This is a genomic window from Rhodococcus sp. GQ147 (assembly GCF_059759155.1).
The window spans coordinates 285,109-342,779 of record NZ_JCAXDU010000001.1 but is presented as its reverse complement, the minus strand read 5'-3'; the positions used below and the strand labels follow the sequence as shown (position 1 = coordinate 342,779).

The window sequence follows — 57,671 nt, the reverse complement described above, 5'->3', positions numbered from 1 at the left end:
CGCGTCCCGAGCAGGTGCCGCTGTCGCTCGCACAGCAGCGCATGTGGACCCTGAACCGGGTCGATCCGGAATCGGGTGTCTACAACATCCCCGTCGCCGTGCGCCTGACCGGTGCGCTCGACGTGGACGCCCTGCGCGCCGCGGTCGCCGACCTGTTCGCACGACACGAGGTGCTGCGCACCGTCTACCCGGACAGCGGTGACGGTCCGGTGCAGGTCGTGCTGCCGGTCGCGCAGGCCGTGCCCGAGCTCACCCCGGTGGACGTGACCACCGACGAACTCGTCGACCGTCTCACCGAGATCCTCGGCAGCGGATTCGACGTGACGGCATCGGTCCCGCCGGTGCGGGTCGCGTTGTTGCGTCTCGACGCCGCCGAACACGTCCTCGCGGTCGTCGCGCACCACATCAGTGCCGACGGGTACTCGATGCGCCCGCTCGTGCGCGACGTCATGACCGCCTATCTCGCGCATGCCGCGGGGGAGACCCCGGGCTGGGCGCCGCTCGAGGTCCAGTACGCCGACTACACGCTGTGGCAGCAGAGCGTTCTCGGTTCCGAGGACGATCCCGAGAGCGAGCTGTCGCGTCAGCTCGACTACTGGGCCGACGAACTCTCCGGTGTCCCGGAGGTTCTCGCCCTGCCCACGGATCGTCCGCGCCCCGCCCGCCAGTCGACCGTCGGTGAGTCGTTCACCTTCACGATCGGTGAGGAACTCGCGCAGCGGATCGAGAAGACCGCCCGCGAGCACAACGCAACGGTCTTCATGACGATGCACGCCGCCTTCGCGGTGCTGCTCGCCCGCCTGTCGGGCAGCGAGGACATCGCGGTGGGCACGCCGACCGCCGGTCGTGGTGAGGAAGCGCTCGACGACCTCGTCGGCATGTTCGTCAACACCCTCGTGCTCCGCACCCGGGTGGCCGGCTCGGCGACCTTCGCGGAGCTGCTCGCTCAGGCCAAGGAGAAGGATCTCGCGGCGTTCGGCAACGCCGATGTGCCGTTCGAGCGGGTCGTCGAACGTCTCGGTGTGCGGCGCAACAGCGCGTACACCCCGCTGTTCCAGGCGATGCTCACCTTCCAGAACATCGACACCGGCACCTTCGCCCTGCCGGGGCTCGAGGTGGCCGCGCTCGAGACGGGAGCCGACCAGGCGAAGTTCGACCTCCAGTGCACGGTGGTCGAACGGTTCTCCGAGTCGGGAGCGCTGACCGCACTCGATGTGACCTTCACCTACGCCACGGCACTGTTCGACGCCGCGACGGTCGAGACCTTCGGCGACCGCTTCGTCCGGATCCTCGAGACCGTCAGCGCCGACCCGCAGGTCGTCCTCCGTTCGCTCGACATCCGCACGGATGCCGAGCGGGCGCGGGCGGCCCGGCCGAAGAAGGCACGCACCGTCGCCGATCTGCCGGCACTCGTGGCGGCAGCGGCTGCCGTGGCCCCGGACACCGTCGCCTTCCGGCACGGTGAGCGCGAAGTCACACTCGGCGAGTTCGCACAGCGTCTGGACACCATGGCAACCACGACCGGCGGTGCGCTCACCGCAGAAGCACTCGTGTCGGTGGTTTTGAACGGGCTCGTACCGGGGATGCTGCCCCAACTCGGCGCCGACGGTCTCGCACAGTTGGTGCGCGATGTGATCGCCGTCGCGGTAGGCGTCGATGCCGACGCGGTGGGAGACGCGGATTAGTCCTGTGTCGGTCACTTCGGGATAATGGAAGATCGGCTGTCGTTCGACTGCCCGGCCAGTACGGTGCCGGGTGGCAGCGGGGGGCGGTGTCGCGTGCGCAGCGTGATGCCGAGCGCAGGTTATTTCAGGAGGCTGACGTAGATGACGGGTGACATGGCGGGCAAGCCGGCGCTGGCGATCGAGGACCTTCCCCGGTTGCTCGCCGCCGTCGCGGAGATCGAACCCGACCGCGTCGCCCTCACCGACGGTGACACCCGTATCGGCTACGCGCGCCTGCGCGACGAGATCGCCACGCTCGACACCGCGATGGGTGGCGCGCTCGGTTTCGACGCGCTGTTCCCCGTCGTCCTGTCGAACATCGCGCCCGCTCTGCTGGGTGCTCCGGGTCTCGCGGGGGTGGTCGACGCCCTGCTGGCCGACGCCGTCGAGGTGCTCGGCGACGATGCAGCAGCACCGGCCACGTTCGATCCCGATACACTGGTGGCGCGTTTCGACGCCCAGGTGGCGCGGACCCCCGATGCGGTCGCTCTCGAGTTCGACGGGCAGGCCCTGACCTACCGCGAATTCGATGCCCGCGCCAACCGTCTCGCACGTCACCTGATCGGTCTCGGTGTGGGCCCGGACGCACGGGTCGGTCTCGCCGTCCGCCGGTCGTTCGATCTGCTGGTCGGCATGTACGCCATCGTCAAGGCCGGTGGCGCCTACGTGCCGCTCGATCCCGACCATCCGGCCGATCGCCTCGCCTACGTCCTCGAGATCGCTGAGCCGGTCGCCGTCGTCACCACCGAGCGCGACGCCGTCGATCTTCCCGATTCGGTCCCGGCGCTGACGATCGACGCCCTCGACCTGTCGGAGGTCTCCGACGAGCCGATCGCCCCGGAGGAGCGCCGCGGCGCGCTCACGGCCGATCACCTCGCCTACGTCATCTTCACGTCCGGTTCGACGGGACGGCCCAAGGGCGTCGCCGTCGAGCACCGGGCGATCGTCGCGAACATCGACTGGCGCCAGTCCGAATACGGGATGCGCGCCGACGACGTGGTGCTGCAGAAGACACCGTTCACCTTCGACGTGTCGGTCTGGGAGTTCTTCTGGCCGCTGCAGGTGGGTGCCCGCCTCACGATCGCGGTGCCCGACGGGCACCGCGACCCGGCCTATCTCGCGCAGACGATGATCGAACGCGGCGTGACGATCGCGCACTTCGTGCCGTCGATGCTCGCCGTCTACCTCACCGAGCCCACCGCCGCGTCGGTGAGCACCCTCCGCTACGTCTTCGCGTCCGGTGAGGCGCTGCCGCCGCAGACCGTCGCCCGCTTCTACGAGATCTCCTCGGCGCGTCTGCACAACCTCTACGGGCCCACCGAGGCCGCGGTCGACGTCACCTACTTCGCGACCTCGGCCGACGACACCGTCGTGCCGATCGGTGCCGCCGTGGCCGACACCGGCCTCTACGTCCTCGACGAGGGCCTGCGTCCCGTCCCGGACGGTGTCGAGGGTGAGCTCTACCTCGCGGGCGTCCAGCTCGCGCGCGGCTACCTCCGTCGCCCCGATCTGACCTCCGATCGCTTCGTCGCCGACCCGTTCGGCGAGCCCGGTGACCGCATGTACCGCACCGGCGACCTCGTGAAGACGAACGACGACGGGCAGATCGAGTACATCGGTCGCACCGACTTCCAGGTGAAGCTGCGCGGTCTGCGCATCGAACTCGGCGAGATCGAATCGGCGCTGCTCGACCATCCGGGCGTGCGGCAGTCGGTCGTCGTCGTGCACTCCGACCCCACGCTCGGCGACCACCTCGTCGCCTATCTCGTCACCGACGGGCACGACATCGAACGGTCCGAGCTCGCCGACGCCGTGCGCCGGCGCCTGCCCGACTACATGGTGCCGTCGCTGTTCGTCGAACTCGACGAGTTCCCGCTCGGCGGCAGCGGCAAGCTCGACCGGAAGGCCTTGCCCGAACCGGACTTCAGCTCCCTGCAGCGTGAGTACCGCGCACCGTCGACGGCCACCGAGCACGCCGTCGTCGCGGCGTTCGAGCAGGTCCTCGGTGTCGAGCGGCTCGGTGTCGACGACGACTTCTTCGAACTCGGCGGTAACTCGCTCAGCGCGACGCGGGTCGTCGCGCGACTGAGCGCCGACCACAAGGTCCGCATCGACGTCCGCGAGTTCTTCGACGCCCCCACGGCGGCCGAACTGGCCTCGCTCGTCGACGCCGCCATGGCCTCGGGTGGCGACGGACGCGCACCCCTGGTCCCGCAGGTGCGCCCGGAACTGGTGCCGTTGTCGCTCGCGCAGCAGCGGATGTGGTTCCTCAACCGCTTCGAGCCCGAATCGGCGGTCGACAACATCCCCGTGGCGATCCGCCTGTCGGGTGCACTCGACGCGGCGGCCCTGCAGGCCGCGGTGACCGACGTGCTCGGCCGGCACGAGTCGCTGCGGACGATCTACCCGGACGTCGACGGTGTGGGCTACCAGCAGGTGCTGTCGGTGGACGAGGTGGTGCCCGACCTGACGCCGGTCCCGGTGGCCGAGTCCGATCTGATCGCCCGGGCCACCGAGATCGTCGGCACCGGCTTCGACGTAACGACGCAGGTCCCCTTCCGGGCCCGGCTGTTCGCCGTCACCGAGACCGGGACCGCGGCCGAGCACGTGCTGGTGCTGGTCGTGCACCACATCGCCTCCGACGGGTTCTCGATGGGTCCGCTGACCCGCGACGTCGTGACGGCCTACGCCGCACGCGTCTCGGGCGACGCCCCGCAGTGGGAACCGCTCGCGGTGCAGTACGCCGACTTCGCCATCTGGCAGCGGGAGGTGCTCGGCTCGGAGGACGATCCGGAGTCGGTCATCTCCTCGCAGGTCGCGTTCTGGCGGGAGACCCTCGCGGGTCTGCCCGAGCAACTCGATCTGCCGGCCGACCGTCCGCGACCGGCCGTCGCGAGCTACCGCGGTGCCTCGCACCGGTTCGTCCTGGACTCCGAACTCCGTTCCGCCGTCCGCGATCTCGCCCGTCGCACCTCCACCACCGAGTTCATGGTCGTGCACGCGGCACTGGCGGTGCTGCTGGCGCGTCTGTCGGGCACCGACGACATCGCGATCGGCACCCCGGTGGCCGGTCGTGGCGACGCGGCGCTCGACGACTTGGTGGGCATGTTCGTCAACACCCTCGTGCTGCGCACCCGGGTCGAGGGCGGCGAGTCGTTCGAGCAGGTGCTCGGACAGGTGCGCGGAGCCGACCTCGAAGCGTTCGGGCAGGCCGACCTGCCGTTCGAGCGGCTCGTCGAGATCATCGACCCCGAACGGTCGACGGCACGGCACCCGCTGTTCCAGGTGCTCCTCGCGTTCCAGAACCTCGACGCCGACTCCCTCGAACTGCCCGGCCTGACCGTCTCGGCGCTCGACGTCGACGCGGCACTGGCGAAGTTCGACCTGCAGGTCACCGTCTCGGACGACGCCACCGCCGAGGGCTATCTCGTCGACCTCACCTATGCCACGGATCTGTTCGACGCCCGGACGATGGAGTCCTTCGCCGAGCGCCTGACCCGGATCCTCACCGCGGTCGTGACCGAACCCGCACTTCCGGTCGGTGATGTCGCGCTGCTCGACGATGCCGAGCGCACCGATGTGCTCGCCACGTGGAACGCCACCGATCACGCACTCGGCGACGCCGGGACTCTCGTCGATCTGTTCGCCGAGCAGGTACGGCGGTCGCCGGATGCGGTCGCGGTGGAGTTCGAGGGCGAGTCGCTGACCTACGGCGAGTTCTCCGAGCGTGTGAACCGTCTTGCGCGGCACCTGATCTCGCTCGGCGTCGGCCCCGACGCGCGGGTGGGTCTGGCGATGCGCCGCTCGCTGGATCTGCTCGTGGGTATGTACGCGGTCGTCACGGCCGGCGGTGCCTACGTGCCGATCGACCCGGATCAGCCCGACGATCGCAACGGTTACATCCTCGACACCGCCGCTCCCGTGGTGGTGCTGACCACCGAACGCGACGGATTCTCCGTGCCGGCCACGGCATCGGTGCCGTCGCTCGCGATCGACGGCACCGACCTGTCCGCGACACCGGCCGAGCCGGTCACCGACGCCGACCGCCTCGCGCCGTTGCGGCCGTCGAACACCGCGTACTCGATCTTCACCTCCGGTTCGACGGGACGCCCGAAGGGTGTGGCGGTCGCCCATGCCTCGGTCGTCAACCAGATCCGGTGGATCACCACCGAATACGGGATCGGCCCCGACGACGTGGTGCTGCAGAAGACCCCGTTCACCTTCGACGTGTCGGTGTGGGAACTCTTCGGCACCCTCGCCGTCGGTGCGCGCATGGTGATCGCGGTCCCGGACGGTCACCGCGACACCGCCTATCTCGGCACCGTCATCCGCGAGCGCGCGGTGACGGCGACCTCCTTCGTCCCGTCGATGCTCGCGGTGTTCGCCGCGTCGGTGTCGCCCGACGACTGCGCGTCGCTGCGCACCGTGCTCGTCGCAGGTGAGGCCTTCCCGCTGTCGGTGGCCGAGCAGTTCTCGCGGATCAGCGACGCCGAGCTCCACAACCTCTACGGCCCCACCGAGGCCACGGTGCACGCCACCGCCCGCCCGGTCGCAGGAACGACGGGTGGCTCCGTCGCGATGGGCGCTCCGGTGTGGAACACCCGCGCCTACGTGCTCGACTCGCGACTGTCGCCGGTTCCCGCCGGTGTCGTGGGTGAGCTGTATCTCGCGGGTGTGCAGGTGGCGCGCGGTTACGTCGGCCGCCCCGATCTGACCGCCGAGCGTTTCGTCGCCTCGCCCTTCGGCGAGGGTGAGCGTCTGTACCGCACGGGCGACCTCGTGCGCTGGGGCAACGACCGCCGCGGCGATCTCGAGTATCTCGGCCGCACCGACTTCCAGGTCAAGCTCCGCGGTCTGCGTATCGAGCTCGGGGAGATCGAGACCGCGCTGCTCGACCACACCGGGGTGTCGCAGGCCGCCGCGCAGGTGCGGCACGAACAGCTCGTCGCCTACGTGGTCCCGGCCCCGAACACGACCTTCGACCGCGACGCCGCGCAGGCCGCGCTGAGCGCGGTGCTCCCGGCCTACATGGTGCCGTCGCAGTTCGTGGTCCTCGACGAGATGCCGCTCGGCAGCTCGGGCAAGGTCGACCGGAAGGCGCTGCCCGATCCGGTCTTCGAGGCCCGCGGCTTCCGTGCACCCACGACTCCGGTCGAAGAGGTCGTCGCCGGCGTGTTCGCCGACGTCCTCGGTGTCGACCGTGTCGGGCTCGACGACGACTTCTTCGCCCTCGGCGGCAACTCGCTCATCGCGACGCAGGTCGTCGCGCGCCTCGGCTCCGAACTGGGAACCGTTGTGCCCGTTCGTGTCCTGTTCGAGGCGTCCGGCGTGGCCGCCCTCGCCGCCCGCGTCGAGCAGAGCGAGACCCAGGGCCGCACGCCGCTCATCGCGCAGGAACGTCCCGAGCGGGTACCGCTGTCGCTCGCGCAGCAGCGGATGTGGTTCCTCAACCGCTTCGAGCCCGAATCGGCGGTCAACAACATCCCCGGCGCGATCCGGTTGATCGGCGCGCTGGACGTCGAGGCGCTGCGCTCCGCGGTGGTCGACGTGCTCGGCCGGCACGAGTCCTTGCGGACGACCTACCCGGACGTCGACGGTGTGGGCTACCAGCAGGTGCTGCCGGTGTCCGAGGTCGAACCCGACCTCACGCCGATCGACGTCACCGAGACGCAGCTGGTGCAGAGCATCACCGATCTCGTCTCGTCCGGCTTCGACGTCTCTGCCCAGGCACCCTTCCGGGCGCAGCTGTTCGCGGTGTCGGCGACCGAACACGTGCTCGCACTCGTCGTGCACCACATCGCCGCCGACGGCTTCTCGATGGGTCCGCTCACCCGCGACATCGTCTCCGCCTACGCGGCCCGCGCCGCCGGCGGCGAACCGGGCTGGGAACCGCTGCCGGTGCAGTACGCCGACTTCGCGATCTGGCAGCGGGAGGTGCTCGGTTCGGAGGACGATCCGGAGTCGGTCATCTCCTCGCAGGTCGGTTTCTGGCGGGACACGCTCGAGGGTCTGCCCGAGCAGCTCGACCTGCCGGCCGACCGCCCGCGCCCCGCCGTCGCCACCAACCGGGGTGCCCTGCACGAGTTCACCATCGACGAGACGCTGCACGACCGCATCGTCACGCTCGCCCGCGAACGCAACGCGACCCCGTTCATGGTGGTGCACACCGCGCTGGCAGTGTTGCTGGCGCGTCTGTCGGGAACCGACGACATCGCGATCGGCACCCCGGTGGCCGGTCGTGGCGACGCGGCGCTCGACGACCTGGTGGGCATGTTCGTCAACACCCTCGTGCTGCGCACCAGGGTCGAGGGCGGCGAGTCGTTCGAGCAGGTGCTCGGCCGGGTGCGCGGCGCCGACCTCGAGGCGTTCGGCCACGCCGACCTGCCGTTCGAACGACTCGTGGAGGTGCTCAACCCCGAGCGCTCCACTACACGTCACCCGCTGTTCCAGGTGATGCTGTCGTTCCAGAACCTCGAGACTCGCACGCTCGAACTTCCGCGGCTGACCGTCGAGGCCGTCGACCTCGACATCGCGACCGCCAAATTCGACCTCCAGTTCGTCGTCACCGAGACGCCGACCGCGACCGGTGCCGCCGAGTACTCGGTGGGCCTGACCTACGCCACCGATCTGTTCGACACCCGCACCGTCGAGCGCATTGCCGAGCGCTTCGTCCGTCTCCTCGATGCGGTCACCGGCGATCTCTCGGTCGCGATCGGTGATGTCGACCTGCTCGACGACGCCGAACGCGTGCAGGTCCTCGAGCAGTGGAACGACACCGACCACGCGCTCGACGGCACCTCGACCCTCGTCGATCTGTTCGCCGAGCAGGTCCGGCGGTCGCCGGATGCGGTCGCGGTGGAGTTCGAGGGCGAGTCGCTGACCTACGGCGAGTTCTCCGAGCGCGTGAACCGTCTTGCGCGGCACCTGATCTCGCTCGGCGTCGGCCCCGACGCGCGGGTGGGTCTGGCGATGCGTCGCTCGCTCGATCTGCTGGTCGGTATGTACGCGGTCGTCACCGCCGGTGGTGCCTACGTGCCGATCGACCCGGACCAGCCGGAGGATCGCAACGGCTACATCCTCGACACCGCCGCTCCCGTGGCGGTGCTGACCACCGAGCGTGACGGGTTCCGCGTGCCGGGGGAGACGTCCGTCCCGATCCTGCTCGTCGACACCCTCGACCTGTCCGCGACGGCGTCCGATCCCGTCATCGACGCCGAGCGGACGTCCCCGCTGCGGGCCTCGAACACCGCCTACGTCATCTTCACGTCCGGATCGACCGGGCGCCCGAAGGGTGTGGCGGTGCCGCACGGCGCGATCGTCAACCGCCTACGCTGGATGCAGCACGAATACCCCCTGACCGAGGCCGACGTGGTGCTGCAGAAGACCCCGTTCACCTTCGATGTGTCGGTGTGGGAGTTCTTCTGGCCCTTGCAGGTCGGTGCCCGACTGGTGGTCGCCGTGCCGGACGGTCACCGCGATCCGCGGTACCTGACCTCGGTGATCGAGCGGTGCGGCGTGACCGTCGTGCACTTCGTGCCGTCGATGCTGGCGGTGTTCGTCGCCGAGGCATCAGCCGACGAACTCACCTCGCTCCGGCACGTCTTCGCCTCCGGTGAGGCCCTGCCGCCCGCACTGGCCGCACGCACGCGCGCACTGCTGACCGACGCCGGCCTGCACAACCTCTACGGCCCCACCGAGGCGGCCGTCGACGTGACCTACCACGAGGCCACCGACGCCGACACGGTGTCCGTGCCGATCGGTGCCCCCGTGTGGAACACCCGCGTCTACGTCCTCGACGAGCGTCTCGCGCCCGTGCCCGTGGGGGTCGCGGGAGAGCTCTATCTCGCGGGCACCCAGCTCGCGCGTGGGTACATGCAGCGCCCCGACCTCACGGCCGAGCGCTTCGTCGCCTCGCCGTTCGGCGACGGCGAGCGGCTGTACCGCACCGGCGACCTCGTGCGCTGGACGGAGGGGGCCGGCGAACTCGACTACATCGGCCGCACGGACTTCCAGGTCAAGCTCCGCGGTCTGCGCATCGAACTCGGTGAGATCGAGACCGCGCTGCTCGCCCTCGACGAGGTCGAGCAGGCCGTCGTGCTCGTCCGTCAGGACCAGCTCGTCGCCTACGTCGTCCCGCAGCCCGGTGCGACCTTCGATCAGGTGGCGGCCGGTGCGGCACTGTCCGCGCAGTTGCCGGCCTACATGGTGCCCGCCACCTACGTGCTCCTCGACGCCATGCCGCTGGGTGCGTCCGGCAAGCTCGACCGCAAGGCACTGCCCGACCCGGTCTTCGAGGTCAGGGCGTTCCGCGCTCCCACCACCTCCACGGAACAGGTCGTGGCCTCGACCTACTCCGAGGTTCTCGGCGTCGACCGCGTCGGTCTCGACGACGACTTCTTCGCGCTCGGCGGAAACTCGCTCATCGCCACCCGAGTGGTCTCCCGCATCGGTGCCGCGCTGAATGCCACCGTGCCCCTGCGACTGTTGTTCGAGGCCGCGACCGTCGAAGACCTTGCGGCGCGCCTCGAACACGGAGTGTCGGGTGGCCCGCGCCGTCCCCTCGTCGCCGGCGAACGACCCGACCGGGTTCCGCTGTCGCTCGCGCAGCAGCGCTACTGGTTCCTCAACCAGTTCGACACGGCGTCCTCGGCGGTCGACAACATCCCGATCGCTGTGCGGCTCGTCGGCGACCTCGATGTCGACGCGCTCCGCGCGGCAGCACGCGACGTCATCGCCCGGCACGAATCGCTCCGCACCATCTACCCGGATTCACCCGACGGACCGCACCAGGTGGTGCTCCCGCTCGACGGTGCGCTGCCCGAACTCGTCGTGCGCGACGTCGCGGAGGCCGAACTCGAACCCGAGATCGTGGCCTTCATGTCGACGACCTTCGATGTGACCGCCGAGGTGCCGGTCGCGGTGCGCATCTTCCGTGTCAGCGACGACGAGCACATTCTCGCGCTGGTCGTACACCACGTGTCGGCCGACGGCGCGTCGGTAGGCCCGCTGACCCGGGACCTGATGACGGCCTACGTGGCACGGTCGCGGGGCGACGCGCCGGCGTGGGAGCCGTTGCCCGTGCAGTACGCCGACTACGCGCTGTGGCAGCGCGAGGTGCTCGGCAGCGAGGACGACCCGGAAGCGCTGGCCGCCAAGCAGGTCGAGTACTGGAAGCAGGCCCTCGCCGGCCTGCCCGACCAGCTCGATCTCCCGTCCGACCGCCCGCGTCCGCCGAGCCAGAGCTTCCGCGGTGAATCGTTGCAGTTCACGATCTCGCCCGAACTGCACCGCGGCCTGCAGGAACTCGCGCGGTCGAAGAACGCGACGCTGTTCATGGTCGTCAACGCGGCCTTCGCGACTCTGCTGGCGCGGCTCTCGGGCACCCGCGACATCGCGATCGGCACCCCGATCGCCGGTCGTGGCGAGCGCGAACTCGACGACCTGATCGGCATGTTCGTCAACACGCTGGTCTTCCGCAGCGACGTCGACCCGGCCCAGTCCTTCGAGCGACTCCTCGAAGGCACCCGCGAGACCGACCTCGGTGCCTTCGCGAACGCCGACGTGCCGTTCGAACGCCTGGTGGAAGTGCTGAATCCGGTGCGCTCGACCGCCCGCAACCCGCTCTTCCAGGTGGGTCTGTCGTTCCAGAACCTGGCGCGCACCCAGCTCGAACTGCCCGGTCTGACAGTGAGTTCCACCGATTTCGAGCTGCAGCTCGCCAAGACCGACCTGCAGCTCACGGTGTTCGACCACTACGTTGACGACGGTGCGCCCGACATCATCGACGCCACCTTCACGTACGCGACCGATCTGTTCGACGAGTCGACGGTCGAGGGCTTCGCGCAGCGCTTCGTGCGTGTCCTCGAGGCGATCGTCACCGACCCGACCACGGCTGTCGGCGACATCGACATGCTCGACGGATCCGAACGGGTCGAGATCCTCGAGTCGTGGAACGCCACCGACCGCGCGGTCGACCAGGCGTCGACGCTCGTGAATCTGTTCGATGAGCAGGTCTCGCGGGTGCCGGATGCGCCGGCGTTGGTGTTCGAGGGCGAGTCGCTGACCTATTCGGAGTTCGATGCGCGTGTCAATCGTCTTGCGCGCAGGTTGATCTCGGAGGGTGTGGGTCCGGAGTCGACGGTGGCGCTGGCGATGCGTCGCTCGGTCGAGTTGCTGGTCGGTATGTATGCGGTGGTCAAGGCCGGTGGCGTGTATGTGCCGGTGGATCCCGATCAGCCGGACGATCGCAACGCGTACATTCTCGACACCGCGGCGCCGGTGGTGATCCTGTCGACCGAACGCGATGCCTTCGTCGTGCCGGGGGAGAGGTCTGTCCCGAGCCTGGCGATCGACACGCTCGATCTCTCGGACGTCTCGTCCGCCTCCATCGTCGACGGCGAGCGGATCGCTCCGTTGCGTGCGTCGAACACGGCGTATGTGATCTTCACGTCGGGTTCGACGGGCCGGCCGAAGGGTGTGGCGGTGCCGCATGCGGCGATCGTCAACCAGTTGCTGTGGAAGCGTGAGTATTTCGGTCTCGGTGCCGATGATGCGGTGCTGTTGAAGACGGTGGCGACCTTCGACCTGTCGGTGTGGGAGTTCTGGTCGGCTCTCGTGTCCGGTGGGCGTGTGGTGATCGCGTCGGCGGACGGTCATCGCGATCCGGCCTATCTGAACCGGCTCCTGACCGAGCAGTCGGTGACGACGCTGCACGTGGTGCCGTCGATGCTCGAGGCTCTGATGGTCGATGCGGGCGGCATCCTCACACCGTCGTTGCGGCAGGTGCTGGCGATCGGTGAGGCCCTCCCGCCGGCCACCGCGAAGCGGTTCGTCGAGCACAATGCCGCCCGGCTGGTGAACCTGTACGGTCCGACCGAGGCCGCGGTGTCCGTCACCGCCGGTGATGTCACCGACACCTCCGGTGCGTCGGTGCCGATCGGTGTGCCCGAGTGGAACACCCGGGTGTATGTGCTCGACGAGCGTCTGCATCCGGTTCCGGCCGGTGTCGCCGGCGAGTTGTATCTCGCGGGTGCGCAGCTCGCACGTGGTTACTTCGGGCGTGCGGATCTGAGTGCGGAGCGGTTCGTCGCGTCGCCGTTCGGTGACGGGGAGCGGTTGTACCGTACGGGCGATCTGGTGCGCTGGACCCGCGACGGGCAGTTGGATTACTTGTCGCGCACGGACTTCCAGGTGAAGGTGCGTGGGTTCCGTATCGAGCTCGGTGAGATCGAATCCGCTCTGCGGGCGATGGATGTGCTGCGTGATGTCGCGGTCATCGCCCGGGAGGGCGAGCGGGTCGGCACCCAGTTGGTCGCGTACGTCGTACCCATCGAAGCCGACACCCTCGACGTGGCGACGGTCAGGAGCGAACTGGCGACGCAGGTGCCGTCGTACATGGTGCCGTCGGCGTTCGTGACGCTCGATGCGTTGCCGCTGAACGTCAACGGCAAGCTCGACCGCAGGGCCCTGCCCGAGCCGGTCTTCGAGACCCGCGAATTCCGGACCTCCGTCACGCCGGCCGAGCAGGCCGTCGCCGCGGTCTTCGCCGAGGTGCTCGGCGTCGAACGGGTCGGTCTCGACGACGACTTCTTCGAACTCGGCGGCAACTCGCTGCTCGCCACCCAGGTGGCCTCCCGGCTCGGAGCCGCACTCGGCGCGAAGGTTCCGGTGCGTGCCCTCTTCGAGAACACCACCGTCGAATCGCTCGCCGGTGCGGTCGAGTCGCAGCGTGGCGAGGACCGCCGGCCTCTCGAAGCCATCGAGCGGCCCGCACGCATCCCGCTGTCGCTCGCGCAGCAGCGCATGTGGTTCCTCAACCGATTCGACACCGAATCGTCGGCCTACAACGTGCCGATCGCGATCCGGCTCACCGGCGATCTCGACGTCGACGCGCTGCAGGCCGCCGTCGGCGACGTCGTGGCCCGTCACGAATCGCTGCGCACCTTCTACCCGGAGACCGAGGACGGTCCCGTCCAGGTCATCGTTCCGGCCGCGCAGACGGTCCCCGACCTCACCCCGGTGGACGTGCCGGAGGAGGACATCGTCGTCGCCGTCCAGGAACTCGCGGCGACGATCTTCGACGTCACCACGACCGTGCCGCTGAGTGCGCGACTGTTCCGGGTCCGCGAATCCGACTACGTCCTCGCCTTCGTGGTCCACCACATCTCCGCCGACGGCTCGTCGATGGGTCCGCTCACGCGCGACCTCATGACGGCCTACGTCGCGCGGTCGCAGGGCGACGCCCCGGCATGGGAGCCGCTGTCGGTGCAGTACGCCGACTTCGCCATCTGGCAGCGCGAGGTGCTCGGCGACGAGGACGACCCGGAAGCGCTGGCCGCCAAGCAGGTCGAGTACTGGAAGCAGGCCCTCGCCGGACTGCCCGACCAGCTCGATCTCCCGAGCGACCGGCCGCGTCCCGCTGTCCAGTCGTTCCGGGGCGGCCGCGTCGACTTCACCGTTGAGGCCGAACTCCACCGACGCCTCGCCGATCTCGGCCGGCGCACGAACACCACGATGTTCATGGTGCTGCACACCGCGCTCGCGGTGTTCCTCGCACGAATGTCGTCGAGCGACGACATCGCGATCGGCACGCCGATGGCCGGTCGTGGCGAGCGCGAACTCGACGACCTGATCGGCATGTTCGTCAACACGCTGGTGTTCCGGACCCACGTCGATTCGGACGCGTCGTTCACCGAACTCCTGGGACGGACCCGTGAGGCCGACCTCGGCGCGTTCGCGAACGCCGACGTGCCGTTCGAGCGGCTCGTCGAGGTGCTCAACCCCGCACGATCCACGGCACGCCACCCGCTGTTCCAGGTGGGTCTGTCGTTCCAGAACCTCGCGCAGGCCGCACTCGAACTCCCCGGTCTCACCATCTCCGGACTCGACACCGACATGGAGATCTCGCAGTTCGACCTGCACCTGATCGTCACCGACCGCTACAGCGACGACGGCACGCCCACGGGCATCACCGGCTACTTCACCTACGCGACCGATCTGTTCGACGAGTCGACGGTCGCGGAGTTCGCCGCCCGGTTCATCCGCGTGCTCGACGCCGTGGTCGACGACCCGGCACTGCCGGTCGGCGATCTGACCCTCCTCGACACCGTGGAAACCGCGCGAGTGCTCGAGGCGTGGAACGACACCACACACCCCACCAGGTCGGCGACGTTGGTCGATCTGTTCGACGAGCAGGTCTCGCGGGTGCCGGATGCGCCGGCGTTGGTGTTCGAGGGCGAGTCGCTGACCTATTCGGAGTTCGATGCGCGTGTCAATCGTCTTGCGCGCAGGTTGATCTCGGAGGGTGTGGGTCCGGAGTCGACGGTGGCGCTGGCGATGCGTCGCTCGGTCGAGTTGCTGGTCGGTATGTATGCGGTGGTCAAGGCCGGTGGCGTGTATGTGCCGGTGGATCCGGATCAGCCGGACGAGCGCAATGCCTACATTCTCGACACGGCCGCTCCGGTGGTGGTGCTGTCCACCGAACGCGACGAGTTCACGGCACCGGGGGAGAAGTCTGTCCCCATCCTGTTGCTCGACAGCCTGGATCTGTCCGAGTTGTCCGCGGTGCCGGTGACCGACACCGAGCGGATTGCGCCGTTGCGTGCGTCGAACACGGCGTATGTGATCTTCACGTCGGGTTCGACGGGCCGGCCGAAGGGTGTGGCGGTGCCGCATGCGGCGATCGTCAACCAGTTGCTGTGGAAGCGTGAGTATTTCGGTCTCGGTGCCGATGATGCGGTGCTGTTGAAGACGGTGGCGACGTTCGACCTGTCGGTGTGGGAGTTCTGGTCGGCGCTGGTCTCCGGTGGTCGTGTGGTGATCGCGTCGGCCGACGGTCATCGGGATCCGGCCTATCTGAACCGGTTGCTGACCGAGCAGTCGGTGACGACGCTGCATGTGGTGCCGTCGATGCTCGAGGCGTTGATGGTCGACGCCGACGGAGTGCTGGCCTCCTCGCTACGCCACATCCTCGCCATCGGCGAAGCGCTGCCGCCGGCGACCGCCCAGCGGTTCCTGACCCACAACCGTGCGCGGCTCGTGAACCTGTACGGTCCGACCGAGGCTGCGGTGTCGGTCACCGCCGGTGATGTCACCGATGTCTCGGGTGCGTCGGTGCCGATCGGTGTGCCCGAGTGGAACACCCGGGTGTATGTGCTCGACGAGCGTCTGCATCCGGTTCCGGCCGGTGTCGCCGGTGAGCTGTATCTCGCGGGTGCGCAGCTCGCGCGCGGGTATTTCGGGCGTGCGGATCTGAGTGCGGAGCGGTTCGTCGCGTCGCCGTTCGGTGATGGTGAACGTCTGTATCGTACGGGCGATCTGGTGCGCTGGACTCGCGACGGGCAGTTGGATTACTTGTCGCGTACGGATTTCCAGGTGAAGGTGCGTGGTTTCCGTATCGAGCTCGGTGAGATCGAATCCGCGCTGCGGGCGATGGATGCGTTGCGTGATGTCGCGGTGATCGCTCGCGAGGACGAGCGGGTCGGCACCCAGCTGGTCGCGTACATCGTGCCCGTGGACGATGCGCAGGCGGACATCGAGTCGATAAGATCCGCCCTCGGTGCTCAGGTGCCGTCGTACATGGTGCCGTCGGCGTTCGTGACGCTCGATGCGTTGCCGCTGAACGTCAACGGCAAGCTCGACCGCAGGGCCCTGCCCGAGCCGGTCTTCGAGACCCGCGAATTCCGTGCCCCGAGCACCCCGGTCGAGGAGATCGTCGCCGGCGTGTTCGCCGACGTCCTCGGCCTCACCCGCGTGGGTGTGGACGACGACTTCTTCGAACTCGGCGGCAACTCGCTGCTCGCCACCCAGGTCGTCTCGCGGATCGGCGCGGCGCTCGACACCCGCGTCCCCGTGCGCGTGCTGTTCGAAGCCCCCAGTGTCGCGGCGCTCGCCGTCGCGGCCGAGCAGCACACCGGTGCGGCGGCACGTCCGCCGCTGGTGCCGCAGCCGCGGCCTGAACGTGTGCCGCTGTCGCTCGCGCAGCAGCGCATGTGGTTCCTCAACCGCTTCGACACCGAGTCGTCGGTCGACAACATCCCAGTGGCGGTCCGGTTGACCGGGGCACTCGACCTCGGTGCGCTGCAGGCAGCGGTCCAAGACCTGCTCACCCGGCACGAGGTGCTCCGCACCATCTATCCCGAGATCGACGGACAGCCCTACCAGCTGATACTCCCGGTCGCGGAGGCCGCACCCGACATCGACGTCGAATCGGCCACTGAGGACGACCTGCTGCAGAAGGTGACGGCGGTCGTCTCCCGCGGGTTCGACGTCACCACCGAGATCCCGCTGCGCGCACGACTGTTCGAGCTCTCCGAGCGCGATCATGTGCTGGTCTTCGTCGTCCATCACATCAGCGCCGACGGCTGGTCCATCTCGCCGCTGACCCGCGACGTGATGACGGCGTACATGTCCCGCGCCGAGGGTGAAGCCCCCGGCTGGGCGCCGCTGCCGGTGCAGTACGCCGACTTCGCCATCTGGCAGCGCGCGGTCCTCGGCGGAGAGGATGATGCCGAGAGCCTGCTCGCTGCGCAGGCCGAGTACTGGAAGCGCACGCTCGCGGGTCTGCCTGACGAGCTGAATCTCCCCATGGACCGGCCGCGTCCTTCGATCCAGTCCTTCACCGGCGGCAAGATCGAGTTCGTCCTCGGCGCGGACCTGCACCGCGGCCTCGCGGCACTCGCACGCTCCACGGGCACCACGATGTTCATGGTGATGCACACCGCGCTCGCGGTGTTTCTGTCGAGGATCTCCGACAGCGACGACATCGCGATCGGCACGCCCATCGCCGGTCGTGGCGAATCGGAGGTCGACGACCTGGTCGGCATGTTCGTCAACACGCTCGTCCTGCGCACCCGGGTGGACGCGGGCAAGAGCTTCTCGGACCTCCTCTCGCGCGTGCGGGAGGGCGACCTCGAGGCGTTCGCCCACGCCGACATCCCCTTCGAGCGGCTCGTGGAGATCCTCGCCCCCGAGCGGTCGACGGCACGCCACCCGCTGTTCCAGGTGGCACTGTCGTTCGAGAACCTGCCCGAGACGGCGCTGGAACTGCCCGAACTCACGGTGTCCGGAGTGCCCTTCGAGGTCGACACCGTCAAGTTCGACCTGTCGCTGACCCTCCGCGAGCATCGCGGCGGATCGGATGGCCCCGCCGGAATCTCGGCTGAATTCTCCTACGCGAGTGCGTTGTTCGACCGCTCGACGATCGAAGGATTCGCTCGACGGTTCGAGATGCTCGTCGCGGGAGTACTGGGCGATCCGCACCTGCCGGTCGGAGATCTACCGCTTCTCGACACAGACGAGTTCGACCGGCTCACGCACGTCCACGGCGACCGCGTCAGTGCAGGTGGAAGCCTCACCGACATCCTCACTTCGGGCGTCGCGCGGGCCCCCGAGGCCGTCGCGGTGCGGTACGAGGGCCGGTCGGTCACCTACCGGGAACTCGACGAGACCTCGTCGCGCCTGGCCCGCATGCTCATCGAGCGAGGGGTCGGACCGGAGGACATCGTCGCCGTCGCGTACCCGCGTTCGTACGAGATGGTGCTGAGCGTGTGGGCGATCGCGAAGGCCGGTGCCGCCCACCTGCCGGTCGATCCGAACTACCCGATCGACCGCGTGCGCTACATGCTCGCGGATTCCGGAGCGGCCATGGGTATCACCGGGGCCGAATATCGCGAGGCGATGCCGGACGACTCCGACTGGGTCGTGCTCGACGCGCCGGAGACGGCCGCGGAACTGGACGCGCGGTCCGGTGCGCCGGTCACCGACGCCGATCGCGTGCGGCCGATCCGGCTCGAACACCCGGCCTATGTGATCTACACGTCGGGTTCGACGGGTAGGCCCAAGGGCGTCGTGGTCACCCACACCGGTCTCGGTGGCGTCGTCGACACCGCCGTGGACCTCTACCACCTGCGTGCCGGCCACCGGTTCCTGCACATCTGCTCGCCGAGCTTCGACCCGTCGGTGCTCGAGTGGATGGCTGCATTCTCGAGCGGTGCGACGCTGGTGATCGTGCCGGGCCGGATCATCGGCGGCCCGGATCTTGCGGAACTGCTGCAGACCGAACAGGTGACCCACACGATCATCACGCCCGCAGTGCTGGGCACGATGGATCCTGCCGGTATCGACAGCCTCGAGGTGGTGTCGGTGGGCGGCGACGTCACCACACCCGAGTTGCTCGGTCGCTGGGCGCCGGGACGGAAGTACTTCAACGGTTACGGCCCCACCGAGACCACGATCATCTCGTCGTTCGCCCGCCTGCAACCGGGCCGGCCGATCACGATCGGCAACCCGACCCACGGTGTATCCGCGCTCGTCCTCGATGCCCGGCTGAACCCGGTGCCCGAGGGTGTCGCAGGCGAGCTCTACATGGCAGGTGGCGCGCTCGCGCGGGGTTACCACGGGCGCACCGCCCTGACCGCCGAGCGGTTCGTCGCCAATCCCTATACCAGCGACGGCTCGCGCATGTACCGCACGGGCGACGTGGTTCGCTGGCGTTCGATCGAGGGCGGTCCCGTCGAGCTCGAATTCGTCGGCCGCAGCGACTTCCAGGTCAAGGTCCGCGGTTTCCGTATCGAGCTCGGCGAGATCGACGCGGCTCTCGCCGGGCACGACAGTGTGGATTTCGCGGCTACTCTCGGCCGGACCACCGGTTCCGGCGCCACCGTGCTGGTGTCGTACGTGCTGCCGGTGCGGGGCCGAACGGTCGACACGGCGGAGTTGACCGAGTTCGTGGCACGGTCGTTGCCGCCGCACATGGTGCCGTCGGCCATCGTGGTACTCGACGAGGTGCCGCTCACGCCGGTGGGCAAACTCGATCGCGATGCGCTGCCGGAACCGGTGATCGAGGAGCGTGAGTACCGGGCTGCCGAGGGTGAGGTCGAGCAGATCATCTCCGAGGTGTTCGCGGAGGTTCTGCATCTGGACAAGGTGAGCGTCGACGAGTCGTTCTTCGCGCTCGGCGGCGACAGCATCGTGTCGATCCAGTTGGTGTCGCGGGCGAAGGCGCGCGGTGTGGTGTTCACCCCCCGGGACGTCTTCGAGCGTCGGTCGGTCGCCGGTCTCGCCGAGGTCGCGACGCGCTCCGAGGGCGGGACGACACTGCGTCCGGCCGAGCTTCCCGGTGGCGGTGTCGGCGAGGTTCCGCTGACGCCGATCATGCATGAGGTCCTGTCGTGGCCCGGTGGTTTCGATCGGTTCTCGCAGATCGTCGCCGTGACATTGCCGCGCGGGATCGATCAGGACGTGCTCGTTCGTACGATCGGTGCTGTCGTCGATCACCACGATGCCCTGCGTTCGATCCTCGAGCGCGGAACCGATGGGGAGCATGTCCTACGCGTTCGCGCCGCGGGGAGTGTCGATCCGGTGTCGATTCTCGAACGGGTCGAGCTACCCGCCGGAATCAGCGACGCAGATCTGACCGTCGTTGCGGAACGCGAGATCGACGCAGCGCTGGGCCGGCTCGATCCTGGCAGCGGTTCGGTCCTCCGGTTCGTGTGGTTCGATTTCGGCGGTGAGCGTGCGGGCATCCTCGCGGTCGTCGCCCACCATCTGGTCGTGGACGGCGTCTCGTGGCGCATCCTGCTGCCGGACCTCGGCCTGGCCTGGGGGCAGATCGTCTCCGGCCGGGAAGTGTCGCTCGACGCCGTGGGCACGTCCCTGCGGCGATGGGCGCACGGTCTCGTGGCTGCGGCCTCGGAGCGCCGGGCGGAACTTCCTCTGTGGGAGCGCATTCTGGAGGGCCCGGACCCGGCTCTGGGCTCACGTCCGTTCGATCCTGCCGTCGACACCGTTTCCACCGTCCGACGGATCGAGCTGTCTCTCCCGGCGTCCGAAACCGATGCTCTGCTGACGTCGGTGCCGACATTGTTCCGCGGTGGTGTCGCCGACGGCCTGATGGCTGCGCTCGGCCTGGCACTCGTGCGGTGGCGACGCGATCGAGGCATCGAATCGTCTTCGGCCCTGGTCGAATTCGAAGGTCACGGACGGGAGGAGTCCGTCCTGCCGGGAGCGGACCTGTCGAGGACGGTCGGGTGGTTCACCAGTGCGTACCCGGTCCGGGTCGACCTGACCGGAGTGGACGTCGACGAGGCGTTCGCCGGTGGCGCTGCGATCGGATCGGCCGTGAAGGCGGTCAAGGAACAGCTCCTGGCCATCCCGGACAAGGGTATGGGATTCGGCCTGCTGCGCTATCTGGATCCGGAATCGTCGGCGCGGTTGGCGTCGATCGCCCGAGTGCCGCAGGTGAGCTTCAACTATCTGGGCCGGATGTCGTCGGCGGACGTACCGGAGGGCCTCGCGGAGATCGGCTGGGCACCGACCTCCGCGCTCGGCGAGCTGGATGTTGCTCAGGACGCCGACATGCCCGCCAACGCGAGCGTCGATATCAATGCGATCGTCTCGGACGGCGACGGCGGACCACAGCTCGGCGCGAGCATCGCCTTCCCGTCGGGGCTGCTGGATTCCGACGACGTGGACGAGCTTGCTCAGCATTGGTCGCAGGCACTGAGCGCTCTCGCCCAGTACGCGGCGTCACCGGATGCGGGTGGCCTGACACCGTCCGACCTGCTGCTCGCCGGTCTGGAACAGAGCGAGATCGAGGAATGGGAGCAGCGCTACCCGGCGCTCTCGGACGTGTGGCCGCTGTCGCCGCTGCAGGCGGGTCTGCTGTTCCACGCGTCGATGGTGACCGAGGAGCACGTCGACGTCTACACCATGCAGGCCGTGCTGGACCTCGAGGGTGAGGTGGATCCGGCGCGCCTGCGTGCGGCCGGACAAGCACTGCTGGACCGATACCCGAATCTCAGGACCGCTTTCGTCACGGACGCGGAGGGACGGTCCCTGCAACTGGTGCTCGACGACGTCGAGCTTCCCTGGCGAGAACTCGATTCGAGCGACACCGAGGACGAGCGACGGATGGCCGCGGTCGCATCGGCATTGGCGGACGAGCAGTCCCGCCGCTTCGACATGGAGTCGGCACCGCTCATTCGGTTCCTGCTCGTGAGATCCGGAACGAACCGGTACCACCTCGGAGTCACGACCCATCACATCCTTCTCGACGGCTGGTCGATGCCGCTGCTCATGCAGGATCTGATGGCCCTGTACGTGCTTCGCGGTGATCCCACGGCACTGCCGCGCGCGCGCTCCTACCGCAGTTTCCTCGCGTGGCTCGCCGAGCAGGACAGGACGGTTTCGCTCGACGCGTGGGCCACCGCGCTCGAAGGGCTCGGAGATCCGACCGCCATCGCTCCGGTTCAGCGCGACCCCGGGAACGACACGATCTCCACGGTCCGCGTCCTGCTCGACACCGAGCGCACCGCCCGGTTGGCCGCCCTCGCGGCCGATCTCGGCGTAACCGTGAACACCCTCGTGCAGGCTGCCTGGGGCGTAGTGCTCGGCCGCATCACCGGCAGCTCGGACGTCGTGTTCGGCGCGACCGTGTCGGGTCGTCCCGCCGACCTGCCCGGCGTCGAGTCGATGGTGGGTCTGTTCATCAACACATTGCCGGTGCGCGTAAGGACGAACCGGCACGAATCCGTGTCGCAGATGCTCCGACGTCTGCAGGCGGAGCAGGCGGGGTTGCTCGATCACCACTATGTCGGCCTGTCCGACATCGAACAGCGCATCGGAACGCCGATCGGATTCGACTCCCTGCTGGTGTTCGAGTCGTACCCGATCGATCGGGACGCGTTGTCCGACGCTGCGGGCTCGATCGACGGCATGACGATCACGGGCGTCGGAGTGAAGGACGCCACGCATTACCCGATAACGCTGCTCACCGTTGCCGACAGCGAGATCGAACTGACCTTCAAGTACCTGGAGCGGTTCTTCGACGAGGCCGAGGTCGTTCACCTCTCCCGACGATTCGTGCGTGTGCTGGAGGCGTTCGTCGAGGATTCCGACACGGCGGTCGCCGATATCGAACTCGTCGAGGCCGACGAACTCGCGCGCATCGTGGCCGAATCCGGGCCCTCCGCGGTTGTGGGCGGTACGGGAGCGGGCACCCTCGCCACTGTGCTCGCGGAGGTGGTCGAAATGGACCCCTCGGCGCCCGCACTCGCCGTGCCCGCCGAACCCGAGGCCGACGGGCAGGGTGTGGAGATCTCGTACCGCGAACTCGACGAACGGTCTTCCCGCCTGGCCCGCATGCTCATCGATCGCGGGCTGGGAACAGGCGATGCTGTCGCCGTCTCGATGCCACGATCGGTGGACTCGGTGGTCGCGCAGTGGGCGGTGGCCAAGACCGGCTCGGCACTGGTGATGGTCGACCCGGCTCGCCACGGCGAAGAGCTGCCGGCGGGAGCCGCGGTGGGTCTGACCCTCTCGAAGGCGGCAGGATCCCTGTCGGGCGACTGGATCGTCGTGGACGACGAGAAGGTGCAGACGGACCTGTCGGCTCTCTCGGCCGCTCCCGTGACGTACTCGGACCGGCTGCGCCCGGTGGAACCGTCGGACGCGGCGGCGGTCATCGGGTCGCGGACGTTCACGAACGCCGAACTTCTCGAGCGGATCGACGAGCTGCGCGAGAGGTACGAGCTGACCTACGAGTCGCGGAGCGCAGCCCTGGGCAGCGTCGACGTCGAATCGGTGGCCCTCGAGCCGCTGGCCGTGACCGCGACGGGTGCGGTCGTCGTGGTCGTACCCGAGAAGACGGCGTCGGGGGCCTCCCTGGACGGTGTGCTCTACAACGAGTGGGTCACGCACGTCCACCTGCCGGAAGCCTCGCTGCGCACGCTCGAGCCGGGCAGTCTCGAGGATCTCGCGGTGGTCGTCGTGGTCGACGAGGCGCCCCAGGATCTGCTCGACGAATGGGGCGCGGCGCACCGGGTGCACCGGCTCTCCGATCCGGACTGACCGCAGGTGGGGCCGTCCTCGGACGGCCCCGCCGATGCGCGAGGTGGGACCCCGGAGGTACCGCCCGGTAACGTCGAGGGCGACTCGGGAGATGAACCAGAGAGGTTACTGTCGAGTAAGGTCACGCGATTCGGGTGGATGACTATGCTTGCTCGGTTCGCAGGCGCGACCACTGGTATCGAAAGCGAAGGGTGTGGGCTTTTTCATGCGTTCACGACACGACGGCAGCGCGGACGGAGCCACTCCGGTAAACGCATCGCGATCGAGTGACGCGGACTCGCACGTATCTCCGGCCGATCGCGCTCGTGCCCGGGCGTCGCGTCCCGAACGTGCTCCCCGCCCCGAACGTGCTCCCCGCCCCGAGCGTGCCGCGCGTTCCGAGCGTGCTGCCCGCCCGGAGCGGCGTGGGCGTGGTCGTCGTGGTGTGTTGTTGCCGCAGTTGTTGGTGTCGGCGGTGGAGTCGGCCGGTGATGCGGTGGCGGTGGTGGAGGGTTCTCGGTCGTTGTCGTATCGGGAGCTCGATGCGGTGTCGTCGCGGTGGGCGCGGTGGTTGATCGGTCGTGGGGTGGGGCCGGGGGATGCGGTGGTGGTGGCGGTGCCGCGGTCGCTCGAGTCGGTGGTGGTGTTGTGGGCGGTGGCGAAGTCGGGGGCGACGTTCGTGCCGGTGGATCCGGGTTATCCGGCCGAGCGGGTGCAGTTCATGGTGGCCGATTCGGGTGCGGTGTTGGCGTTGACGGTGGCGTCGGTGGCGCAGGTGGTGGCCGGGTCGGCGGGGTCGGTGCCGGTGGTGGTGGTCGACGAGGTGTCGGTGGCCGCGCAGGTGCGGGGGTTGTCGTCGCGGCCGGTCTCGTATGCGGATCGGGTGCGTTCGCTCGAGCCGTCGGATGCGGCGTGGATGATTTATACCTCGGGGTCGACGGGGCGGCCGAAGGGTGTGGTGGTCTCGCATGCCGGTGTCGGTGGGGTGATTGCGGCCGAGCGTGAGCATTTCGGGGTCGATGGCTCGTCGCGGGTGTTGCATGTGTGTTCGCCGAGTTTCGATGTGTCGTTGCTCGAGTTGGGGGTGGGGTTCTCGGCGGGGGCGACGGTGGTGGTGGCGCCGGCGGGGGTTGGTGGTGGTCCGGATCTGGCGGATGTGATTGCGTCGCAGTCGGTGTCGCATGTGTTCATGACGCCGGGTGCGTTGGGGTCGATGGATCCTGCCGGGTTGGATGGTCTGCGTGTGGTGGTCGTGGCGGGTGAGTCGTTCACCCCGGATCTGGTGCGGCGGTGGTCGGTGCCGGGTCGGCGGCGGTTCTTCAATGCCTATGGTCCGACGGAGACGACGATTCTGGCGACCTCGTCGGCGGAGTTGGTGCCCGATGCGCCGGTGGTGATCGGGTCGGCGATCGCGGGGGTGGGGGCGTTCGTGCTCGATGAGCGGTTGCGTCCGGTGCCCGAGGGTGTGGTCGGTGAGTTGTATGTGGCCGGGGCGCAGGTGGCGCGGGGTTATCACGGTCGGTTCGGGTTGACCGCGGCGCGGTTCGTGGCCGATCCGTTCACTCCGGGTGGTCGGATGTACCGGACGGGGGATCTGGTGCGTCGGGGCGGCGATGGGGTGTTCGAGTATGTGGGGCGCAGTGATTTCCAGGTCAAGATTCGGGGGTTCCGGATCGAGTTGGGGGAGATCGATGCGGTGTTGTCGTCGGTGCCGGGGGTCGGTTTCGCGGTGACGGTGGGGGCGGCGTTGGCGTCGGGGGAGTCGGCGTTGGTGTCGTATGTGGTGCCCGAGGCGGGGGCGGTGCTCGATCCGGCGCAGGTGCGCGCGTCGGTGGGGGAGGTGTTGCCCGGTTATATGGTGCCGTCGTCGGTGACGGTGCTCGACGAGGTGCCGCTGACGCCGGTGGGGAAGGTCGATCGGGCGGCGTTGCCGGCGCCGGTGTTCGAGGTGGCCGAGTATCGGGCGCCGCGGACATCGGTGGAGATCGCGGTGGCCGAGGAGGTCGCGCAGGTTCTGGGGGTCGAGCGGGTCGGGTTGGATGATTCGTTCGTCGATCTGGGGGGTAATTCGTTGGCGGCGACGCGGTTGGTGGCGCGGTTGTCGGCGCGGTTGGGGTATCGGGTGGCGGTGCCGGTGGTGTTCGAGACGTCGTCGGTGCAGGAGTTGGCGGCCCGTGTCGATATCGACACCGCCGGTGCCGGTGCCGGTGCCGGGACTGTGGTGTTGGCGGTGCGGGAGCGTCCGGAGCGGGTGCCGTTGTCGTTGGCGCAGCAACGCATGTGGTTCCTCAACCGGCTCGAACCGCACTCCGCCGTGAACAACATCCCTGTGGCCATTCGCCTTTCGGGACGACTGGACACCAACGCGTTGCAGGCGGCGGTCTCCGACGTGGTGAAACGCCACGAATCGCTTCGCACCGTCTACCCCGAGATCGACGGTGTCGGCTACCAGCAGGTGCTGCCCGCCGCGGACGCGGTCGTCGAGGTCCGCCCCGAGATCGTCGACGCCGATGAGGTCCCGGCCAGGGTCGCCGAAGCGGTCACCACCGGATTCGATGTGACGCAACAGGTTCCGATCCGAGTGCGCCTGTTCTCCGTGGCCCCGGACGAGCACGTGCTCGTCGTCGTGGTGCACCACATCTCCGCCGACGGCTACTCGATGGGACCGCTGACCCGCGACGTGGTGACGGCCTACGCCGCGCGTGTCGCGGGCGGGGAACCCGGATGGGCACCGCTCGAGGTGCAGTACGCGGACTACACACTCTGGCAGCGCGAGATCCTCGGAGACGAGTCCGACCCCGAGTCGCTCATGGCGCGGGAGACCGATTTCTGGAAGCGGACCCTCGCGGATCTGCCGGAAGAGTCGACGCTGCCGTCCGATCGTCCCCGGCCGGCCGTCGCGAGCTATCGGGGTGCCTCACACCGGCTCACCCTCGACGAGCGCGTCCGCGCAGCGATCGCCGATCTGGCCCGCCGCAGCGGCGCAACGGAATTCATGGTCGTCCACGCCGCGCTCGCTGTACTTCTGGCGCGGCTCGGCGGCAACGACGACATCACGATCGGTACCCCCGTCGCCGGCCGCGGCGACGCCGCGCTCGACGACCTGGTGGGCATGTTCGTCAACACCCTGGTGCTGCGTACACCAGTCGAGTCCGGGGCGTCCTTCGGCGACTTCCTCGACTCGGTGCGCACGGCCGACCTCGAGGCGTTCACGCACGCCGACGTGCCGTTCGAGCGGCTCGTCGAGGTGCTCGATCCGCCTCGTTCGCAGGCACGTCATCCGCTCTTCCAGGTCATGCTCACCTTCCAGAACATGCCGGTCTCGCAGCTGGAACTGCCCGAGCTCACCGTCTCCGGTATCGACTTCGACGCGCAGGTCGCCAAGTTCGACCTGCAGGTCACCGTCGCGGATGTCGTCGACGCCGCCGGCGATCCCTCCGGTCTCGTGGTGGAGTTCAACTACGCCACCGAACTGTTCGATCAGCAGACCGTCGCCGCTGTCGCAGAACGGTTCTCGCGGATCCTCCAGGCGGTCACCACCGATCCGCGCATCGCGGTCGGCGACGTGCCGCTCGTCACCGACGACGAACTCGACCGCATCCTCACCGAGTGGAACACGCTCGGCGAATCCGTCCCGGTCGTCGAACCGGCCACGCTGGCTGCACGTTTCGACGCAGTCGTGTGCGCCCACGCCGCGAATGCCGCGGTGACCCACGGCGAGACGACCCTCACGTACGCCGAGCTCGGTGCCCGCGCGAACCGGATCGCACGCCGGCTCGTCGGCGCCGGCATCGGACCGGGAACTCTCGTCGCGGTGGCCCTGCCGCGGACCGAGGACCTCGTGGTCGCCCTCACCGCGGTCGTGCTCTCCGGCGGCGCCTACCTGCCGATCGACACCGCTCACCCGCAGGACCGTGTGCGGTACATCCTCGACCAGGCGCGGCCCCGCGTGATCCTCACCTCCGATGCACTCGGAGACGAGCCCGGAGCGGAGGCGTTGCGCGGCAGCGGAATCGAGATGCTCGATGTCGCCGACGCACAGAACGACGACTCGGTCTCGGCCGATCCGCTCACCGACGCCGACCGGATCGCATCGCCGCAACCGGACGATCTCGCGTACGTCATCTTCACCTCCGGTTCGACCGGCCGCCCCAAGGGTGTCGCCGTCACGCACCGGAACGTGCTGACCCTCTTCGCCAACGCCGAGCCCCGCTTCGGCTTCGGCCCGGACGACGTGTGGACGCTGTTCCACTCCTACGCCTTCGACTTCTCGGTGTGGGAACTGTGGGGACCGCTGCTGTACGGGGGCCGGCTCGTCGTCGTCGACTACCTCACCTCCCGGTCACCCGAGCTGTTCGCGCAGCTCGTGCGGCGCGAGGGCGTCACGGTGCTCAACCAGACGCCGTCGGCGTTCTACCAGTTCGACGAGGCCGATCGCACTCTCGCGGCCGACACGGCACCGCTCGCGCTGCGCTACGTCGTCTTCGGCGGCGAGGCACTCGACCCGGCCCGGCTCGCGGGCTGGTTCGATCGTCACCCCGCCGGCCCACAACTGGTGAACATGTACGGCATCACCGAGACCACGGTGCACGTGTCGTACCAGCGCATCGACCGCGCCCTCGCGAAGGCCGGTGCCGCCAGCGCGATCGGACGCTCGCTTCCCGGATTGGACGCCTACGTCCTCGACCGGCGTCTGCATCCCGTGCCCGCCGGCGTGCCGGGGGAGCTGTACATTTCCGGCGACCAGCTCTCCCGCGGATATCTCGGACGCCCCGACCTGACGGTCGCGCGCTTCGTCGCGAACCCCTTCGGTCGCGGTCGTCTCTACCGCACCGGCGACATCGCGCGGTGGAACGGCGAAGGCATCCTCGAATACGCGGGCCGCAGCGACTCGCAGGTCCAGCTCCGCGGCTTCCGTATCGAACTGGGCGAGATCGAGTCGCAGCTGCTGCAGGCTCCGGGTGTCGCACAGGCGGTCGCGATGGTCCGGGACGACGGACTCGGCGAACGTCTCGTCGGTTACGTCGTCGCCCGCACCGGTGAAACCGTCGATCCGGCCGCGGTGCGCGCGCACGCATCCGAATTTCTCGCGGGGTACATGGTTCCCGATGTGGTGACCGTGCTCGACGAACTGCCGCTCACGGTGAACGGCAAGCTCGACCGGCGCGCTCTCCCCGTGCCCCGCATCGACATCGACGCCGATCGTTTCCGCGAACCGGCCACCGAATCGGAACGGATCGTCGCGCAGGTCTGGGCCGAGGTGCTGGGTATCGAACGCGTCGGTGCCGACGACTCGTTCTTCGACCTCGGCGGCAACTCCCTCGTCGCGACACGGGTCGTCGCCCGCATCAACGAGGCGACCGGAGCGAGCCTGGCCATCCGGGAACTGTTCGAAGCTCCCACCGTCGCGGGTCTGGCGGCGCGCGTCGATGGCGGCAGTTCCGATCGCGCGGTGCCGGAGCTCGTCGCACGGCCGCGTCCCGATCGCATCCCGCTCTCGCTCGCACAGCAGCGGATGTGGGTGCTCAATCAGCTCGACCCCGGTTCGTCCACCTACAACATCCCCCTGGCGATTCGGCTGCGCGGAAACCTCGACACCGAGGCACTCGCAGCTTCCGTGCGCGATGTGGTCGAGCGCCACGAGACACTGCGTACCGTCTACCCGTACGACGATCACGGTCCGTACCAGCGGATCCGGTCCGTCGACGCGGTCGAGGAACTGACGGTCGTCACCGCGGGTACCGAGGGAGAGGCGTTCGAGGCGGTCGTGGAGGTCGCGTCGCAGGGCTTCGATGTATCCACAGACGTACCCGTGCGGGGCCGGTTGGTCTCGCTCACGCCGGACGACCACGTCCTCGTGCTCGTCGTGCACCACATCTCGGCGGACGGTGCGTCGCTCGCACCGCTCGCCCGCGACCTCGTGTCGGCGTACATCGGACGCATCTCCGGCAGCTCCGTCGAGCTCCCTCCGCTCGAGGTGCAGTATGCGGACTTCGCGCTGTGGCAGCAGGACGTGTTCGGGGACGCCGACGATCCGGCATCGCCTGCGGGGAAGCAGCTCGACTACTGGCGTGAACGCCTGGCAGGGGTGCCGGACCTGCTGGACCTTCCCGCCGACCGGCCGCGACCCGCACAAACCAGCACCCGCGGTGCCACGACCATGATCGATGTGTCCGCGGATACCCGTGCTCGCCTCGACATTCTCGCCTCGGAACATCGTGCCTCGCTGTTCATGGTGGTGCATGCCGCTCTCGCGGTGTTGCTGTCGAGACTGAGCAGTTCGCGCGACGTCGTGATCGGGACGGCAGTGGCCGGGCGCGGTGCTCGGGCACTCGACGACGTGGTCGGCATGTTCGTCAACACGCTGGCACTGCGCAGCGACGTCGACCCGGCCACGGCGTTCGACGCCCTGCTCGACACGGTCCGAGCCGGCGACCTCGAAGCCTTCGCGAATGCGGACGTGCCGTTCGAGCGTGTCGTGGACGAACTGGGGATCGCTCGTTCGAGCTCCCGGCATCCGGTCTTCCAGACGGTGCTGTCCTTCCAGAACCTCGACCCCGTGCGTATGGAACTGCCGGAGCTGACCGTCGAAGCGCTCGACACGGGAGAGCTCTCCGCCAAGTTCGATCTGCAGGTCACGGTGGAGCCTCGGGAGGACTCCGCGAGCGGGCCGGGTGGGATGGCGGTTGCCTTCACCTACGCGACCGATCTGTTCGACGCGGACACCGCGGAGGCCTACGCGCGTCGATTCGTGGCGGTGCTCGACGCGGTGGCCGCCGATCCCGCCGCGGTGGTCGGGGACATCGATATCCGGACCGCTGACGAGGTCGCGGTGGTCACCGGTGCCCCTCGCGCCGTGCCGGAGTCGTCTTCGCAGGTCCCCGATACGACGATCGCCCAGGAACTGCGCGTTGTGGTCGAATCGGATCCGGACGCTCCTGCCGTCGTGTTCGGCGAGACCGAGTCGACCTTCGCGGAGGTCGAGAAACGATCCTCTCGGTGGGCGCGGCATCTGATCTCGCTCGGTGCGGGTCCGGGCGAGACCGTCGCCGTTGATGTCCCCGCCGGAATCGACCTGGTGACCGCGATCTGGGCAACCGTGAAGGCGGGGGCCGCGATCGCGGTGGGGACGTCCTCCGAGGCTCGTTGGATTCTCACGACCTCACAGCGCACCGCCGACGGCTCGGCGGTTCTGCTTCCGATGGACGACCCGGAACTGGTGTCGAGGGTGTCGGTGCAATCGGAGCGCCCCGTCGCCTACACCGAGCGCACGTCCGTCCTCCGTGCCGGGGACCCTGCGCTGAGGCTGCCGCAGGGCGACCTCACTCAGGGACGTGCGGTGGCTGCTCTTCGCCGCGATCACACCGAGTTCGGTCTCACCTACGATGCTCGGATCCTGGTGTCAGGGCGGGCGGCAGACCCCTGGTCGGTATATGCGGTGCTCGCTGCCGCACTGGCCGGTGCTGTCGTGATCGTTCCCGAAAACCGTGACGATCTCGCCCGTGCTGCGGAAGAGGAATGGGTGACACACGCATTCGTTCCCGGTGAGGCGGTGGCCGACCTCGTCGGCTGTGCGGATCTCGAGTTCGTCTCGGTCACGGACGGGATCCGGACGGCGGCTTCCGAATCGGTCGACGCCACCATCTGCGCGAGAACTCACCCGTGGTCGTCCGGTTCATGATCGACTTCTCGGGGTGACACTCAGGACGGATTGTGATCTGTGACGAACACGAGCGCCCGACGGCCCTCCCCATCGGGCGTGCAGGACACGTGACCGAACGGTAACTTTACCGTGACCGGGGCCGTCGGGGTGCTCCGACGGGAGGAGTTGTCACGTGGCCGAGGCGGGGTCCGAACGAGGAATCGACAGGTTCGGAGGAGCCGCGACACAGTCGCGGAGTGGTCGCCGGTCCGGCGGACCCCGCCCGGAGCGGCGTGGGCGTGGTCGTCGTGGTGTGTTGTTGCCGCAGTTGTTGGTGTCGGCGGTGGAGTCGGCCGGTGATGCGGTGGCGGTGGTGGAGGGTTCTCGGTCGTTGTCGTATCGGGAGCTCGATGCGGTGTCGTCGCGGTGGGCGCGGTGGTTGATCGGTCGTGGGGTGGGGCCGGGGGATGCGGTGGTGGTGGCGGTGCCGCGGTCGCTCGAGTCGGTGGTGGTGTTGTGGGCGGTGGCGAAGTCGGGGGCGACGTTCGTGCCGGTGGATCCGGGTTATCCGGCCGAGCGGGTGCAGTTCATGGTGGCCGATTCGGGTGCGGTGTTGGCGTTGACGGTGGCGTCGGTGGCGCAGGTGGTGGCCGGGTCGGCGGGGTCGGTGCCGGTGGTGGTGGTCGACGAGGTGTCGGTGGCCGCGCAGGTGCGGGGGTTGTCGTCGCGGCCGGTCTCGTATGCGGATCGGGTGCGTTCGCTCGAGCCGTCGGATGCGGCGTGGATGATTTATACCTCGGGGTCGACGGGGCGGCCGAAGGGTGTGGTGGTCTCGCATGCCGGTGTCGGTGGGGTGATTGCGGCCGAGCGTGAGCATTTCGGGGTCGATGGCTCGTCGCGGGTGTTGCATGTGTGTTCGCCGAGTTTCGATGTGTCGTTGCTCGAGTTGGGGGTGGGGTTCTCGGCGGGGGCGACGGTGGTGGTGGCGCCGGCGGGGGTTGGTGGTGGTCCGGATCTGGCGGATGTGATTGCGTCGCAGTCGGTGTCGCATGTGTTCATGACGCCGGGTGCGTTGGGGTCGATGGATCCTGCCGGGTTGGATGGTCTGCGTGTGGTGGTCGTGGCGGGTGAGTCGTTCACCCCGGATCTGGTGCGGCGGTGGTCGGTGCCGGGTCGGCGGCGGTTCTTCAATGCCTATGGTCCGACGGAGACGACGATTCTGGCGACCTCGTCGGCGGAGTTGGTGCCCGATGCGCCGGTGGTGATCGGGTCGGCGATCGCGGGGGTGGGGGCGTTCGTGCTCGATGAGCGGTTGCGTCCGGTGCCCGAGGGTGTGGTCGGTGAGTTGTATGTGGCCGGGGCGCAGGTGGCGCGGGGTTATCACGGTCGGTTCGGGTTGACCGCGGCGCGGTTCGTGGCCGATCCGTTCACTCCGGGTGGTCGGATGTACCGGACGGGGGATCTGGTGCGTCGGGGCGGCGATGGGGTGTTCGAGTATGTGGGGCGCAGTGATTTCCAGGTCAAGATTCGGGGGTTCCGGATCGAGTTGGGGGAGATCGATGCGGTGTTGTCGTCGGTGCCGGGGGTCGGTTTCGCGGTGACGGTGGGGGCGGCGTTGGCGTCGGGGGAGTCGGCGTTGGTGTCGTATGTGGTGCCCGAGGCGGGGGCGGTGCTCGATCCGGCGCAGGTGCGCGCGTCGGTGGGGGAGGTGTTGCCCGGTTATATGGTGCCGTCGTCGGTGACGGTGCTCGACGAGGTGCCGCTGACGCCGGTGGGGAAGGTCGATCGGGCGGCGTTGCCGGCGCCGGTGTTCGAGGTGGCCGAGTATCGGGCGCCGCGGACATCGGTGGAGATCGCGGTGGCCGAGGAGGTCGCGCAGGTTCTGGGGGTCGAGCGGGTCGGGTTGGATGATTCGTTCGTCGATCTGGGGGGTAATTCGTTGGCGGCGACGCGGTTGGTGGCGCGGTTGTCGGCGCGGTTGGGGTATCGGGTGGCGGTGCCGGTGGTGTTCGAGACGTCGTCGGTGCAGGAGTTGGCGGCCCGTGTCGATATCGACACCGCCGGTGCCGGTGCCGGTGCCGGGACTGTGGTGTTGGCGGTGCGGGAGCGTCCGGAGCGGGTGCCGTTGTCGTTGGCGCAGCAACGCATGTGGTTCCTCAACCGTGTCGATTCGTCTGCGGCCTATAACATTCCGGTCGTCGTCCGGTTCACCGGAGCGCTCGACGCAGACGCGCTCGGCCGTGCGATCGATGACGTCGTGGCCAGGCACGAGTCGTTGCGGACGGTCTACCCGGAGGTCGACGGCCGTCCCGTACAGCACATTCTCGGTGCGGACTCGGTGCGGTCCGTGCTCGTCCCGGTCGACATCTCGCCGGATGCGCTGGCCGGCAGGATCGAACGAGTCGTCTGCACTCGATTCGATGTCACACGTGAGGTCCCGTTCCTCGTCGAACTCCTCCGGACGGCGCCGGAGGAGCACGTGCTCGTCGTCGTGGTGCACCACATCTCCGCCGACGGCTACTCGATGGGGCCGCTGACCCGGGATCTTGCGGCTTGCTACGTCGCCCGACTCTCCGGTTCGGAACCGCGGCTCCCCGAATTGTCCGTGCAGTACGCGGACTACACACTCTGGCAGCGCGAGATCCTCGGCGACGAGTCCGATCCCGGCTCGATGTCCTCCCGACAGATGGATTTCTGGCGTCGCGCCCTCGACGGAATCCCCGACCGGATCGACCTTCCCGCCGATCACCCGCGGCCGAAGGTGCAGTCGTATCGTGGTGCAAGCGTGGATGTCTCGATCGGTACGGAGGTCCACACGGCGCTCCGGGCACTTGCGCAGGATCACGGCGCCACGCCGTTCATGGTGGTTCACGCGGCGTTCGCGGTGCTGCTCTCCCGGATGTCCGGCATGCGCGACATCGTGGTCGGCACTCCCGTCGCGGGACGGAACGACCCGGCACTGGACGACCTCGTCGGAATGTTCGTCAACACCATCGTCTTCCGGGCCGAGGTAGATCTCGCGGAGTCGTTCTCCACTCTGCTCTCCCGGGTCCGGAAGGCGGACCTCGCCGCGTTCGCGCACGCCGACGTGCCGTTCGAGCGTCTCGTCGAGGTGCTCGATCCGGTGCGGTCTCTCGCGCACCACCCGTTGTTCCAGGTCGGATTGTCCTTCCAGAACCTGTCGCGCGCGTATCTCGACCTACCGGGTCTCGAGGCCGAAAGTCTCGCAGCGGAAAGGAACGTCTCCCAATTCGATCTGCACCTGATCCTCGCCGAACGCTACGACGGCGAGGGCGTGGTGGACGGGTTGGCCGGTGTGCTCACCTACGCGACAGATCTCTTCGAGGAGTCCACCGCGCAGGCACTCGCGGACATGTTCGTGCGCCTGGTTCGCGACCTCGTGACCGACCCCACGCGGCCGGTGGGCGACGCACAGATGCTCGACCCCGCGCAACGCACCCGCCTCCTGCACATCTCGGGCGGCCGGCGACACCCGGCCGACGCGCAGACGCTACCGGAGCTCTTCCGCAGAAACGTATCCCGTGTCCGGGAGGCCACCGCGGTGGTCCACCCCGGCGGACGAGCGTCGTACCGGGAATTCGCTGCGCGGGTGAACCGTACGGCACGCGCACTCGTCGCAGCAGGTGTCGGACCCGAGACCCGGGTGGGACTTCTGATGCCGAACTCTCTCGAGCTCGTCGTCGCGATGTTCGCCGTCTCGACGGCCGGCGGCGCCTACGTGCCCCTCGATCCTTCTCTGCCGTCCGGCCGGATCGAACAGATCGTGGACACCGCCCGTCCCGCGCTCGTTCTCCGTTCGTCGAAGACGACCGGCGCAACCCGCACGGTCGATACCCGTGACGCGGTTCTGTTCGACATCGACGACCCCGCGTGGGAAGAGATGCCGGCGGACGATTTCACCGATGCGGACCGGACTTCGCCGCTGTCACCCGACAATGCGGCCTACGTGCTGTTCACCTCGGGCTCCACGGGAACACCGAAGGGAGTGGTCGTCCCGCACCGGGCGGTGGTGAACCAGCTGGAATGGATCCGTTCCCGGTTCGGAGCGGACCACCGTGAAGTGGCAGTGCTGCACACACCGCCGACCTTCGACCTGTCGGTGTGGGAGTTCTGGGGTGCGCTCACTTCCGGTGGATGCCTGGTCGTTCCGCCGCCCGGACGGTATCTCGATCCTGCGGCGATGCTGGCCTTGATGGACCGGGAGGAGGTCACCACCTTCCACTCCGTACCGACCATGCTCGATATGCTCACCGCGGCAGCGACCGGCGGATATCCCGCCTCGTTGCGCCGGGTGCTGTCCATCGGGGAAGCGCTGTCGCCCGCCTCGGCCGAGGGATTCCGGAAGTGCTCGGATGCCGTGCTGACGAATCTCTACGGTCCCACCGAAGCGACCGTCTCGGTCACTGCCCACGAGGTGCGGGAGGACGACCTGCATGTCGTTCCGATCGGTGTGCCCGCATGGAACACGACCGTGCGCGTGCTCGATGGGCGCCTGAACCCGGTTCCGGTGGGGGTCGTGGGCGAGTTGTATCTGGGTGGGGTGCAGCTTGCGCGCGGATACCTCGGCCGTACGGCAGAGACCGCCGCTCGGTTCGTCGCGGACCCGTTCGGCGACGGACGGTTGTACCGCACCGGTGATCTGGTGCGGTGGGTGGAGACATCGGCCGGCACCGAACTCGAGTATGTGGGACGTCGGGACCAGCAGGTGAAGATCCGCGGTTTCCGGGTCGAACTGGCCGAGATCGAGGATGCGCTGCGTTCGTGCCCGGGGGTGATCACCGCCGCTGCGGCGGTGCAGAAAGATGCGGACCGGGGAGACCGGCTGGTGGCCTTCGTCGTGGCGGACGACGACACCGACCTCGACGTGGAAGCGCTACGACCTGCCCTCACCGAGCGGCTGCCGGGATACATGATTCCGACCGCGATCGGCCTGCTCGACCGACTGCCCCGAGGGACCACCGGAAAACTCGACCGCAATGCTCTTCCCGTTCTGCGGGCCGAAGCCGCTCGGTACCGTCCGCCACGGACGGACACCGAAGCAACTGTCGCGTCGGCATTCGCTCGCACGCTCCGGATCGAGCGAGTGGGACGTGACGACGACTTCTTCGCACTCGGCGGCACGTCGTTGCTCGCGATCGCCGTCCACGGCGAGTTGGCGGCTGCGGTGGGGCACACCGTGCCGGTCGAGTGGATCTTCGACAGTCCTGTGGTCGCCGATCTCGCGGAACGGATCGATCGCACCGACCCGACCGGCGAGGACGGACGCAGGGCAGCTTTCGACATCGTGCTACCGCTGCGCACACCGGATGCCGATGGTCCACCAGTGTTCTTCGTGCATCCCGTCGTAGGCCTGGCGTGGAGTTTCGCCGGGCTGGCCGAGTACGTGGAGGACGGACGCCCGGTCTACGGACTGCAGTCACCGGCACTGTCGGGTGACGCGCCGTTACCCGGGACCATCGAGGAATGGGCCGCCGTCTACGTCGAGGCCGTTCGTGAAGTCCGGCCCGCCGGTCCGTATCACCTCGTCGGTTGGTCGATGGGTGGCGTCATCGCTCACGAGATGGCGGTCCGGTTGCAGCGCGCGGGCTCGATCGTCTCGTCGCTGACCCTCCTCGACGCGCACGTACGGATCGTCCTGACCGATCGGGTCGATCCGGCGGAGGTCGCGATGGCAGGCCTGATCGGGGCCGGACAGGGTGGCGACACACCACCCGCGGGTGTGTTTCGTTTCACAAACAACCCGGCGGACGACAACGGGCCGGCGCTCGGGTCGCTTCCCCTCGACGGGATTCTGCGCGGCATAACCCACTCCTTCGAGGTGCTCGAAGGTCACACACCGGGCCTGTTCGACGGGAACATGTTGTTCGTCGAGGCCGGGAAATCCTCCCGCCGGGAACAGCCTTCGCTTCGGGAATGGGATCCGTTCGTCACCGGTCGCGTGGTGCGGCACATCGTGGACGTCGATCACTGGGGCATCACCTCCGATGAAGGATGCCGTGAGATCGGGCCGATCCTGGCGAAGTTCACCAGCGGTGAGAATGTCCGAATTGCCCAGTCGGGCAACCGGGGAGGCGGAGTCGGTCCGTCCATTCGAGTGGAGCCCTAGCCCGGCCTGTGCCAGACTCGATCACGATCGGCAGATGTGGACCGGTAGTCGGGGACCAGTCCACACAGATGCTCGATCGATGGGCGCCGCGAACTCTCGCGACGTCTGGTTCTGCGTACCCCCGGCGAGATCGGGGAGGGCATGACCACCAGTGCAATCGGGCCGGAATCGAGTCCGGCGGTGTCCGCAGACGCTCACCGACAGCGCGGTTCTCGCCGGTGGAATCACCGTCTACGCCGCCGTCCCGCGACCGCGCTTCTCCCGCATCTGCTGGCCGCGGCGGTCGAGCGCGATCCTTCCGGTATCGCGATGCTCTCCGAATCGGGATCGACGACCTACGCGGAACTCGACGCCGCTTCGTCACGTCTGGCGCGACTGCTGATCGGCCGTGGTATCGGCCCCGAGGACGTCGTGGCGCTGGCTTTCGTCCGGTCGCCGGAATCGGTGGTCGCCACCTGGGCCGTCGCCAAGACGGGCGCGGCCTTCGTTCCCGTCGACCCCACATACCCGCCCGATCGGGTCGAGCACATGGTGGTCGACTCCGGCGCTGTTACCGGACTGACCCTTTCGGACACCGCTTCCTCGTTGCCGGAGACCGTCGAGTGGCTGCGGATCGATGCACCGGACGTGTCGTCCGAAGCGGAGGCGCTGGCCTCGACCCCGGTGGGCTTCGACGAGCGACGCGGTCCGCTGCGACCGGACAACGCCGCCTACGTCATCTACACGTCCGGTTCGACCGGACGGCCCAAGGGTGTGGTCGTCACCCATACAGGTCTCGCGAACTTCTGTGCGGAGCAGGTCGAACGCTACGGCCTGACGGCCGATTCGCGCACCCTGCACTTCGCATCGCCGAGTTTCGACGCTTCCGTACTCGAACTGCTCCTGGCGGTCGGGGCGTCGTCGACCATGGTCGTGACGCCGCGCTCGGTCTTCGGCGGTGGCGAATTCGCAGAATTCGTTCTGCAACACGGGGTCACCCACGCCTTCATCACTCCGGCCGCGTTGTCCTCGGTGGACCCGTCCGGGCTCGGCGTGCTGAACACGGTCGTCGTCGGTGGTGAGGCATGCCCGCCCGAACTGGTGACGCGATGGGCTCCCGGACGCCGATTCTTCAACGGCTACGGCCCCACCGAGACGACGATCATGTCGAACATCTCGGACGTACTCGCTCCCGGCGACCGGGTGACGATCGGGCCCCCGATCCGCAACGTGTCGGAGTCCGTGCTGGACTCGCGTCTGCATCCGGTTCCCGCAGGTGTCGTGGGGGAACTGTACGTCTCGGGTCCGGGCGTGGCCCGCGGCTATCACGGACGTCCCGGATTGACGGCGACACGATTCGTCGCGGCTGCCGGAGGCACACGGATGTACCGCACCGGTGACGTCGTCCGTGGACCCGAAAGCGCCGATGCGGGCATCGTCTACGTGGGCCGCAACGACTTCCAGGTGAAGGTGCGCGGTTTCCGCATCGAACTCGGGGAGATCGACGCGGCGCTGTCGTCCTTCCCCGGAGTGGATTTCGCCGTCACCCTCGGCCGTCCGACACCTGCCGGGGAGACACGCCTCGTGGCGTACGTGCACGGTGCCGGTGCGGCGCTCGATGCGGATGTCCTCACCCGCCACGTCGCAGACCTGCTTCCGGCGTACATGGTTCCCGCAGCGGTCGTCGTCCTCGACCGGATTCCCCTCACCCCGTCCGGCAAGGTCGACCGCGCCGCCCTGCCGGAACCCGGGATCACGGCCACCGAGTTCCGTTCCCCCGCGACGGTATCGGAACGGGCGATCGCCGAGGTGTTCGCCGACGTGCTCGGGGTGGACCGGGTCGGGCTCGACGACAACTTCTTCGATCTCGGCGGCAACTCGCTGCTCGCGACCTCCGTCACCGGTCGTCTCCGGACACGGCTCGGAGTCACGGTCGGTGCCGCGGCGCTGTTCGAGGAACCGACCGTCGCGGGACTCGCGTGCCGCCTCGACGCCACCTCGTCCGGCGGAACGGTGCCGCTCGTCGCACGGCTCAGACCCGCACGCCTGCCCCTGTCCTACGCTCAGCAGCGCATGTGGTTCCTCAACCGCCTCGATCCCGAGTCCGCCGTCTACAACATTCCGCTGGCGGTCCGGCTCGCGGGCACCCTCGACATCGACGCGATGCGTACGGCGTTCGCCGACATCGTCGAACGTCACGAGACGCTGCGCACGGTCTACCCGGAGGTCGACGGTACCGGGGAACAGCGCATCCTCGAACCCGGGAGGGTCACGGTCGACGTGCCGGTGGAGCAGGTTCCGGCAGAGGCACTGGTCGAGCGGCTTGCGACCGTCGCCGGACGTGGTTTCGACGTGACCGCGGAGGTGCCGGTCCGCGCGCACCTGTTCGAGACCGGAACCGACGACCACGTGCTCATGCTCGTGATGCACCACATCGCCGGTGACGGCACGTCGCTCGCGCCGCTCGTGCGCGATCTCGTGACCGCGTACACCGCCCGAGCCGAAGGCCGTCCGCCGGCGTGGACGCCGCTGCCGGTGCAGTACGCCGACTACACGCTGTGGCAGCGCGAGGTCCTCGGCAGCGACGACGATCCCGGGTCCGTCGCCGGCCGGCAACTGGCGTACTGGACCGAAGCGCTCGCCGGTATCCCCGACCACCTCGACCTCGCCACCGACCACGTCCGCCCCGCCATCCTCGGCTCGGGTGGCGGCACCGTGCGCACCGAACTCGACGGCGACACCTACGAGTCGATCACCGCGCTGGCACGCCGCACCGGGACGACGCCGTTCATGGTCGTCCACGCCGCGCTCGCGGCGCTGCTGGCGCGACTGTCGAACACCCACGACGTGGTGATCGGGACGCCCGTCGCGGGTCGATCGGCACCCGAGCTCGACGACCTCGTGGGCATGTTCGTCAACATGCTCGCCCTGCGTACCGACGTCGACCTCGGCGCGTCCTTCACCGAACTGCTCGACCAGGCGCGCCGGGTGGACATCGCGGCCTTCGACCACGCCGACGTCCCGTTCGAGCGGCTCGTGGAGGTGCTCGACCCGGTTCGGTCGCCGGCGCGCCATCCCCTCTTTCAAGTGGGCCTGTCGTACCACAATTTCACCCTCGACGCGCTCGAGTTGCCGGGCCTGCGGGTCGAACCGCTCGACGCCTCGTCCTCGTCGGTCCGGTTCGACCTCCACGTCACGATCGTCGACCGCGGCGTGAACGGCGGACCCGGCGGGTTCGACATCGAATTCGGTTACGCCACGGACCTGTTCGACGAGTCGTCCGTCCGCCGCATGGTCGACCGCTATCTGCGGATCCTGTCGGTCGTCGCCGACGACGCGGACGTCGTGGTCGGCGACATCGACCTGCACGATCCCGACCAGCTCGCCGCCATGCTCGAAGCATGGGAGGCCGAGCAGGTCGCGGTGGGCCCCGGCCGGACCCTCGCCGACCTGTTCGCCGACCAGGTCCGCTCAACACCGTCGGCCTGCGCGCTCGTCGATGCGAAGAGCGAACTCACCTACAGTGAATTCGCCACGCGGGTACGCCGTCTCGCACGGATGCTGATCGAACACGGAGTCGGTCCCGAGACGGTCGTCGCCCTCCCCATCCGTCGTTCGATCGATCTCGTCGTCGCGATGTATGCCGTCGTCGAGGCCGGCGGAGCGTACCTGCCGCTCGACCCCGACCATCCCCGCGAGCGGATCGAGTACATCGTGGAGTCGGCCGACCCGGCATGTGTGCTCACCACCGGCCGCGACCGGATCGACCTCCCCGGTGACCGCCCGACGATCGAGGTCGACACGGTCGATCTCGCCGCGTACGACGGTCGCGCCCTGCGGAACTCCGACCGTCTCGCACCCCTGCGCGCCGGGAACGCGGCGTATGTGATCTACACCTCGGGCTCGACCGGCCGTCCGAAGGGAGTCGTCGTCTCGCACGAGGCGATCGTCAATCAGCTGGTCTGGAAGAAGAACGAGTACCGGCTCGGCGAGGGGGACGCGGTCCTCCTCAAGACCGCCGCGACCTTCGACCTGTCGGTGTGGGAGTTCTGGTCGGCGCCGACCTCGGGTGCGAAGCTCGTCATCGCGTCGCCCGACGGACACCGTGACCCCGCCTACCTCAACGACTTGATCCGCCGCGAGAACGTGACGACCCTGCACGTCGTCCCCTCGATGCTCGATGCGCTGCTCGACGACGCAGAAGGAGAACTGCCGGGTTCGCTACGACGCGTCCTGGCGATCGGCGAGGTACTTCCGGTCGACACCGCGGAGCGCACCCTCGAACACTCCGACACGGACCTCGTCAACCTCTACGGTCCGACCGAAGCGGCGGTCTCGGTGACAGCCCACCGAGTCACCGAGACGGCGGAAACATCCGTGCCCATCGGGTCGCCGATCCCCAACACGCAGGTGTTCGTCCTCGACGACCGCCTGCATCCGGTGCCTCCGGGTGTCGCGGGAGAGCTGTATCTCGCCGGTGCCCAGCTCGCTCGCGGTTACCTCGGGCGTCCCGAGCTCACCTCCGAACGGTTCGTGGCGAACCCGTTCGGTGCACCCGGTACGCGTCTTTATCGCACCGGCGACGTCGTGCGCTGGCGGTTCGACGACGACGGGCTGTCGGGCACGCTCGAATACCTCGATCGCGCCGACTTCCAGGTGAAGGTGCGGGGTTTCCGCATCGAACTGGGGGAGATCGAATCGGCGTTGCGTGCGCTTCCGCAGGTTCGTGACGCCGTCGTCACTGTGCAGAACGGCGATCGGATCGTGGCATTCGTGGTTCCCGTCGCCGAATCCCCCGACATCGCGTCGATCCGCGCCGCGCTGACCCGGACACTGCCGTCCTACATGGTCCCCCAGGGCTTCGTCACGCTCGACGTCCTGCCGCTCAACGCCAACGGTAAGCTCGACCGCAAGGCTCTTCCGGAAGCGGAGGTCGCCTCGGCGCCGTATCGCGCCCCGCGCAGCCGCACGGAGACGGTCGTCGCCTCGATCTACGCGGAAGTGCTCGGTACCCGGGACCGCGTGGGTCTCGACGACGACTTCTTCGGAATCGGGGGCAACTCGCTCAGCGCCGTGAAAGTCGCCGCACGCTTGCGGGACGTCCTCGACGCCCACGTCGAATTGCCCTGGCTCTTCCTGTATTCGGGCGTCGAGGAACTCGCCGCCCGGATCGATGCGCACGGTGACTCGGCGCGAGACGCACTCGGCGACTCGGCGCGAGACGCACTCGGCGACGCAGGCCTGGATCTCGTTCTACCCCTGCGTGCCGGTGGGGAGGGTGCGCCGGTGTTCTGCATCCATCCCGTGACGGGACTCGCATGGGGCTTCGCCGGTCTCGTCCCGTATCTGGGCGACCGTCCCGTCTACGGCCTGCAGTCGCCCGCCCTAGGGGCGAGTGGCGCTCTCCCCTCGAGCATCGATGCGTGGGCGGACGAGTACGCCCGGCGTATCCGGGAGATCCACCCGCACGGTCCCTACCATCTCGTCGGCTGGTCGATGGGAGGCATCCTCGCCCAGGCCGTCGCGATACGACTGCGCCGCGCCGGGCAGGAGGTTCCGACCCTCGCGCTGCTCGACGCCTACCCGGAGACACGAGGCGCTGCGGCTCCGGAGCGGGCGACCGCACCCACCGTCGCCGAGGTCCTCGGTTTCGGCAGGGACGTCCCGGAGGCCTCGGTGCCCTTCACCGAGCTCACCCCCGAGAACGCGCAGAAGATCGTCGAGGGTCTACCGGCCCCGTTCGACGTACTCACCCCGGAGCGGATCGAACGGATCGTCGAGGGTGTGCGTCACTCCTACACCCTCCTCGCGTCACATCGACCCGAGGTCTACGACGGGGACCTGACGGTCTTCGTCGCCGAGGCCGACCGCTCCGCGTCATCCGCAGAGACGTGGTACCCGTTCGTGAACGGACTGGTGACCACGCGCGAGGTCCCCGTCTCCCACTGGGACCTCGCCACCCGGAAGGCTTGGGCCGTGATCGGTCCCGCCCTCGGCCGACGGCTCGATTCGGGGCGCTGACCGGCAAGAACTCGATATCTCTGCCACATGGGGCGAACCGCCGAGGGTCGCCCCATGCGGGCGTGCCCGAGGCTCGTCGTAACATGACGCCTTGCCCCGCGATGCTCTAATGGGGCAACTGACCACCCGGTCACAACGGGTGGTCGCGGCCGAAACGGGACGTTCGAGGGAATCGGTACCAGTGGTGAGTGAGTTCTCGCGCGAGGTCGGCGGGCAGCAGGGGGACGAGGCTCGGACGAACCTCGACGACGTCCGGAACGCCGATCCGGCACGGACGGACCGCGGCAGCCGGCCCCGTCGGCGCCCTGCCCGGAGGCGCGGACCGCGTGCCGTGCTCCTTCCGCAGTTGCTGGCGGCTGCCGTGGAACGAGACCCGGCGGCCACGGCCGTGGTCTTCGGCGACCGTTCCCTGACCTACGCCGAACTCGACGCCGCGTCGTCGCGAACGGCTCGTCTCCTGATCAACCGGGGGGTCGGCCCGGAGGACGTGGTCGCGGTATCGCTCGCCCGTTCGATCGAGTCCGTGCTCGCGGTGTGGTCGGTCGCCAAGTCGGGCGCGGCATTCGTTCCCGTCGACCCGAACTATCCGGCAGACCGCATCGAGTTCATGATCGACGACTCCGGTGCACGCCTGGGTCTGACCCGGTCGGCCTCGGTGGCCGCGCTGCCCGAGACCGTCGAGTGGATCGCGCTCGACGATCCGCAGACGATCACCGATGCCGACGCTCTGCCGTCCGCTCCCGTGAGCTTCGACGAGCGGGTGCTGCCGCTGCGGGCCGAGAACCCGGCCTATGTCATCTACACCTCGGGTTCGACGGGCCGGCCGAAGGGCGTCCCCGTCACCCACACGGGCCTCGACGACCTCGCGCAGGAAGTCGCGGCACGCTTCGATCTGACACCGCAGTCGCGCGTGCTGCACGTGGCGTCGCCGAGCTTCGACGCGTCGGTCTTCGAATGGTTGATGACGATCTCCGTCGGCGCGACCATGGTCGTCGCACCGCCCACCGTGTTCGGCGGGGACGAGCTCGCCGAACTGCTACGCCGCGAGCGCGTGACGCACGCCGTGATCACCCCGGCCGTGCTGACCTCGATCGACCCGAGCACTCTGACCGATCTGGAGATGGTGCTCTCCGCTGGTGAGGCATGTCCGCCGGATGTCGTGGAGCGCTGGGCACCCGGGCGCCGATTCTTCAACGGTTACGGACCGACCGAGTCGACGATCATGACGCACTGCAGCGGGCCGCTCGAACCGGGACGGCCCGTGACGATCGGTACGCCGGTTCGCAATCTGAGCGCGTCCGTCCTCGACGCCCGCCTGAATCCGGTCGCTCCCGGCGTGGCCGGTGAACTGTACGTGTCCGGGACGGCTCTGGCCAGAGGCTATCGGGGACGCCCCGGTCTGACCGCAGAACGATTCGTCGCAGGGCCGGGCGGTACCAGGCTCTACCGTACCGGCGATCTCGTCCGTACCTCCCGCGGCACGAACGGCGAATTGATCTACCTGGGACGCAACGACTTCCAGGTCAAGATCCGCGGTTTCCGAGTCGAACTCGGTGAGATAGACGCAGCGCTCGCCGCCTGTGACGGAGTCGATTTCGCGATGACGGTGGGTCGCGAGACGCCGGCGGGTCAAGCGCAGTTGGTGTCCTACCTGCACTCCTCGGAGGGGGTGGGGATCGACACCCGCGTGGTTACCGAAGAGATATCGAACGTTCTTCCGTCGCATATGGTTCCGTCGGTGATCGTCGTACTGGACGAGATCCCGCTGACGCCGTCCGGCAAGGTCGATCGCGCGGCGCTGCCGGACCCCGATCCGGTGACCGTCGAGTTCCGCCCGCCTGTCACGGATACCGAGATCGCTGTCGCCGAGGAGTTCGCGACGCTGCTCGGCCTGGAACGGGTGGGTCTCGACGGCGACTTCTTCGATCTCGGCGGCAACTCGCTCGTGGCGACTCGGGTGGCGGCCCGGCTCGGTGAACGCCTCGACACCCGTGTGCCGGCCCGACTGTTGTTCGAGGGCTCGACCGTGGCTGCGCTCGCCGCGCTGATCGAACCCCTCGGCACCGGCGGCCGTATCCCGCTCACCGCCGGTACGCGGCCCGAGACGATTCCGCTGTCGCTCGCCCAGCAACGGATGTGGTTCCTCAGCCGGTTCGACACCGGCTCGGCAGCGAACAACATTCCCGTCGCGCTCCGGCTGCGCGGGGCGCTCGACGTCGACGCACTCCGCGCGGCGATCGCCGACCTCGTGGATCGGCACGAAACGCTCCGCACCGTCTACCCCGATCGCGACGGGGTGGGCAGTCAGGTGATCCTTCCCCCGTCGGCGGCCACCCCGACTGTGCGTGTCGAGGACGTCCCGGTCTCCGAAGTGGAGAACCGCGTCCTGCGCACCGTGTCGGCCGGTTTCGACGTGACGACGGAGGTGCCGCTGCGGCTCGAACTCCTGCGGGTCGCGCCCGACGAGCACGTCCTGGTCATCGTCGTCCACCACATCGCCGCAGACGGGGCGTCCACCGAACCGTTCGTACGCGACCTCGTCACCGCCTACCTCGCCCGCACCGCCGGAGCGGTCCCCGGCTGGCAACCGCTCGCCGTGCAGTACGCCGACTACACCCTGTGGCAGCGTGCGGTGCTCGGCTCCGAGGACGATCCTGATTCTCCGGTGGCGAAGGAGATCGCGTACTGGACGTCCGTTCTCGCCGACCTACCGGACCGGCTCGAACTCCCTACGGACCGGCCCCGGCCGGTCGAGGCGTCGGGCCGCGGCGCCACCGTCGATTTCGAGATCGATCCGGCACTGCACGCGGCCGTCGCCGAACTCGGCCGGGCAGCGGGATGTTCGCCGTTCATGGTCGTCCACGCAGCCTTCGCGGTGTTGTTGTCGAGGATCTCGGGCGCACGCGACATCGCGATCGGCACACCCGTCGCCGGGCGTGGCGAGCAGGCCCTCGACGACCTCATCGGCATGTTCGTCAACACCCTTATGCTGCGGACCGACATCACGCCCGACCTGACCTGCGCCGAGCTCCTGCACCGGGTCCGCGATACCGACATCGACGCATTCGCGCACGCCGATCTGCCGTTCGAGCGGCTCGTGGAGATCCTCGATCCGGTCCGCTCCGCGGGGCACCACCCGCTCTTCCAGGTCGCCCTGTTCTTCCAGAACATGGCGCAGCCCGAACTCGCGCTGCGCGATCTCGAGCTCGTACCGGTGGATCTCGGCGGAAGCATCGCCAAGTTCGATCTCCAGCTCACGGTGACCCCCCGGGAGGTGGACGGGCACCCCGCCGGAATCGGAGCCCAGTTCACCTACGCCACCGATCTTTTCGACGACTCGACCGTTCGCGCCCTGGCGGATCGCTTGGTGTCGGTGCTCGGAGCCTTCGCGAGCGACGCCGACATCCCGGTCGGGGAGATCGACCTGCTGACCCCGCACGAGCGTCATGCACTCACCGTCGGGGTCAACGCGACCGACCATCCGACGGACACGGGGACACTGCTGTCACGTTATCGAGCCCAGGTCGACCGCGTCCCGGGAGCGACCGCGGTCCTCTTCGGCGACGAGTCGCTCACCTATGCCGAGTTCGACGCACGCGTCAACCGACTCGCGCGGCACCTGATCTCGTCCGGGGTCGGACCCGAATCGCTCGTGGCCCTGGGGATCCGGAGGTCGATCGATCTCGTGGTCGCCATGTACGCGGTCGTCACCGCCGGCGGTGCCTACGTGCCGCTCGATCCCGACCATCCGGCCGATCGGATCGGTCACATCCTCGACACCGCCCGACCGGTGTGTGTGCTCAGCACGAGCGCGGACGCCGGCGACCTCCCCGAGGGAATCGCCCCGATCCTCCTCGACACCCTGGAGGCGGATGGGTACGACGCGCATCCTGTCCGGGAGGACGAACTGCGCGGCACCGTACAGCCCGCATCACCGGCCTACGTGATCTTCACATCGGGTTCGACGGGACGGCCGAAGGGTGTGTCCGTCCCCCACGAAGCGATCGTCAACCAGCTCGAGTGGATGGCTGCCGAGTACGACATCGCCGGGAGCGATGTGTACCTGCAGAAGACCGCCACGACCTTCGACGTCTCGCTCTGGGGCTACTTCCTGCCACTGCGCACCGGGGGCACCCTCGTCGTGGCGCCGCACGACGCCCATCGCGACCCGGCCTGGGTGGCGGATGCCGTCACACGCCACCGCGTCACCCTCACCGATTTCGTCCCGTCGATGCTCACCGTCTTCGCCGCACAGGCACCCGCCGGCAGCTGCGCGAGCCTGCGGCACGTGTTCGTCATCGGAGAGGCACTGCCGCCGGAAACGGTGTCGGCCTTCCGCCGGCTCGGCGATGCGGCGCTCCACAATCTCTACGGCCCGACCGAGGCGGCGGTCTCGGCGACCTACTGGCCGGCCGACGGCGACGGTCACTCCGTGCCGATCGGTGTGCCCGAATGGAACGTGCAGGTCTACGTCCTCGACTCGCGTCTGGCTCCCACACCCGTCGGGACGCCGGGTGAGCTGTATCTCGGCGGGGTTCAACTCGCTCGGGGTTACGAGAAGCGCCCCGACCTGTCCTCCGACAGGTTCGTCGCGAGTCCGCTCGGACGACCGGGGAGCCGGATGTACCGCACCGGCGACCTCGTGCGGTGGCGTCGTACCGCTGCGGGAGAGCTCGTCCTGGACTATCTGGGTCGCACCGACTTCCAGGTCAAGTTCCGCGGCCAGCGCATCGAGCTCGGCGAGATCGAGACGGCTCTGCTCGGCTGTGCCGAGGTATCGCAGGCAGTCGCGCTCGTCGTGCCCACATCCACCGGTGAGCAACTGGTCGCGTACGTCGTGCCGGCACCGGGACACACCGTCGACCGGGCGGCGCTGCTCGATGCGGTGAAGAAGACGTTGCCTTCCTACATGGTGCCCTCGGCCGTCGTCGCGCTCGACGAGTTCCCCTTGAACACCAGCGGAAAGCTCGACCGCAAGGCCCTGCCCGCACCGGTCTTCGAAGCACGCGAGTTCCGTGCGGCCCGTACCCCGATCGAGGAGATCGTGGCAGGTGTCTACGCCGACGTGCTCGGCGTGGCCCGGGTGGGTGCCGACGACGACTTCTTCGAACTCGGCGGCAACTCGCTCGTCGCGACGCGCGTCGCATCACGGATCTCCGACGCACTCGGCACGAGGGTCCCGGTTCGGGAACTGTTCGAATCGCCCACGGTCGCGGCGCTGGCCGTGCGCCTCGAATCACACGGAACAGGTGAGGACCGGCCCCGTCTCGAGGCCCGGCCCCGTCCCGAGCGCGTGCCACTGTCGCTCGCACAGCAGCGCATGTGGTTCCTCAACCGATTCGATCCGGAATCGCCGGCCTACAACCTGCCGGTGGCGCTCCGGATCACGGGATCTCTCGACGCCCGGGCTCTCGAAGCCGCGGTCGCTGACGTGATCGATCGGCACGAAATCCTGCGCACCGTCTACCCGGAGTCCGAGGACGGTCCGGTGCAGGTCGTGCTGCCGGCGGCCGGGTCCGTTCCCGATCTGACACCGGTCGAGATCGTCCCCGGTGATCTCGAGACCGCCGTCACCGCGCTGGCCATCGCCGGATTCGACGTCACAACCGATGCCCCGCTTCGTGCCAGGCTGTTCCGCCTGGATGCCGACGACCACGTGCTCGCGTTCGTCGTCCACCACATCAGTGCCGACGCGTCGTCGATGGCGCCGCTCACCCGCGACCTGATGACCGCGTACATGTCGCGACTCGCAGGTGAACGTCCGTCGTGGACGCCGCTGCCGGTGCAGTACGCCGACTACAGCCTGTGGCAACGCGAGGTGCTCGGCTCCGAATCCGATGCGGATTCCGTCGCGGCAGCGCAGATCCGGTACTGGGTCGAGACCCTCGACGGTCTTCCCGACCAGCTGGAACTGCCGATCGACCGTCCCCGCCCACCGGTGCAGTCCCTGCGGGGCCGCCGCGTTCCGTTGCGGATCCCGGCGGACGTGCACTCCGCGCTGTCGTCTCTCTCGCGCGAGCGCGGGGCGTCGCTGTTCATGACGTTCCATGCAGCGCTCGCGGTCCTCCTGTCACGATTGAGCGCGAGTTCCGACGTCGCGGTCGGCACGCCGATCGCGGGTCGCGGCGAGGCCCGGCTCGACGACGTCATCGGCATGTTCGTCAACACGCTCGTGTTCCGCACCCGAGTGGACGACGACGCGCGATTCGGCGAGCTCCTCGACCGCGTGCGGGAGATCGATCTCGACGCCTACGCCAATGCGGACCTGCCGTTCGAGAGGATCGTCGAGATCCTCAACCCCACCAGATCGCAGGCGCGGCACCCCCTGTTCCAGGTAGGCCTGTCGTTCCAGAACGTCGAGCGGTCGAGCCTCGAACTGCCGGGCCTGACGGTCACGGGTCTCGACATCGAGACCGAGATCTCCCAATTCGATCTGCACTTCATCGTCGCGGACCATTACGCCGAGGACGGATCGCCCCTCGGTGTCGGCGGTTTCGTCACCTACGCCACCGACCTGTTCGACGAGTCCACGGTCGTGCGGTTCACCGAAGTGCTCGAGACGGTCCTGCGCGCGGTGACCGCCGACCCGGACGTCGTGGTGGGCGACATCGATCTGCTCGGGGAGGCCGATCGGCAACGGCTCGCCGAGCTCGACGACACCGACCGGACCACGGACGGTTCCGCCACATTGGCGACCCTGTTCGACGAGCAGGTCGCACGCCGACCGGACGCGGTGGCTCTCGTATCGGGTGACAGGCACTGGACCTATGCGGAGCTCGACACCGAGGTCAACCGGCTCGCGCACATGCTGCTCGAGTGGGGTGTCGGTACGGAGGATCGTGTCGCGCTCCTCCTGCCGCGTTGTGCGGAGCTCCCCATCGCGATGTACGCGGTCGCGAAGACGGGTGCGGCATACGTACCGATCGATCCCGCGATGCCCGTGGCCCGCGTCGAGTACATCCTGGAGACGAGCGCCCCCACGGTCGTCCTCACGAACGGCGACGCTCGCCGGACCTGCGCCCTCGATCTGCCGAAGATCGTCGACCTCGACGAGATCGACACGGCCCGGTATCCGTCCGGTCCGGTACTCGACGCGCACCGGAGCTCACCGCTGCGGCCCGACGATCTCGCATACGTGATCTTCACGTCCGGGTCGACCGGCCGGCCGAAGGGCGTCGCGGTCAGCCACCGCGCCGTCACCAACCAGTTGCTCTGGAAGGCCGAGGAATTCGATCTCGGCCCCGACGACGTCGTGCTCCTCAAGACCGCCTCGACGTTCGATCTGTCGGTGTGGGAGTTCTGGTCGGCGCCCACCACAGGCGGCCGGTTGGTCGTGGCACGACCGGACGGTCATCAGGACCCGGACTATCTGCTTGCCACGATGCAGGAGCAAGGTGTCACCGTCGTGCACCTGGTGCCCTCGATGCTCGAGATGCTCATGACCGCCTCGGAGGGGTCGCTCCCCGAATCCGTGCGCGTCGTCCTCGCGATCGGTGAAGCGCTGCCGGCCACGACCGCTCGCGCGTTCCGCCGCACCCACCGTGCAGCACTGTTCAACCTCTACGGCCCGACCGAAGCCGCCGTGTCGGTCACCTCGCACGAGGTCGACGACGCGGACGAGCACGTCGTGCCCATCGGCACACCCGAATGGAACACCCGCGTCCACATCCTCGATCGGCGCCTCCATCCGGTGCCCGCCGGGGTGATCGGGGAGCTCTACCTCGCCGGTATCCAGCTCGCCCGCGGCTACCAGGATCGACCGGCCCTGACGGCGGACCGTTTCGTCGCCGACCCGTTCGGACCGGCCGGGACGCGCATGTACCGCACCGGTGATCTCGCGGTGCTCCGCACCGACGGCGAGATCGAGTACCGGGGCCGCTCCGACTTCCAGGTGAAGATCCGTGGTTTCCGCATCGAACTCGAGGAGATCGAATCGGCACTCCGTCGCCTCGACGATATCGCTGCGGCCGTCGTGACCGCGCACCACGATGCGCGTCTCGGTGATCGGCTCGTCGCGTACCTGGTTCCCGCTGCCGGTGCGGTCGTCGACACCGGCCGGGTTGCCGAGGCTCTCGCCCGGGAACTGCCCGGATACATGATCCCCGGGGCGTTCGTCGTTCTGACCGAGCTTCCGCTGACCGCCAACGGAAAGCTCCACCGCGCAGCACTTCCCGCGCCCGTCTTCGAGTCCACGGAGTTCCGCGCCCCGACCACGACGATCGAGCAGACCGTGGCCGGTGTGTTCGCAGATGTGCTCGGCGTCGACCGCATCGGTCTGGACGACGACTTCTTCGATCTCGGCGGCAACTCGTTGCTCGCCACCCAGGTCGTCGCGCGTCTCGGTAAGATGTCGGGACTGCGCGTTCCCGTCCGCGCACTGTTCGAGGCCCCCGGTGTGGGTGCGCTCGCTGCCCGCCTCGAGCAGTTCTCCGCGGTCGAACACCACGAACCTCTCGTCCCAGTGATTCGCCCGGTAGAGATACCCCTCTCGCTCGCGCAGCAGCGGATGTGGTTCGTCAACCAGTTCGACACGTCCTCGCCCGCCTACAACGTCGCTGCGGCGGTGCGGCTGTCCGGATCGCTCGACGCCGAGGCCCTGCAGCACGCCGTCGACGACATCGTGGCGCGACACGAGACCCTCCGTACGCGATATCCGCGCGGGACGGAAGGTCCGATCCAGCAGATCCTCCCGGCAGTGGAGGCCACCGTTCGCCTCGAACCCGTCGACGTGACCGAGACCGACCTGCCGGCCCGGGTACACGACATCGTCGCGCGCGGCTTCGATGTCACCACCGAGATCCCGGTCCGGCTCGCGCTGTTCCGTCTCGCCGCGACCGAGCACGTCCTCGTGACGGTGGTGCACCACATCAGCGCCGACGGCTGGTCGGTCGGGCCGCTCACGCGAGACCTCGTGGTCGCCTACAGTGCACGCTCGGCGGGCGCGGTGCCCGCCTGGGCGGCACTCCCGATCCAGTACGCCGACTTCGCTCTGTGGCAGCGACGGATGCTCGGTGCGGAGGACGATCCCGCCTCGGTTCTCGCCGGACAGGCGGCCTACTGGAAGAACGCTCTCGCCGGGATCGCCGACGAGATCGCCCTGCCCACCGATCGTCCACGCCCGCCCGTGCAGTCGATGCGAGGTGGCAAGGTGCGCTTCGTCGTCGACCCGTCGACTCATCACGGGCTCACCGAGGTCGCCCGCACGCACAACGCGACCCTGTTCATGGTGCTGCACGCCGCACTCGCCGGCTTCCTGCACCGCATCACCGGTGACGTCGACATCGCGATCGGTACGCCCGTCGCCGGCCGCGGACACGAGGAACTCGACGACCTGATCGGTATGTTCGTCAACACTCTCGTGCTGCGGACCGCGCCGCGTGGCGACCGGTCGTTCGCCGACCTGCTCGCCGAGGCACGTGAGACGGATCTCGATGCGTTCGCACACGCCGATATCCCGTTCGAGAGTCTGGTCGAGATCCTGGCGCCGGAACGGTCCACCGCGCGGCAGCCACTGTTCCAGGTCGCACTCTCCTTCGAGAACCTGGGCCGGACCGGTTTCGATCTGCCGGGCCTGAGTTTCGGCATCGTGGATTCCGATATCGACGTCGCCAAATTCGACCTGTCGCTCACCCTCGCCGAACAATTCGATCAGGCCGGCGAACCGGCCGGTATGGCGGCCGAGTTCTCGTATGCACGAGACCTGTTCGACGAGAACACGATCGACGGCTTCGCGCGTCGCTTCGTGCGTTTCCTCGACGGTGTCCTCACCGACACCGACCGGGCGATCGGCGACGTGGACATCCTCGACGCCGAGGAGCGTGCACGTCTCGCGGGAGTGCGCGGCGCCGAATCGGTCGAGCCGCAGACCCTGTCACGGCTCCTGTCGCTCGCTGTGGCGGGGGGACCGGACCGCACCGCCGTGCGTTGCGGCGACGAGGCACTGACCTATCGCGAGCTGGACGAGCAGACGAACCGTCTCGCCCGGGTGCTCCTCGACCACGGTGCAGGTCCGGAGACGTTCGTCGGCCTCGCCTTCCCACGCTCGATCGACATGATCCGGGCGGTATGGGCGGTCGCCAAGACGGGGGCGGCCTATGTGCCCATCGACCCCGACTATCCGGCCGACCGTATCGCCTACATGCTGGAGGATTCGGGAGCACGTCTCGGCGTCACCTCCTCGGCTCACGCCGGCAGGCTCCCCGACGCCGAGTGGCTCGTGCTCGACGACGACGAGTTCCGGGACAGATGCGACCGGATGTCGTCCGAACCGATCGAGGCGACGGAACTGCACGGCGCGATCCGCGTCGGTAACGCGGCCTACGTCATCTACACTTCCGGCTCCACCGGCCGGCCGAAGGGTGTCGTCTCGACCCATGCGGGTCTGGCGAATCTTGCACGCGCGCAATGCGAGACCTTCCGAATCACAGCCGACGCACGCACCCTGCAGTTCGCTTCACCGAGCTTCGATGCGTCCGTGCTCGAGATGCTGCTCGCGGTCGGAGCGGGAGCGACGATGGTGATCGTGCCGCCCGCGATCTACGGCGGCGAGGAACTTGCGGCCGTCCTGCGGCGCGAGGCCGTCACGCACGCCTTCGTCACTCCGGCCGCGCTGGCCACCGTCGATCCGTCCGGCCTCGGTGAACTCGAGGCGGTGATGGTCGGCGGCGAGGCGTACTCCTCCGATCTGGTGACCCGGTGGGGAAGCGACCGTCGGTTCTACAACGTGTACGGCCCGACCGAGACCACGTGTATCACCACCAGCTCCGAACCGCTCGTGCCGGGAGGCGCGATGCCTATCGGTCATCCGTTGCGCGGTGTGGGTGTGCACGTGCTCGATGCCCGACTGCATCCCGTCCCGCTCGGCGTCACCGGCGAACTCTACCTCTCGGGACCGGCGCTGACCCGCGGATATCACCGCCGGGCCGGGCTCACCTCGGAACGGTTCGTCGCATCCCCGTTCGGCGACGGGCAACGCCTGTACCGCACGGGCGATCTCGTCCGCTGGGCCGCAGGCGGAGAACTCGAGTACGTCGGACGTGCCGACCAGCAGGTCAAGATCCGCGGGTTCCGGATCGAACTGGGGGAGGTCGACGCGGCCTTCGTCGCACATCCGGACGTCGACTTCGCGGCTACTCTCGGGCACGAGACCGCAGCCGGCGCCGTAGTTCTCGTGACCTACGTCAAGCCGTGCGAAGCGCGGACCGTCGACACCGACGAACTGCTCGCGTTCGTGGCCAGGTCGCTGCCCGACTACATGGTGCCCACGACCGTCGTCGTCATCGACCGGGTGCCGTTGACCCCGGTGGGCAAGCTCGACAAGAAGGCCCTGCCGGAACCGGTGTTCGCTTCCGCGGAGCGTCGCGCACCGTCGACTCCGGCGGAGACCGCGATCGCCGGGATCTTCGTCGAGATCCTCGGTGTCGACGAGATCGGCGCCGACGACTCGTTCTTCGCCCTCGGCGGCGACAGTATCGTGTCCATCCAGTTCGTCGCCCGAGCCCGGGCGCTCGGATTCGAACTGAGCCCGCGCGACGTCTTCGAACGGAAGACGGTCGCGGCACTCGCCGAACTCGTCGATGCCGGGGCTGCCACGGAGGCGGGGGAGGCGGAGGCGGATCCTGCAGCCGAGGACACCGCTCCTCGGACACCCGAGATCGCGCGTGTTCGCGCAGGCGGGCACCACGGTGTCACGAGTGTCGTCATCGAGATGCCGGGCGGAGTCGACGACGACGGTCCGGCCGAGTGCCTGACCGCTGTACTTGCGGCGCATCCGCTGCTGCGTCTGGTCGTGCCGCGCGAGGTCGACGAGCCCCCGCGGGTCGTTGCCGCGTCGGCCCTCGATATCTCGAAGGTGTTGCGGCACAAGGTAGTCGAAGGCCCCCTTGCGCTCGAGGTGATCGTCGACGGCGTCGTGCGGGAGGCCGCAGACCGGCTGGACCCGGCTGCCGGCATCGTCGTGCAATTCGTCCGGGTGTCCGCCGGTGACTCCGATCTGCTCGTGGCCGTCGGCGACGCGGTCGCCGTCGACGGAGTGTCGTGGCAGGTGCTCGCCGACGATCTGGCCGCCGCCTGGACCGCCCGTGCCGCCGGTCGCGCCCCCACCGTGGCGGCCGAGAAGGTCTCGGCGCGGGCATGGTCGAACACGTTCGCGATGCCTCCTGCCGCGCCGGTGACGAGAGTCGCGACTGCGGATTCGGACGAGCGGGCCCCCCTCGGGGCCATCGTCCGTCATTCGGCCTCGGACACCGCATCCGTCTTCGCCGATCTTGCTGCGGCTTTCCGCGCCGAACCGATCGACGTGGTCGTCGCGGTCGCTGCGGTCGCGGTCACCGGCACCCGCGGGTCGACACAGGTCGATCTCGTGGTGGGCGCCGACGGGCGACGACTCGCATCTGCGGCCGGTACGTCCCGGACGGTCGGCGGTCTGCAGGTGCAGTATCCGGCGCACATCGACCTGGAGGGGGTCGGGGAACTCACCGGGCCCGAAGGGGCAGCCCCACTCGTCAAGGCCGTCAAGGAACAACTCCGTGCGGCGCTACGCCGGTCGCCCGACGACGCGGTGACGGCTGGTCCCGACACGATGGTGACCCTGCACGGCGAACCACGCGCCGGGGACATGCGCGAGGCCTGGCGGTTGTCCGCCGAGCACGGGATCCGGCCCGTCTTCCGTACCGCACCGGAACATCGGCTCGAAATCCACGCCTCGTCGGTTGCGGGGGAACTCGCCGTGACCCTCACCGCCGATCCCGCGCGCGTCCACGAAGACGAACTCGCCGACGTGATCCGGACATGGACCGCGACGGTGGACGCACTCGCCCGGTACGCGGCACAACCCGGTATCGGCGGACTCACCCCCTCCGACCTACCCCTCGTCGACGCGGATGCCGACGACATCGAGATATGGGAGCAGCGGTACCCGGGCCTCGAGGACGTGTGGCCGCTCACCCCGCTACAGCAGGGCATGTTGTTCCACGCCCTGCTCGCGAGCGACGGCGTCGACGTGTACACGACCCAGTTCGTGCTCCGTCTCCGCGGTGATCTCGACACCGCCCGCTTGCACCGGGCCGCACAGACCCTGCTCGACCGTTACCCCAATCTGTGCGCGGCGTTCACCACGACGCGCAGCGGTGTGCCGGTGCAGGTCGTGCAGCGCGGGATCGAGGTTCCGTGGCGTGAGGTGGACGTCACCGAGGCCGGCGACCCGGACGCGATCGACGCGCGCATCGAGCAGGCGAAAGCAGAGGATCTCGCAACGCATTTCGTGATGGACCGCGCCCCGCTGCTCCGGTTCACCCTGTTCCGTGCCGCCTCGGACCGTGTCGATCTGCTCGTCACGAGCCATCACATCCTCATCGACGGCTGGTCGATGCCGCTGCTGATGCGCGACATGCTCGTGCTGTACGCAGCCGACGCGGATCCGGCCGTGCTGCCGCCCGTCGCTCCCTATCGGGACTATCTCGAGTGGCTGCACGCACGGGATCACGCCGAATCGCGGGAGGCATGGAAGCGCTCGCTCGACGGCCTGGACGGTCCCACGACGATCACCACGCTCGACACCGCTCGCGGGATCGAGGCGGGCATCGGCGAAGCCGGTTTCGAACTCACGCCGGACACCACGGCGAAGCTGTCCGCGACGGCGCGTCGACTCGGCGTCACCCTCAACAGCATGGTGCAGACGGCATGGGGGCTGTTGCTCTCCCGGATGACCGACCGCGACGACGTCGTCTTCGGCGCCACCGTATCCGGACGTCCGCCACAGCTACCCGGTATCGAGTCGATGGTCGGCCTGTTCCTCAACGCCGTCCCCGTCCGGGTGCGCATCGACCCGGACGAGACCGTCGCGAACCTGGCTTCGACGGTGCAACGCGAACAGGGTGAGCTCCTCGATCACCACTATCTCGGGTTGGCCGAGATCCAGGAGTCGGCCGGTGCGGACGCACTGTTCGACTCGCTCGTGGTTTTCGAATCGTTCCCGGTGGACGCGGCCGCCCTGTCGGAGGCGCGCTCCGGCATCGGTCTCGACGTCGCCGCCGTGGACGCGGCCAGCGGCACACACTATCCGCTGACACTCATGGTGGTCGCCGACGACCGGGTTCGGGTGACGGTGAAGTATCTGGAAGACGTGATCGGCGGGACCTTCGCGCGCGACGTGGCCGGCCGGCTGGAGGTCGTGCTCGACGCGTTCGCCGAGTCGGTCGACCGGCGGATCGGGCAGCTCGACGTGTCGACCGGACACGATCGGGCGCGTCTCGACCGATGGAATGCGACGGACGTCCCCGAACTGCTCGACGAGGCGACGCTGGTGTCATTGTTCGAGGAGCAGGCGGCCCGCACCCCACAGGTTCCGGCA

Annotated in this window: 6 protein-coding genes (2 of these 6 only partly in view); all 6 read left to right on the top strand. The window is 68.6% G+C overall.

Features of this window, described 5'->3' with window-relative positions:
* Positions 1-1,685 carry the 3' portion of a non-ribosomal peptide synthase/polyketide synthase gene (locus tag AC6CID_RS01455; protein WP_498353488.1) on the top strand. It extends 19,225 nt beyond the left edge of the window, so only the last 1,685 of its 20,910 coding nucleotides appear in the window; the start codon falls outside the window, past its left edge; its stop codon occupies positions 1,683-1,685.
* A 141-nt stretch (positions 1,686-1,826) separates the two neighbouring features.
* Positions 1,827-23,573 (top strand): non-ribosomal peptide synthase/polyketide synthase, encoded by a 21,747-nt coding sequence (locus tag AC6CID_RS01450; RefSeq protein WP_498353487.1) that lies wholly within the window; start codon positions 1,827-1,829, stop codon positions 23,571-23,573.
* Positions 23,574-23,778: 205 nt separating this feature from the next.
* On the top strand, positions 23,779-31,233 hold the full coding sequence (locus AC6CID_RS01445) for an amino acid adenylation domain-containing protein (RefSeq protein ID WP_498353486.1): 7,455 nt from the start codon (positions 23,779-23,781) through the stop codon (positions 31,231-31,233).
* 280 nt (positions 31,234-31,513) lie between these two features.
* A complete protein-coding gene (locus tag AC6CID_RS01440) occupies positions 31,514-37,321 on the top strand; it encodes an amino acid adenylation domain-containing protein (RefSeq protein ID WP_498353485.1) in 5,808 nt (1,935 codons plus the stop codon).
* A gap of 141 nt (positions 37,322-37,462) precedes the next feature.
* Positions 37,463-43,321 (top strand): amino acid adenylation domain-containing protein, encoded by a 5,859-nt coding sequence (locus tag AC6CID_RS01435; RefSeq protein WP_498353484.1) that lies wholly within the window; start codon positions 37,463-37,465, stop codon positions 43,319-43,321.
* A 184-nt stretch (positions 43,322-43,505) separates the two neighbouring features.
* Positions 43,506-57,671: the 5' portion of an amino acid adenylation domain-containing protein gene (locus AC6CID_RS01430; protein ID WP_498353483.1), read on the top strand. The gene runs 2,496 nt beyond the window's last position; 14,166 of the gene's 16,662 nt are visible here — the first part of the coding sequence; the start codon lies at positions 43,506-43,508; its stop codon lies off the right edge, out of view.

Coding starts and splice junctions, on each gene's coding strand:
- AC6CID_RS01435 (WP_498353484.1), top strand. CDS start 37,463: ATGACCACCAGTGCAATCGGGCCGGAATCGAGTCCGGCGGTGTCCGCA.
- AC6CID_RS01450 (WP_498353487.1), top strand. CDS start 1,827: ATGACGGGTGACATGGCGGGCAAGCCGGCGCTGGCGATCGAGGACCTT.
- AC6CID_RS01445 (WP_498353486.1), top strand. CDS start 23,779: ATGCGTTCACGACACGACGGCAGCGCGGACGGAGCCACTCCGGTAAAC.